Origin of the sequence: Stenotrophomonas sp. GD03877 (assembly GCF_029840555.1) — a bacterium.
Lineage (GTDB): Bacteria > Pseudomonadota > Gammaproteobacteria > Xanthomonadales > Xanthomonadaceae > Stenotrophomonas > Stenotrophomonas geniculata.
Genome location: NZ_JAOCCT010000018.1, coordinates 1 through 56,765 on the forward strand (window position 1 = coordinate 1; position 56,765 = coordinate 56,765).

At 67.1% G+C, this 56,765-nt stretch carries 49 protein-coding genes and 3 tRNA genes (1 of these 52 running past the window's edge); 19 read left to right on the forward strand and 33 right to left on the reverse strand.

Annotation, left to right across the window (positions count from 1 at the left end):
• From N5D20_RS14125 to N5D20_RS14225, 21 genes are all read right to left on the reverse strand, one after another.
• The coding region (locus N5D20_RS14125; RefSeq protein WP_279948127.1) for a ribonuclease HII at positions 1-625 on the reverse strand (625 nt) is incomplete at its 3' end.
• The gene (gene lpxB, locus N5D20_RS14130; RefSeq protein ID WP_049455669.1) at positions 622-1,881 is read right to left on the reverse strand and encodes a lipid-A-disaccharide synthase; all 1,260 of its coding nucleotides are present in this window, start codon (positions 1,879-1,881) and stop codon (positions 622-624) included. The genes lpxB and N5D20_RS14125, both read right to left, overlap by 4 nt.
• Positions 1,878-2,669, reverse strand: coding sequence for an acyl-ACP--UDP-N-acetylglucosamine O-acyltransferase (lpxA, locus tag N5D20_RS14135; RefSeq protein ID WP_010486342.1), 792 nt, complete (start codon positions 2,667-2,669; stop codon positions 1,878-1,880). Before lpxA ends, lpxB begins: the two co-directional genes overlap by 4 nt.
• Positions 2,670-2,685: 16 nt before the next feature.
• A complete protein-coding gene (gene fabZ / locus N5D20_RS14140; RefSeq protein WP_008265823.1) occupies positions 2,686-3,144 on the reverse strand; it encodes a 3-hydroxyacyl-ACP dehydratase FabZ in 459 nt (152 codons plus the stop codon).
• The gene (gene lpxD, locus N5D20_RS14145) at positions 3,141-4,163 is read right to left on the reverse strand and encodes a UDP-3-O-(3-hydroxymyristoyl)glucosamine N-acyltransferase (protein ID WP_005408738.1); all 1,023 of its coding nucleotides are present in this window, start codon (positions 4,161-4,163) and stop codon (positions 3,141-3,143) included. The genes fabZ and lpxD overlap by 4 nt, the downstream gene beginning before the upstream one ends.
• A gap of 434 nt (positions 4,164-4,597) precedes the next feature.
• Positions 4,598-6,961 carry an outer membrane protein assembly factor BamA gene (bamA, locus tag N5D20_RS14150; RefSeq protein ID WP_010486337.1) on the reverse strand — a complete coding sequence of 788 codons (2,364 nt, stop codon included), beginning with the start codon at positions 6,959-6,961 and terminating at the stop codon, positions 4,598-4,600.
• Between the two features lie 74 nt (positions 6,962-7,035).
• Positions 7,036-8,394 carry an RIP metalloprotease RseP gene (gene rseP / locus N5D20_RS14155; RefSeq protein WP_010486334.1) on the reverse strand — a complete coding sequence of 453 codons (1,359 nt, stop codon included), beginning with the start codon at positions 8,392-8,394 and terminating at the stop codon, positions 7,036-7,038.
• Between the two features lie 56 nt (positions 8,395-8,450).
• Entirely contained in the window at positions 8,451-9,641 is a 1,191-nt protein-coding gene (locus N5D20_RS14160; protein WP_010486332.1) for a 1-deoxy-D-xylulose-5-phosphate reductoisomerase, read from the reverse strand.
• A gap of 2 nt (positions 9,642-9,643) precedes the next feature.
• The gene (locus tag N5D20_RS14165) at positions 9,644-10,480 is read right to left on the reverse strand and encodes a phosphatidate cytidylyltransferase (RefSeq protein ID WP_010486331.1); all 837 of its coding nucleotides are present in this window, start codon (positions 10,478-10,480) and stop codon (positions 9,644-9,646) included.
• On the reverse strand, positions 10,477-11,244 hold the full coding sequence (gene uppS, locus N5D20_RS14170; RefSeq protein WP_191863014.1) for a polyprenyl diphosphate synthase: 768 nt from the start codon (positions 11,242-11,244) through the stop codon (positions 10,477-10,479). The genes N5D20_RS14165 and uppS overlap by 4 nt, the downstream gene beginning before the upstream one ends.
• 5 nt (positions 11,245-11,249) lie before the next feature.
• Positions 11,250-11,804 (reverse strand): ribosome recycling factor, encoded by a 555-nt coding sequence (gene frr, locus N5D20_RS14175; protein WP_010486327.1) that lies wholly within the window; start codon positions 11,802-11,804, stop codon positions 11,250-11,252.
• Positions 11,805-11,900: 96 nt separating this feature from the next.
• Positions 11,901-12,629, reverse strand: a complete 729-nt coding sequence (gene pyrH / locus N5D20_RS14180; RefSeq protein ID WP_010486325.1) for a UMP kinase — start codon at positions 12,627-12,629, stop codon at positions 11,901-11,903.
• Between the two features lie 121 nt (positions 12,630-12,750).
• Positions 12,751-14,289, reverse strand: coding sequence for a GGDEF domain-containing protein (locus N5D20_RS14185; protein WP_010486323.1), 1,539 nt, complete (start codon positions 14,287-14,289; stop codon positions 12,751-12,753).
• Positions 14,290-14,547: 258 nt separating this feature from the next.
• Positions 14,548-15,423, reverse strand: coding sequence for a translation elongation factor Ts (tsf, locus tag N5D20_RS14190; protein ID WP_010486320.1), 876 nt, complete (start codon positions 15,421-15,423; stop codon positions 14,548-14,550).
• A gap of 126 nt (positions 15,424-15,549) precedes the next feature.
• Complete coding sequence (gene rpsB, locus N5D20_RS14195) at positions 15,550-16,356, reverse strand: 30S ribosomal protein S2 (protein WP_005408748.1); 807 nt, start codon at positions 16,354-16,356, stop codon at positions 15,550-15,552.
• A gap of 220 nt (positions 16,357-16,576) precedes the next feature.
• On the reverse strand, positions 16,577-17,275 hold the full coding sequence (locus N5D20_RS14200) for a molecular chaperone (protein WP_279915173.1): 699 nt from the start codon (positions 17,273-17,275) through the stop codon (positions 16,577-16,579).
• On the reverse strand, positions 17,275-17,493 hold the full coding sequence (locus N5D20_RS14205; protein ID WP_010486315.1) for a hypothetical protein: 219 nt from the start codon (positions 17,491-17,493) through the stop codon (positions 17,275-17,277). Before N5D20_RS14205 ends, N5D20_RS14200 begins: the two co-directional genes overlap by 1 nt.
• Before the next feature lie 160 nt (positions 17,494-17,653).
• Positions 17,654-18,691: a spore coat U domain-containing protein gene (locus tag N5D20_RS14210; protein WP_279915174.1), complete on the reverse strand. Its 1,038-nt coding sequence runs from the start codon at positions 18,689-18,691 to the stop codon at positions 17,654-17,656.
• Positions 18,688-21,063, reverse strand: a complete 2,376-nt coding sequence (locus tag N5D20_RS14215; protein WP_279915175.1) for a fimbria/pilus outer membrane usher protein — start codon at positions 21,061-21,063, stop codon at positions 18,688-18,690. The genes N5D20_RS14210 and N5D20_RS14215 overlap by 4 nt, the downstream gene beginning before the upstream one ends.
• Positions 21,064-21,070: 7 nt before the next feature.
• Positions 21,071-21,820 carry a molecular chaperone gene (locus tag N5D20_RS14220; protein WP_197654553.1) on the reverse strand — a complete coding sequence of 250 codons (750 nt, stop codon included), beginning with the start codon at positions 21,818-21,820 and terminating at the stop codon, positions 21,071-21,073.
• On the reverse strand, positions 21,820-22,350 hold the full coding sequence (locus N5D20_RS14225; protein ID WP_010486309.1) for a spore coat U domain-containing protein: 531 nt from the start codon (positions 22,348-22,350) through the stop codon (positions 21,820-21,822). The genes N5D20_RS14220 and N5D20_RS14225 overlap by 1 nt, the downstream gene beginning before the upstream one ends.
• Before the next feature lie 173 nt (positions 22,351-22,523).
• On the opposite strand from N5D20_RS14225, the gene map reads away from it, so the two are divergent.
• From map to dapE, 6 genes are read left to right on the forward strand one after another with little or no spacing between them, the layout of a single operon-like run.
• Positions 22,524-23,366 (forward strand): type I methionyl aminopeptidase, encoded by an 843-nt coding sequence (gene map / locus N5D20_RS14230; protein ID WP_088479673.1) that lies wholly within the window; start codon positions 22,524-22,526, stop codon positions 23,364-23,366.
• Positions 23,367-23,368: 2 nt separating this feature from the next.
• Positions 23,369-25,996, forward strand: a complete 2,628-nt coding sequence (locus N5D20_RS14235; RefSeq protein WP_279915177.1) for a [protein-PII] uridylyltransferase — start codon at positions 23,369-23,371, stop codon at positions 25,994-25,996.
• Entirely contained in the window at positions 25,996-27,060 is a 1,065-nt protein-coding gene (gene dapD / locus N5D20_RS14240) for a 2,3,4,5-tetrahydropyridine-2,6-dicarboxylate N-succinyltransferase (RefSeq protein WP_049436487.1), read from the forward strand. Before N5D20_RS14235 ends, dapD begins: the two co-directional genes overlap by 1 nt.
• A gap of 2 nt (positions 27,061-27,062) precedes the next feature.
• On the forward strand, positions 27,063-27,929 hold the full coding sequence (locus tag N5D20_RS14245; RefSeq protein ID WP_197579188.1) for a hypothetical protein: 867 nt from the start codon (positions 27,063-27,065) through the stop codon (positions 27,927-27,929).
• Between the two features lie 31 nt (positions 27,930-27,960).
• A complete protein-coding gene (locus N5D20_RS14250) occupies positions 27,961-28,332 on the forward strand; it encodes an arsenate reductase (RefSeq protein ID WP_197579187.1) in 372 nt (123 codons plus the stop codon).
• Positions 28,329-29,456, forward strand: a complete 1,128-nt coding sequence (gene dapE / locus N5D20_RS14255; RefSeq protein ID WP_197579186.1) for a succinyl-diaminopimelate desuccinylase — start codon at positions 28,329-28,331, stop codon at positions 29,454-29,456. Before N5D20_RS14250 ends, dapE begins: the two co-directional genes overlap by 4 nt.
• A gap of 123 nt (positions 29,457-29,579) precedes the next feature.
• Here dapE and N5D20_RS14260 read toward each other — a convergent pair whose 3' ends face one another.
• Entirely contained in the window at positions 29,580-30,458 is an 879-nt protein-coding gene (locus N5D20_RS14260) for an SEL1-like repeat protein (RefSeq protein WP_197579185.1), read from the reverse strand.
• Positions 30,459-30,795: 337 nt separating this feature from the next.
• On the opposite strand from N5D20_RS14260, the gene asnB reads away from it, so the two are divergent.
• Positions 30,796-32,487, forward strand: a complete 1,692-nt coding sequence (asnB, locus tag N5D20_RS14265; protein WP_197579184.1) for an asparagine synthase B — start codon at positions 30,796-30,798, stop codon at positions 32,485-32,487.
• Between the two features lie 106 nt (positions 32,488-32,593).
• The gene (locus tag N5D20_RS14270; protein ID WP_197579183.1) at positions 32,594-33,976 is read left to right on the forward strand and encodes a cation:proton antiporter; all 1,383 of its coding nucleotides are present in this window, start codon (positions 32,594-32,596) and stop codon (positions 33,974-33,976) included.
• A 90-nt stretch (positions 33,977-34,066) separates the two neighbouring features.
• Here N5D20_RS14270 and N5D20_RS14275 read toward each other — a convergent pair whose 3' ends face one another.
• Positions 34,067-36,394, reverse strand: a complete 2,328-nt coding sequence (locus tag N5D20_RS14275; RefSeq protein ID WP_197579182.1) for a penicillin acylase family protein — start codon at positions 36,392-36,394, stop codon at positions 34,067-34,069.
• A gap of 124 nt (positions 36,395-36,518) precedes the next feature.
• On the opposite strand from N5D20_RS14275, the gene bfr reads away from it, so the two are divergent.
• Positions 36,519-37,007, forward strand: coding sequence for a bacterioferritin (bfr, locus tag N5D20_RS14280; RefSeq protein WP_010486279.1), 489 nt, complete (start codon positions 36,519-36,521; stop codon positions 37,005-37,007).
• Between the two features lie 245 nt (positions 37,008-37,252).
• On the opposite strand, the gene parC is transcribed toward bfr, so the two are convergent.
• Together parC and N5D20_RS14290 are read right to left on the reverse strand one after the other, a co-directional pair.
• Positions 37,253-39,496, reverse strand: a complete 2,244-nt coding sequence (gene parC / locus N5D20_RS14285) for a DNA topoisomerase IV subunit A (protein WP_197579181.1) — start codon at positions 39,494-39,496, stop codon at positions 37,253-37,255.
• Positions 39,497-39,556: 60 nt separating this feature from the next.
• On the reverse strand, positions 39,557-40,438 hold the full coding sequence (locus N5D20_RS14290) for a helix-turn-helix transcriptional regulator (protein WP_049399506.1): 882 nt from the start codon (positions 40,436-40,438) through the stop codon (positions 39,557-39,559).
• 172 nt (positions 40,439-40,610) lie between these two features.
• Between N5D20_RS14290 and emrR the strand changes: the two genes are divergently transcribed.
• From emrR to emrB, 4 genes are read left to right on the forward strand one after another with little or no spacing between them, the layout of a single operon-like run.
• Positions 40,611-41,054, forward strand: coding sequence for a multidrug efflux system transcriptional regulator EmrR (emrR, locus tag N5D20_RS14295; protein ID WP_005415875.1), 444 nt, complete (start codon positions 40,611-40,613; stop codon positions 41,052-41,054).
• Positions 41,051-42,544: a multidrug efflux transporter outer membrane subunit EmrC gene (gene emrC / locus N5D20_RS14300; protein ID WP_197579180.1), complete on the forward strand. Its 1,494-nt coding sequence runs from the start codon at positions 41,051-41,053 to the stop codon at positions 42,542-42,544. The genes emrR and emrC overlap by 4 nt, the downstream gene beginning before the upstream one ends.
• A gap of 11 nt (positions 42,545-42,555) precedes the next feature.
• Positions 42,556-43,737, forward strand: coding sequence for a multidrug efflux MFS transporter periplasmic adaptor subunit EmrA (emrA, locus tag N5D20_RS14305; protein WP_197579179.1), 1,182 nt, complete (start codon positions 42,556-42,558; stop codon positions 43,735-43,737).
• A gap of 7 nt (positions 43,738-43,744) precedes the next feature.
• Positions 43,745-45,331 carry a multidrug efflux MFS transporter permease subunit EmrB gene (gene emrB, locus N5D20_RS14310; RefSeq protein ID WP_019336959.1) on the forward strand — a complete coding sequence of 529 codons (1,587 nt, stop codon included), beginning with the start codon at positions 43,745-43,747 and terminating at the stop codon, positions 45,329-45,331.
• 111 nt (positions 45,332-45,442) lie between these two features.
• Here the strand turns inward: emrB and N5D20_RS14315 are convergent, their stop codons facing one another.
• From N5D20_RS14315 to N5D20_RS14325, 3 genes are all read right to left on the reverse strand, one after another.
• Positions 45,443-45,721 carry a hypothetical protein gene (locus N5D20_RS14315; protein WP_197579178.1) on the reverse strand — a complete coding sequence of 93 codons (279 nt, stop codon included), beginning with the start codon at positions 45,719-45,721 and terminating at the stop codon, positions 45,443-45,445.
• Between the two features lie 322 nt (positions 45,722-46,043).
• Positions 46,044-46,128: transfer RNA gene (locus N5D20_RS14320), tRNA-Leu, on the reverse strand.
• Positions 46,129-46,178: 50 nt separating this feature from the next.
• Positions 46,179-47,078 carry a LysR family transcriptional regulator gene (locus tag N5D20_RS14325; RefSeq protein WP_197579177.1) on the reverse strand — a complete coding sequence of 300 codons (900 nt, stop codon included), beginning with the start codon at positions 47,076-47,078 and terminating at the stop codon, positions 46,179-46,181.
• A gap of 99 nt (positions 47,079-47,177) precedes the next feature.
• Here N5D20_RS14325 and N5D20_RS14330 point away from each other — a divergent pair, with 99 nt between their 5' ends.
• Complete coding sequence (locus N5D20_RS14330) at positions 47,178-47,924, forward strand: sulfite exporter TauE/SafE family protein (protein ID WP_197579176.1); 747 nt, start codon at positions 47,178-47,180, stop codon at positions 47,922-47,924.
• 71 nt (positions 47,925-47,995) lie between these two features.
• Here the strand turns inward: N5D20_RS14330 and N5D20_RS14335 are convergent.
• Positions 47,996-48,080 (reverse strand) — tRNA-Leu (locus tag N5D20_RS14335).
• Positions 48,081-48,152: 72 nt separating this feature from the next.
• Positions 48,153-48,845, reverse strand: a complete 693-nt coding sequence (locus N5D20_RS14340; RefSeq protein ID WP_197579175.1) for a hypothetical protein — start codon at positions 48,843-48,845, stop codon at positions 48,153-48,155.
• On the opposite strand from N5D20_RS14340, the gene N5D20_RS14345 reads away from it, so the two are divergent.
• Complete coding sequence (locus N5D20_RS14345) at positions 48,819-49,430, forward strand: CFI-box-CTERM domain-containing protein (protein ID WP_197579174.1); 612 nt, start codon at positions 48,819-48,821, stop codon at positions 49,428-49,430. The genes N5D20_RS14340 and N5D20_RS14345 overlap by 27 nt on opposite strands.
• Positions 49,431-49,434: 4 nt before the next feature.
• The gene (locus N5D20_RS14350; protein ID WP_197579173.1) at positions 49,435-50,541 is read left to right on the forward strand and encodes an SPFH domain-containing protein; all 1,107 of its coding nucleotides are present in this window, start codon (positions 49,435-49,437) and stop codon (positions 50,539-50,541) included.
• Positions 50,542-50,674: 133 nt separating this feature from the next.
• Here N5D20_RS14350 and N5D20_RS14355 read toward each other — a convergent pair.
• Positions 50,675-50,759: transfer RNA gene (locus N5D20_RS14355), tRNA-Leu, on the reverse strand.
• Between the two features lie 128 nt (positions 50,760-50,887).
• Between N5D20_RS14355 and rnr the strand changes: the two genes are divergently transcribed.
• From rnr to rlmB, 3 genes are all read left to right on the forward strand, one after another.
• Entirely contained in the window at positions 50,888-53,347 is a 2,460-nt protein-coding gene (gene rnr, locus N5D20_RS14360; protein ID WP_197579172.1) for a ribonuclease R, read from the forward strand.
• Positions 53,348-53,466: 119 nt separating this feature from the next.
• Positions 53,467-53,949, forward strand: a complete 483-nt coding sequence (locus tag N5D20_RS14365; RefSeq protein WP_010486247.1) for a GFA family protein — start codon at positions 53,467-53,469, stop codon at positions 53,947-53,949.
• Between the two features lie 155 nt (positions 53,950-54,104).
• Positions 54,105-54,848 carry a 23S rRNA (guanosine(2251)-2'-O)-methyltransferase RlmB gene (rlmB, locus tag N5D20_RS14370; RefSeq protein WP_005408775.1) on the forward strand — a complete coding sequence of 248 codons (744 nt, stop codon included), beginning with the start codon at positions 54,105-54,107 and terminating at the stop codon, positions 54,846-54,848.
• A 73-nt stretch (positions 54,849-54,921) separates the two neighbouring features.
• On the opposite strand, the gene N5D20_RS14375 is transcribed toward rlmB, so the two are convergent.
• Positions 54,922-56,361 (reverse strand): TolC family protein, encoded by a 1,440-nt coding sequence (locus N5D20_RS14375; RefSeq protein ID WP_197654544.1) that lies wholly within the window; start codon positions 56,359-56,361, stop codon positions 54,922-54,924.
• Positions 56,358-56,765 carry the end of a MacB family efflux pump subunit gene (locus tag N5D20_RS14380; RefSeq protein WP_197579638.1) on the reverse strand. The gene runs 1,551 nt beyond the window's last position, so 408 of the gene's 1,959 nt are visible here — the last part of the coding sequence; its start codon lies off the right edge, out of view — the gene reads right to left on this strand; it ends in the stop codon at positions 56,358-56,360. Before N5D20_RS14380 ends, N5D20_RS14375 begins: the two co-directional genes overlap by 4 nt.

Below are 56,765 nucleotides of genomic sequence, written 5' to 3' on the forward strand. Positions count from 1 at the left end.
ACTCACGTACCGGGGCGAAGCTGCGCCGGTGCTCCATGCAGGGGCCGTGCTCGCGCAGGGCGGCCAGGTGGGCCGGGGTGCCATAGCCCTTGTGTTGCTCGAAGCCGTACTGCGGGTGGCGGGCGTGCACGTCCTGCATGTAGCGATCGCGCGAGACCTTGGCCAGGATCGATGCGGCCATGATCGCGCGGTCGATGCCATCGCCGCCGATCAGCGCCTGCGCCGGCAGTACCAGGCCCTTGGGCACCACGTTGCCGTCGATGCGCGCGAAGCCGGCCACGTGGGCGACCGCGGCGACGACATCGCGCATGCCCTGCAGGGTGGCCTGGTAGATGTTCAGGCGGTCGATGGTGTCCACGTCCACCAGCACCACGTGCCAGGCAAGGGCGCGCTCGATGATGCGGTCATGCAGCTGCTCGCGGCGCGCCGCGGTGAGCTGCTTGGAATCGTCCAGGCCGTTGATGCGTGGCCGTGCCGGGTCGAACACCACCGCCGCCACCGCCACCGGCCCGGCGAGCGGACCACGGCCGGCCTCATCGACGCCGGCAACCAGGCGTTCCGGCTCGATTACCGCGCTGCCATCGAACAGGGCCAGGCTGGCCGCTGCGGCGTGGCGGCGGCTCATGCCTGGGCCTGGTCGCGCATCAGCAGCTCGCCGACGGCGTCGGCGGCACGTGCCGAAGCATTGCGGCGCAGGCGCTCATGCAGGCGTGCATAGGTGTCCTGCAGGTCGGTTACCCGTTGTGGGTGGTCGAACCACTGCTGGATGGCCGCGGCCAGCTTGTCCGGCGTGCAGTCGTGCTGCATCAGTTCCGGTGCCAGGTCCTGCCCGGCCAGGATGTTGGGCAGGGCGAAGCGGTCGACCTTGATCAGGCCGAATGCCTTGACCAGACGGTAGGTCAGTTCGTTGACACGGTAGCCGACCACCATCGGCCGCTTCACCAGCATCGCCTCCAGGGTCGCGGTACCGGACGCCAGCACCACCACGTCGGCGGCGATCATGGCGTTGCGGGCCTGGCCGTCGAGCACATGCGAGTACGCGACCGGCAGCGCCGAGCGTGACAGCTGCTCTTCGATCAGGCGCTTGCAGGCGGGGTTGGCGGCAGGCACCACCACGTGCAGGCCTGGGATGCGTTCGGAGACCTGCCAGGCAGCCTCGAAGAAGGGTTCGCCGAGGCGCGAGATTTCGCCCAGGCGGCTGCCCGGCAGCACCGCCAGCACCTTGGCCGAAGTCGGCAGGCCAAGCGCGGCGCGCGCTTCCTCGCGGTTGCCCTGCAGCGGAATGTCGTCGGCCATCGGATGGCCGACGAAGCGCGCGTCGATGCCGTGCTTGGCATAGATGGGCGGCTCCATCGGGAACAGGCACAGCACCAGGTCGGCGCTGCTGCCGATCTTCTCGGCTCGCTTCTCACGCCAGGCCCAGACCGAGGGGCTGACGTAATGCACGGTGCGCACGCCTCGCTGCTTCAGCCAGCGCTCGATGCCCAGGTTGAAGTCGGGGGCGTCGATGCCGATGAAGACGTCCGGCTGCCAGTCCAGCGCACGCTGGCGGAACGCCGAGCGCAGCTTCAGCAGGCGCGGCAGATGGCGCAGTACTTCGGTCAGGCCCATCACCGCCAGTTCGCTGGCATCGTGCCAGGTCTGGCAGCCGGCGCTGCGCATGGCGTCGCCACCGATGCCGGCGAACTCGGCATTCGGGAAGCGCGCTTTCAGTTCGCGAACCAGGCCCGCACCGAGCAGATCGCCGGAGGCCTCACCGGCCACCAGGGCGATCCGCAACGGGCGCTCGCTGAGCACCCGTTGCGCGGGGACGCTGCCGGTCATCGAGGCCAGCGGAATCACAGCGGCGCCGGCCGGCGCCTGGCCGGTCGTGCTGCTCATCGCAGCAAGGGCCTCTCGGCGTGCTCGATGAAGTCCAGCATGGCCTTCACGTCATCGCTGTCACGCGCCTGTTCGGTCAGCTGCACCTTGGCTTCGGCCAGCGGCAGGCCCGCCACGTACAGCGTGCGGTAGGCACGCTTGATGGCGGAAATGCGCTCGGCGTCGAAGCCGCGGCGCTTCAGGCCTTCGCTGTTGATGCCGCGCGGGCGGCCCAGCGAATCGGTGCCGACCATGGTGAACGGCGGAACGTCGCCATTGGTCAGCGCCCCCATGCCGAGGAAGGCATGCGCGCCGATCCGGCAGAACTGGTGGGCACCGGCGAAGCCGCTGATGATCACGTAGTCGCCCACGGTCACATGGCCGGCCAGGGTGGTGTTGTTGGAGAACACGCAGAAGTTGCCGACATGGCAGTCATGCGCCACGTGCGTGTAGGCCAGCATCCAGTTGTCGTCGCCGATGCTGGTGATGCCGCCGCCGCCGCCGGTGCCACGGTTCAGCGTGACGAACTCGCGGAACACGTTGCGGTCGCCGATCACCAGCTCGGTGCGCTCCCCTGCATACTTCTTGTCCTGCGGTTCGCCACCGACCGCTGCGTGGCCGATGAAGCGGTTGTCGCGGCCGATCTTCGTCGGGCCGTGGATGCTGCAATGGGGGCCGATCACCGTGCCGGCACCGATTTCCACATCGGCACCGATCAGGGTGAACGCGCCCACCTGGACGTCATCGGCCAGGCGCGCGGCCGGGTCGATGACGGCGGTCGGGTGGATCCGCGGTGCGTTGTCAGTCATTCCTGCCTCCAGTGGATCAGCCCTTGGCGCCGGCACACATGACTTCGGCCGAGGCAACGACTTCACCGTTGACCTTGGCTTCGCCGTAGTACCAGCCCATGTTGCGGATCAGGCGCTTCATCTGCACATCCAGCATCAGCACGTCGCCGGGCACGACCTGCTTGTTGAAGCGGGCGTTTTCCACCTTGACCATGTAGAACAGCTTGGACTGCGAGTCACGGCCGAGCGTGAGCTGGGTCATCACGCCACCGGCCTGCGCCAGCGCTTCGATGATCAGCACGCCAGGCATGATCGGGCGGCCCGGGAAGTGACCCTGGAAGAACGGCTCGTTGATGCTGACGTTCTTCTGCGCAAGGATGCGCTTGGCCTCGATGTCGAGCTCAAGCACCCGGTCCACCAGCAGGAACGGATAGCGGTGCGGGAGCAGTTCCTGGATCTGGCAGACGTCGATCGGAAGCTGCAGCGTGTCGTTCATTCTTTCTCCTTGCCAGCAGCCAGGACGCGGCGAGCCAATGCGTCCAGCTGCTTGAAGCGCGCGGCGTTCTTGCGCCACGTGCGGTTGTCGGTCAACGGGGTGCCGGACGAGTACTCGCCCGGCTCATGGATGGAATTGCGGACCACCGACTTGCCGGTGATCACGACTTTGTCGCAGATCTCGAGGTGGCCGACCACGCCGACGTGGCCGCCGAGCAGGCAGTAGCGGCCGATCCTGGCACTGCCGGCGATGCCGGTGCAGCCGGCGATGGCCGAGTGCGCGCCGATCTGCACGTTGTGCGCGATCTGCACCAGGTTGTCCAGGCGCACGTCTTCGTCCAGCACGGTGTCTTCCAGCGCGCCACGGTCGACGCAGGTGTTGGCGCCGATTTCGCAATCGTCGCCGATGCGCACGCCGCCGAGCTGCGGCACCTTGATCCACTTGCCGGCGTCCATGGCCAGGCCGAAGCCATCGGCGCCGAGTACGGCGCCGGGATGCACGCGAACGCGCTTGCCGAGCTTGACCCGGGTGACCAGGGTGACCCGCGCGATCAGCTCGCAGCCGCTGTCCAGGCTGCAGTCTTCGCCGATCACGCTGCCAGTGCCGATGATGCAGTTCTCACCGACCACGCTGCGCGCGCCGATGGAGACGAAGGGACCGATATGGGCGCTGGCGGCGACCTGGGCGCTGGGATCGATGACGGCGCTGGGGTGGATGCCCGGCGGGCGCGTTGGCGCGATATCGAACAGCGCGGCGATCTTGGCGAAGGTGGTGTACGGGTCCTTGGCCACGAGCGCGGCGCCGGGGGCGGCCTCGGCGTCGTCGGCACGCAGGACCACCAGCGAGGCCTGGCTGTCGGCCAGCTGGGCGCGGTAGCGTGGATTGGCGAGGAAGGTCAGCTGACCAGGACCGGCATGGGCGAGGGTAGCCACGCCATGGATGGCGGTGGCGGGGTCGCCATGGACCTGCAGGCCGAACTGCTCGGCGAGTTGCTGGGCGGTGTAGGTGGGAGTATTCACGGCGGGAGTTTAACGTGTGACGCCATTGCGGTCATGCGGGGCGGTTCTGCGGCCAACGGCGGGGCCCCTCGTGGCTGGCAGAGTCAGGCCCGTGGGCTGGGTCGGACGGGTGGGGCCCGCGAGGGACGGCGCAAGTACGTCCATGTAGCCTTGGTCGCCGCATCCATGCGGCTCACACCCTCGCAGGCCCCACCCATCCGTCCTCCGACGGCGTGGCGCGAGTGCCAGCCACGGAAAAACAGGAAAGATCAAAAGCGGAGCGCTCGCTTCCGCCAGCCCTTCTAAACGAAAACGCCGGGCAATGCCCGGCGATTCGAGACCCGTCTGGTGGAGAGCCCCCCTTCTGTTAAGGGGGGCGCGCCAGCGGCGCGGGGGATAGGTGAAATGCGCGGGCAATTCACCGGAGGTGGATCAGTTCTGGGGAACAACGTTCCTCAGAACTGGCCACCGAACGTGAATTGCAGCCGTTCGATCTTGTCATCGTCTTTCTTCTTCAGCGGGAAGGCGTAGCTGATCGAGATCGGGCCGACCGGGGCGCGCCACAGCAGGGCCACACCGGTGGACACGCGCAGTTCGTTGGCCTTGAAGTTGTCCACGCCGTTGTAAACGTTGCCGAAGTCGACGAAGGCTGACACACGTGCCGACGGGCTGTCGAACAGGCGCGGGAAGTAGGCTTCGACCGAACCAACGGTCTTCAGCGAACCACCCAGCGGCTGGCCTTCCGGATAGCCGTTGGTGACTTCGCGCGGGCCGAGGGTGTTGTCTTCGAAGCCACGCACCGAGTTGGTACCGCCGGCGTAGAAGTTCTCGAAGAACGGCAGGCCGCTGGCGGTCACCGTACGGGTGGTGCCGTCCGGGTTGGTCAGCGTGCGGGTGTAGTCGTTGCCATAGGCATCGCCGTAGCCCACTTCGGCACGGGTGTTGATCACCAGCGACGGCATGATCGGCCAGTACTTGCTGATCTGGTAGTTCAGCTTGTAGTACTCGATGGTCGAACCCGGCAGCGTGGTTTCCAGGCCGATGCGCTGGTAGGTGCCGCGGGTCGGCATGAAGTAGTCGTTGCGCGAGTCACGCGCCCAGCCCAGCTCGGTGCGCCAGGCATGGAACGTGCGCTTACCGACGGCGTTGATGTAGTCGATGATCGACTGCGGGGTCGAGCCCTGGTAGGTGGTGATCTGGTTGCTGTCGATGCCGAACATCAGCGAGACGGTATCGGTCTCGGTGATCGGCACGCCGAACACCACCTGCGCCGAACCATTGGTGCTGTTGTACTGCGCGGTGTTGAAGTCGGAGTAGTCCAGCTCGCGCCAGGACAGGTTGTAGCCCAGCGACACGCCGTCATCGGTGAAGTACGGGTTGGTGTAGCTGAAGCCGTAGCGCTGCAGGTAGCTGCTGCGCGAGGCTTCGACCGACACGCGGTTGCCGCCGCCGAGGAAGTTGTTCTGCGACAGCTGCACCGACGTGGTCATGCCGTAGGACTGCGAGTAGCCCAGGCCGAACACGAAGCTGCCGGACGTGGTTTCCTTGACGTTGTAGACGACGTCAACCTGGTCGTTGCTGCCGCTGACGGCCGGGGTTTCCACGTCCACCGACTCGAAGTAGCCCAGGCGCTGCAGGCGGATCTTGGAGCGGTCGATCGCGGCCTGCGAGTACCAGCTGTTCTCGAACTGGCGCATTTCGCGACGCATCACTTCGTCGGACGTACGTGTGTTGCCACGGAACAGGATGCGACGCACCGACACGCGAGGGCCGGGCACGACCTGCATGTTGATCGCCACGGTCTGCTCGGGGCGGTTGGTGGTCGGGATCGGGTTCACCTTGGCGAACGCATAGCCGATGTTCGACAGCGAGTTGGTGATGGTGTCCGAGCTGAATTCCAGCAGCGCACGCGAGAACGTGTCGCCGGACTTCTGGATCACCATGCGCTCGACGTCCTCCTGCGGGAGGATCGTGTCGCCGCTGACCTTGATCTCGGAGATCTTGTACTGCGCACCTTCGGTCACGCCGGCGGTGAGGAACATGTCGCGCTTGTCGGGGCTGATCGACACCTGGGTCGAATCAATGCTGAAGTCGACATAGCCGCGGTCGAGGTACCAGGAATTGAGCTTTTCCAGGTCGCCGGACAGCTTTTCCTTGGAGTACTGGTCGTCACGGCGGTACCACGACGCCCAGTTGTGCTCCTTGGACTCCCAGGTCTCCAGGATGTCCTTGCTCTCGAACTTCTCGGTGCCGACCAGATTGACGTGACGGATCTTGGCCGCCTTGCCTTCCTTGATCGCGATCGCGATGTCCACGCGGTTGCGGTCCAGCGGGCTCACCGTCGGGGTGATCTCGACGTTGTACTTGCCGCGGTCGTTGTACTGGCGGCGCAGTTCCTGGGTCACGCGGTCCAGGCTCAGGCGATCGAAGGTGCCGCCCTCGGTCAGGCCGATGTCGGACAGGCCCTTGAGCAGCTGTTCGGACTTGATGTCCTTGTTGCCGGTCACGGTCAGCTTGTTGATCGCCGGGCGTTCCTTGACGGTCACCACCAGGATGCTGCCTTGGCGGTCCAGCTGCACGTCTTCGAAGAAGCCGGTCTTGTACAGGGCGCGGATGGTCTCGCCGACCTTGTTGTCGGTGACCGTCTCGCCACGCTCCACCGGCAGGTAGGTGAATACCGTGCCCGAGCTGATGCGCTGCAGGCCATCCACGCGGATGTCGCTGACAGTGAAGGGCTCGGCTGCCTGGGCCAGGGCGGGAGCGCCGGTGACGGCGGCGAGGGCGAGGGCCAGCAGGCGGCGATTGGGGAGTCGCGTCATGTCACGTCCGGTAGGAAGGTCGATTTCGTTGGTGCGGGATGCCGACGCTGTAGACGGCAACAACATGGAAAAGTTCATCGCGGGACCAGGCCGAGGATGTCGTTGTAGAACGCCAACCCCATCAACCCGGCCAGCAACGCCAGGCCGATGTACTGGCCGGCGGCGATGGCACGCTCGCTCAGCGGGCTGCCCTTGACCAACTCGATAAGGTAATACAGCAGGTGGCCGCCGTCCAAGATCGGGATCGGCAACAGGTTGATGATGCACAGGCTGAGTGACAGCAGGGCAAGGAACTGCAGGAACCAGTCCAGGCCGCGTTTGGCTGAAACATTGGCCACGCGGGCGATGGTCACTGGCCCGGAAACGTTCTGCAGCGAGGCTTTGCCGGTGACGATGCGGCCCATCATGCCCAGCGAATCGGCCGCCAGGCGGCCTGTTTCGCGCACGGCCACAGTGACCGCGTCGAGCGGGCCATAGCGCAGCAGGGTGTCATAGGGCGGGCTGAACGAGGTCGGGAACTGCACGCCGATCTGCCAGATCGGCTCGCCCTTGGAATCCTTGCCCTGGCGCGGGGTGACTTCCAGCGCCAGGCGTTCGCCGCCCCGCAGGACCTCGATCATGCCCGGGCCGCCAGCGCGGCCCAGCGTCTGGATCTCGCCGATGACCTGGTCGGCACCGTCGATGCGCTGGCCGTCGATCGCCACGATCAGATCGCCCGGCTGCAGCTGCCCGGCCACCACGGAGTCCGCGGTGAGCGAATCGACCCGTGCCGGTTGCAGCCACGACTGCCAGTAAAGGCCAGCCAGGATCGGCACGCGTCGTTCATCGAAACCGGGGGGCAGCTGCGACAGCGGCAGGGTGCGCACGCGCACCTGATCGGCCGGGTCCAGCACTTCCAGCGTCACGTCGCGGCGGTCCATCGCTGCGGCGGTCAGCGCCATGCTGGCCTCGCCGAGGGTGACCACCGGGCGCTCGTCCACGCGCAGCACGCGGTCGCCGCTGGTCAGGCCGGCGCTGGCGGCGATGCCGCTGACACGGCCGATGGTCGGCGAATAATCCTGCTTGCCGATCACGAACATCGCCCACAGCAGCAGGATGCACAGCAGCAGGTTGGCGATCGGTCCGGCGGCGACGATGGCGATGCGCTGCCAGACGGTCTTGTGGTTGAAGGCCTGGCCGCGCTCGTGCGGGTGGACTTCGACTTCGCGTTCGTCGAGGAATTTCACATAACCGCCCAGCGGGATGGCGGCGATGGCGAACTCGGTACCGTGCTTGTCCCGGCGCGACCACAGCGGCCGGCCGAAGCCGACCGAGAAGCGCAGGATCTTGACCCCGCACAGGCGCCCGACCCAGTAATGCCCGAACTCGTGGAACGTGACCAGCAGCCCGAGGCTGACGATCATCCACCAGACCGATCCGATGAAGTCAGTCATGCAGGCTCACAGTGGCGGGCAGGGGCGGCGTCGTCATGCGTGTGCGAGGCGGTCGTTCAGGCGGCGTCGATGGCGTTCAGGGTGAGCTGGCGTGCCCGCTGGTCGGCGGACAACAGGACCTCCAGTGTATCGGCTGGCTGGGTCGGCAGTGTTGAAAGAGCGTTAGCAACCAGTTCCGGGATGGTCAGGAAACCGATCCGGCCCTGAAGAAACGCTGAAACGGCCTCTTCATTGGCAGCGTTCAGCACCGCCGGCGCGGTGCCACCGGCCTGCATCGCCTGCCAGGCGAGGGCCAGGCAAGGGAAGGCGTCGGTGTCGGGGGCCTCGAAATCCAGCCGGCCCTGGGCCAGCAGGTCCAGCCCCGCCACGCCCGATTCGATGCGTTGTGGCCAGCCCAGGCCAACGGCCAGGGTGGTGCGCATGTCCGGCAGGCCCATCTGCGCCAGGGTCGAACCGTCCACGAACTCGACCAGCGAGTGGACCAGGCTCTGCGGATGCACCAGCACGTCGATGCGCTCACCGGGGATGCCGAACAGGTGGTGGGCTTCGATCACTTCCAGGCCCTTGTTCATCAACGTCGCCGAATCGACCGAGATCTTCGGGCCCATCGACCATTTCGGGTGGGCCACGGCCTGGGCCGGGGTGACCTGGGCCAGCGCGGCCCGGCTGCGGCCGCGGAACGGGCCACCGGAGGCGGTCAGCAGGATGCGGCGCACACCGGCACCGTCAATGCTGGCGTCGCGCGAGCGCAGGCACTGGAAGATCGCGCTGTGTTCGCTGTCGATCGGGATGATTTCGGCGCCGGCACGTTCGGCAGTGCGGGTCAGCAGCTCACCGGCCAGCACCAGCGATTCCTTGTTGGCCAGCAGGATGCGCTTGCCCGCGGCGGCCGCGGCCAGGGTGGAAGACAGCCCGGCCGCACCGACGATGGCGGCGACCACGGTGTCGCAGGCATCGCTGGCGGCCAGCTGGTCCAGCGCGGCATGGCCGGCATGCGCCTCGGTGGCCAGTCCGGCATCGCGCAGGCCGTCGCGCAGCTCGGCGAACAGTGATGCGTCGGCGATCACCGCGTGCGCGGGCTTGTGCTGGCGGCACAGCGCCAGCAGCGCCTGCACCTGGCGGCCGGCGGCCAGCACGGTGGCCTGATAGCGCTGCGGGTGGCGGGCGATCACGTCCAGCGTGGAGGCACCGATCGAGCCGGTGGCGCCGAACACGGCGACCCGGCGCAGGTCTGCGACAGCATTCATGGTCAGAACCCGAAGATTTCCTTGCCGAGTGCGAACACCGGCACCGCAGCCAGGACGCCGTCGACACGGTCGAGCACGCCGCCATGGCCCGGAATCAGGTGGCCCGAGTCCTTGGCGCCGGCGTGACGCTTGATCAGGCTTTCAAACAGATCACCCAGTACCGAGGCGAACACGGCCACCACCGAGGTGATCAGCAGGCCCGGCAGATGTGCGGTATCGATGCCGGCCAGCCAGCCCAGACCGACGGCCACGGCGACACCGGCCAGCAGGCCGCCGAACAGGCCTTCCCATGTCTTGTTGGGGCTGATGCGCGGGGCCAGCTTGTGCTTGCCGAAGTGACGGCCGGCGAAATAGGCGCCCGAATCGGCCGCCCAGACCAGTGCCAGGGCAGCCAGCAGCCACAGGTGGCCCTGCTTGCCCGGCGGATCGCCGCCAGCATGGATCAGCACCAGCGCGGCCCAGGCCGGAACGATGGCCAGCGTACCGGCCAGCATCTTCACGATGCGCGAGGGTGCCGACGGTTGCGCGCCGAAATTGAAGAAGCGAAGCCAGACCAGCGCCGCCAACCACCAGGCGACGCCGGCCAGGGTGGTTATCTGGAACAGCACCAGCGTGCTGCCATCGGCCCAGACCAGCAGCACCATCAGCAGCAGGTTCAGCACCAGCAGCACGGTGCGTGCCAGGGTGTCTTCGATGCCGGCCAGCTTCAGCCACTCCCACAGGCCGATCAGCAGCACCGCAGCCGCCGCCGCTGCCAACCATTGGGTCGGCAGCAGCAGGATCGCGGCAATGGCGACCGGCGCCATGATCAGCGCGGCAAGGACTCGGGTCTTGGTCATGGGCTGGAAGTCTCGGTGGCCAGTGCGGCGATCTGGGCGCTGGTCAGGCCGAAACGACGCTCACGGCTGCCATAGGCGTCCAGCGCCTGCTGCAGCAGAGCTGGATCGAAGTCCGGCCACAGCGCCTCGGTGAACCACAGCTCGGTGTACGCCAGCTGCCACAGCAGGAAGTTGCTGATGCGGGTGTCGCCACCGGTGCGGATGAACAGGTCCGGTGGCGGCAGGTCGGCCAGGGCGACCTGGCTGCCCAGCAGCGATTCGTCGATCTGTTCGGGCAGCAGGCGGCCGGCGGCGACCTCGGCGGCCAGTGTGCGCGCGGCGCGGGTGATGTCCTGGCGGCCACCGTAGCTGGCGGCGATCGACAGGGTCAGGGTGGTGTTGTCCGCGGTGCGCTGCTCGGCCAGCTGCATGCGGCTGACCAGCCCGGCGCCGAAGCGTTCGCGCTCGCCGATGAAGCGCACGCGCACGCCACGCCGATGCAACTCGTCCACTTCGCGGTCGAGCGCGCCGAGGAACAGCTTCATCAACGCATCGACTTCTTCCTGCGGCCGGCCCCAGTTTTCGCTGGAGAACGCGAACAGGGTCAGCGCCGGAATACCCAGCTCAAGGCAGCGCTCGATGGTGCGGTTGACCGCACGCGCGCCGGCCCGGTGGCCGATCACGCGCGGACGACGGCGCTGCTGTGCCCAGCGCCCATTGCCATCCATGATGATGGCAATGTGGCGGGGCAGGGCGGCCGGCAACGGAGGCGGGACTGAAGGCATCGACTTCAGACCGACAGCAGTTCTTTTTCCTTGTCGGCAACGACCTTGTCGACGTCCTTGATGTGGGTGTCGGTCAACTTCTGGATGTCGTCTTCACCGCGCTTCTTCTCGTCTTCGCTGATCGCCTTGTCCTTGACCAGCTTGGCGATTTCCTTGTTCGCGTCCTGACGGATGTTGCGGATCGCGATCTTGGCGCCTTCCCCTTCCTTCTGCACCTGCTTGACCAGCTCCTTGCGGCGCTCTTCGGTCGGCGGCGGCATGTTGATGCGGATCGCGGTGCCCAGCGTGTTCGGGGTGAACTCGGCGTTGTAGAGACCCTTTTCGATCTCCTTGATCATGCTCTTGTCGAACGGCGTGACGAGCAGCGAGTGGGCGTCGGCGTTGGAGATCGATGCGACCTGGTTCAGCGGGGTGCTGGCGTTGCCATAGGCGCTGACCGTGACGCGGTCCAGCAGGGCCGGGGTGGCGCGGCCGGTGCGGATCGAGGTGAGGGTGTGCTTCAGAGCGTCGATGCTCTTGGCCATGCGCGTCTGCGCGTTGTTCTTGATGTCGTTGAGCATCGCCCGGTCCTGGGTGTAACTGGAATCGGGCGATTATAGGCGAATACGGGACGCTGCCGGGCCTGAATCGGCCCGGAGCTCGCCTGGCACTCAGGCTCAGGCCGGGTCGCGGCCCTGGACCAGGGTGCCGATGTTCTCGCCGCTGAGGATCTTCAGGAGCTCGCCCGGCTGGCCCATGTCGAACACGCGCATCGGCAGGTCGCTGTCGCGGGCCAGTGCGAAGGCGGCGGTATCCATCACTTCCAGGCCACGGCGGATCACTTCGTCGTAGCTCAGGCTGTCGAAGCGGACCGCGTCGCTGTGCTTGTTCGGGTCCTTGTCGTACACGCCGTCAACCTTGGTCGCCTTCAGCAGCAGGTCGGCGCCGATCTCGATCGCGCGCAGGGCGGCACCGGAGTCGGTGGTGAAGAACGGGCTGCCGACGCCGGCGGCGAAGATCACCAGGCGGCCCTTTTCCAGGTGGCGGATGGCGCGGCGCCGGATGTAGTCCTCGCACACGTCGTTGATCTTGATCGCGCTCATCACCCGGGCCTTGGCGCCCAGCTTTTCCAAGGCGTCCTGCATGGCCAGAGCGTTGATGACCGTGGCCAGCATGCCCATCTGGTCGCCGGTGACCCGGTCCATGCCGCCAGCGGCCAGGCCGGCGCCGCGGAAGATGTTGCCGCCGCCGATAACCAGCGCAACTTCGGCGCCTGCCTGCTGGGCTTCGATGACCTCACGGGCCAGGCGGTTGATGATCTTCGGGTCGATGCCGTAGTCCTCATCTCCCATCAGCGCCTCCCCGGATAGTTTCAGAAGGATGCGGCGATAGGCGAGCTTGGACATAGGGACCTCGGGTGCGTGGAAATCGCGGGCGATTCTACGCGCATGCGGCGTCGGGCCAAAGTGTTTTGTGCACTGCGGCGCAAAATCCTGCCATCCGCCCCGGTCAAGCGGGGCGTCCCGTTCAGCCCAGCTCGGCGCCGGCGGTGGCTGAAAGCTTGTCGTGGCCGAGGGCGCCTGGGGAGCGGGCGATCACCCGGTTGCGGCCCAGGTTCTTCGATCGGTACAGCACATCGTCGGCGGCACGCAGCAGGTCCTGCACGTCGGCAAAGCGCTCGTAGCCGCCCTGGGTGGCCACGCCGGCGGAGAAGGTGACGAACAACGGACCTCCCTCCAGCTCGGCCATCGGCGTGGCGACGATGTTGGCCAGTACCCGGCGGATCACGTCCAGGGCCACGCTTTCGCTGGTATTGGGCAGCAGCGCGACGAATTCCTCGCCGCCGAAGCGGGCCACGGTGTCGCTGTTGCGCAGCTGGCCCTGCAGCTTGCCGGCAAAGGCGCGCAGCACCTCGTCGCCGGTCAGGTGGCCGTGGGCATCGTTGATCTTCTTGAAGTCGTCCAGGTCGATGAAGGCCACCGACAGCGGCCAGCCCTGGCGCCCGGCGCGCAGGAACTCCTGCTCCAGCACCGCCTCCAGCTGGCGGCGGTTGAGCACGCCGGTCAGGGCGTCGCGGTGGGCCTGGTCGGCCAGGCGCTTGGCCCGCGCCTCGAATTCGTCGGCGCGGCGGCGCGCCTGGTCGGCATCCTGCAGCTCGCGCAGGTTGCGCAGGGTGGCCAGTTCCTGCGCGTGGTCGATCAGCTCACGGACCCGCGAGGGCGAGTTCAGCCCAGCCTCGAACAGGCTGGCGATGTCCGGCAGGGCCTCGCTGATGCGGGTCAGCACCTGGTCGAAACGGGCGCTGTCGAGTTCCAGCCGGTCATGTACCTGGTGCAGGGCGCGCTCGCGGGCGGCATCGGCATCTTCGTCCAGCCAGATGTCGGCGACAGCGCCGGACAGCTGCACGCAGGCCTGGAACGGCGAATCGGCAGCGTCGTCGTCCTCGCTGTGGCTGATGCTCTCCACCAGATAGCGCGGCAGGCCCCATTGCTCGGCCACCCAGGCGCCGACATCGGCGTGGCTGCAGCCGAGCGCGTCGCGCTCGCGGGCAACCAGGTCCGTGTTGTCACGGGCTTCGCGCAGCAGCGGCAGGTAGCGCTCCGATTCGGCCTGGGCCAGGCACAGCACGCCCAGGTCCTGCAGCAGCCCGGCCAGCATCAGTTCCTCCAGGCGGCGCAGGCCACGGGCCTGGCCCAGCTGGCTGGCGGCCAGTGCGCTGAGAATGCTGCGCTTCCACGCGCGCTGGCGCAGGTCGTGGTCGGCACCGGCGCCGCCGGTCAGGCCCTGGGTGACGGTGAAGCCCAGGGCAAGGCTGATCGTGGCATTCAGGCCGAGCATGGTCAGTGCCTGGCCGAGGTTCTCGATGCGGCGACGACTGGCGTACAGCGGCGAATTGGCGATGCGCAGCATGCGAGCGCTCAGCGCCATGTCGATGGCGATGATGTCGGCGGCGGTGGCGATGTCCGCTTCCGGGTCCTGTGCCAGTTCGATGATGCGCAGGGCAATACCGGGTGGCGAAGGCAGGTTGCGGCAGAGCGCCAGGGCAGCTGTCAGCTCGGGAGGCATGTCGGGTCGTTCAATTCCATTGGGACAAGAATACCTAGGAATGCATCACAGTCCGCGATTTTCGTTCCTGCTATGTGACTGTGGATTCCCTGCGCCGAGTATCGGCTTGATTCGCGCGCAACGCAAAGGTGCCGGTGTGCGCGGCGTCGGTGTGCGCAACAACAGTTGGAGCATGAGCCTCCCATTGTCCCGGGCATAAAAAAAGAGCCGCGGATTCCCGCGGCTCCTTCTGGTCGCTTCGCAGCCGGAAGGCTGGAATCAGACCTGCATCGCCTTGGCAACTTCAGCGGCGTAGTCTTCCACCACCTTCTCGATGCCTTCGCCGACGATCAGCAGCTTGAAGCCAGCCACGTCGGCGCCAGCGGCCTTGACCACCTGCTCGACGGTGGTGTCGCCCAGCACGTAGGTCTGGCCGTACAGGGTCACGTCGCTGACGATCTTGTTGATCTTGCCGCTGATGATCTTTTCCAGGATCTCGGCCGGCTTGGCCTTGTCCTTTTCGGACATCTTGGCCAGCTCGATTTCCTTTTCCTTTTCGACGAAGTCGGCCGGAACGTCCGACGCCTTGTTGTGCGGCGGCTTCAGGGCAGCCACGTGCATCGCCAGGCCACGGGCCAGCTCGACGTCGCCGCCGATCAGGTCGACCAGTACGCCAACCTTGCCGTTGGTGTGGACGTAGGCACCGATGTTGCCGGTGGTGTCGACCTTGACCATGCGGCGGATCTGGATGTTCTCACCCAGGGTCTGCACGGCGGTGGCGCGGGCTTCTTCAACGGTGCGGCCATCGGCCAGCTTGGCAGCCTTCACGGCTTCCACGTCGGTGGCCCCCGATGCCAGGGCAGCGGCAGCGACGGCGTTGACGAAGGACTTGAAGTTGTCGTCGTTGGCGACGAAGTCGGTTTCCGAGTTGACTTCGACCAGCACGGCCTTGCCGCCATCCTGGGCCAGGCCCAGACGGCCTTCGGCGGCCACGCGGTCAGCCTTCTTGTCGGCCTTGGCGGCGCCGGACTTGCGCATGGCTTCAGCAGCAGCGTCGATGTCGCCGTTGGCTTCGGTGAGCGCCTTCTTGCATTCCATCATGCCGGCGCCGGTGCGCTCGCGCAGTTCCTTGACCAGGGAAGCAGTGATTTCCACGGGATTACCTCACGAAAGAAAGGGGTTGGGCCGGCATGGTGGCCGGCCCGTGTGACACGGTCCTGTCACGCGCCAAAGGCTGCGTGCAGGGAGGGTGGACGCCGGGCGTCCACCCCGGGGCCTGGATCAGGCCTGGGCGTCGTCGCCCTTCTTGGCAGCCTTCTTGGCCGGAGCGCGGCGGGCCGGCTTCTCTTCGCCTTCAGCAGCGGCTTCAGCGAACTCTTCCTCACGCACCGAAGCAGCGTGCGGAGCAGCAGCCTTGCCTTCCAGCACGGCGTCGGCAGCGGCGCGGGCGTACAGCTGCACAGCGCGGATGGCGTCGTCGTTGCCCGGGATGGCGTAGTCCACCAGTTCCGGGTTGTAGTTGGTGTCGACCACGGCGATGACCGGGATGCCCAGCTTCTTGGCTTCCTTGATCGCGATGTCTTCGTGGCCGATGTCGATCACGAAGATGGCGTCCGGCAGACGGTTCATGTCCTTGATGCCGCCCAGCGAGGCTTCCAGCTTGTCGCGCTCGCGACGCAGGCCCAGCACTTCGTGCTTGACCAGCTTCTCGAAGGTGCCGTCGGTTTCACCGGCTTCCAGTTCCTTCAGGCGGGCAACAGACTGCTTGACGGTACGGAAGTTGGTCAGGGTGCCGCCCAGCCAGCGCTGGTTCATGAACGGCATGCCGCAACGCTCGGCTTCTTCCTTGATGGTTTCGCGGGCGCTGCGCTTGGTGCCCAGGAACAGGACGGTGCCGCGCTTCTGGGCAACCGACGAGATGAAGTTCATCGCGTCGTTGAACAGCGGGACGGTCTTTTCCAGGTTGATGATGTGGATCTTGCCGCGGGCGCCGAAGATGTACGGAGCCATCTTCGGGTTCCAGTAGCGGGTCTGGTGGCCGAAGTGGACGCCGGCTTCCAGCATCTGACGCATGGTGACCTGGGGCATTGCAATACTCCTGATATGGAACCAGCGATTCCGCCCGCGGGGATAGGTATGCGGGACGCGTGGAAGCGCGATCGGTTCCGGGGTTGGGCTTCCCTGTTGCCTCCGTGGCCGAACTCCTTGCGGAGCACCCCGGCACGGATGGGGGCAGCAGGTGTGGATTCACCGGTGACGTCCGGTGTGGACGGTCTCCCGCGCACGCAGGCGGCAGGAATCCGGTCGATTATAGCCCGCTCGGTGCGCTCGCTGCAATTGCCGGGTCCGGCACGGTCAGATCGACCACGCGGCCGTCCTGCAGCCGGGCCTGGAAATGGCCACGGGCATAGCCGTCGGCATGGGCGGGGAGGGCCCAGCGACGCTCCCGGCCCGCCAGCAGGTAGCCGGCCAGTCCCGGCAGCAGCAGGGTGCGGCGGCCATCGTCGGCGACGAACGCAAGATCGTGCAGGCGGGCGTGTACGGTACCTGCGTTGCTCAATCGCAGAAAGGGATGTGACGTACCGGGTTCGATCCCGGCATGCAGCTCCGGCCACGCCAAGGGCATGGCGTGGCCCCTGAACAAGGGCAGCGAGTACCGTGGCAGGTCCGGTTCAGTGGGAGCCAGAAGCACCCGGTAGGCCTGCTCGACGGCAATGGGCGACCTGTCCCGGGGCAGCAGCCAGATGCGTTGGCGGGTGCCGGGCGGGAGGCCGAGCCGGGCAGGGCTGGCCAGGATCTGGTCGCTGGGCCGCAGCTTTTCCGCGTCGGCCTGCTGTTCCCAGGCCAGGATCCGAACCTCGCCCTGCCAGCGGCCGGGACCGGGGTTGTACAGCCACAGCTCGCTGTGTCCCCCTTCGGCTGGCAGCTGCAGGGTGGTCGGCACCAGGTCCAGCGCCGACGCGGGCAGCGCCAGCAGCAGTACCAGCAGGCTCAGCAGGGTACGCATCAGTAGATGACGGTCACGGCGGGCGCCGCGTCGTCGCTGTCGGCCGGCGGCGCGAGATCGCGGATCTGTTGCGGAAGCTCGGGCGCGTCGCTGCGCTTGTGCGGTGCCGCGCATCGGGTGTTGCCGGCATCACCGCTGCAGCCCTCGACCACGGTCAGCCGGATCTGCAGGGGTGTGCTGCCGGGATCGGCCCACGCGGGCGTACTGGCGACCAGCATCGCCCCGATCAGAAGTGCGCGAACCACCTGCCATCCACCGTGCTGTAGGACCCGTTGCGCGGTATCGGCAGGTTGCGCCGGAACTGTAGAGCCGAGCCCATGCTCGGCTTGCCGGATGCCAGAAAATGAAGCCGAGCATGGGCTCGGCTCCACAGGGGACTCAATAGGTGATCGTCACCTGCACCAGATCGTTGTAGGTACCGGCCGCGGGCTGGCCGGTGACCGGCGGCACCCGGCCATAGATGGTCAGCTGCTGCGCGCTGCCACTTCCGGTGCCGCCAACGGTATCGACGTTGAGGGTACTACCCCAGCGCAGGCTGCGCGCGGCATCGCGGTACAGCTCATAGGGGAGGTAGTAGGTGCCGCTGCCAATGGTGGTGGCCATGCGCCGGGTGGTGGAGGCGCCGGGGTTGTTCTGGCCATTGTTGAGGCTGATCTGGTAGGCAGTGTTCTTCAGGCAGGTCAGCGTGAGCGTGGCGGTCCGGTCGATGTTGGCGGGAATGCTACCGGTGACGTTGCCGAAGTCCATGCTGGTGGTGACGTAGCTGCCGCATTGCGGCAGCACGTTGGCAGTGGCGGTGAAGCTGAATGCCCCACTGGCGCTGTTGGTGCCGGTCGCGCCGCCGTTGCAGGTGGCCGGCACGGTGGCGGTGCCGAGCAGGACTTCGTTCCAGGCCCAGGTAAGCACCACGTTGGCGCCGCTGAAGGTGCTGCTGTAGGCACCCGAAGTGAGGATCTGGTTGGCAGGGATCTGCGCGAACAATTGCACGGACTGCGCACCGCTGCCGCCGGTCAGCAGCGGCACGCTGTAGCTCATGGTCAGTTCCTGCGCGGGTGGCGTGCCGCGCGGCACCAGGCCGGTGGCCTGGCTGTAGCTGGCGGTGTTGTACAACTGGAAGTTCATGGTGTCGCTGGTGGAGGTGGACATCGTGCGGAAGGTGGAGCTGCTGCCGCCGCCACTGCCGGCGCCGATACCCACGCAGACGCGGACGCCGGTGGTGGCCAGCAGGCTCAGTGCGGCGGTGGTGCAGGTCACCGTGATGTTCAGCGTTGCCGCTGTAGGGCCGGGAGCGTTGCTGTTGATGTTGCCGAATGGCAGGGTCGGGTTCGCGATTGCCGTGCAGACCGCTGTCGCCCGGGCCGGCAGTGCCGCGAGCAGGCCGGCGACCAGCAGCACGCCGAGCAGCAGCACCCTCACGGCGCGACCTCCGGAATGCACTGCAGCGGTGCCGGCTTCGGCCGGGCGCCAGACGCCACCACCTTGGGCTGGTCGGGTACCTTCACCCGGCACTGGCCGCGGCTGGTGGTGATGTACAGCACGCTGCCGGCAGCGATGTCTTCCAGGTACAGCAGGCCGTCATAGCCCACCGTGGCCTGGCGTCCATCGGGCAGCTGCACTTCGCTGCCCACTTCCAGTGGCTGCCCGTCCATGCTCTGAAGCGTCAGGCTCAGAGAGGGACGTGAGCGCAACTGGAATGTCACGTGGGTACCGGCGCGCTGGCGCGGCGTCACCCAGTCCTCGATGCGGTCGGCACGCATCGCCTCGGGCAGGTCCAGGGTGTCGATCGAGACCCGGTTGCGCTGCCAGGACAGCAGCGGGCTGACCAGCAACAGGCCACGATCATCGGTGACGCCGATCAGGCGGTTCTCCAGACGCACCGGCACGCCGCCGACGCCGTTGGTGCTGATCACCGCGAACGCGTCCGAGACCTCGCGGGTGGCGAACGCGTGCCCGCTCATCCAGACCAGGCTGCCACTGGCGCTGCCGTAGGCATAGTTGAGCCCGCCCTGGCGCGAGGCGCCGAACGAATAGCGGCCGATGTCATTGAGGATGCCGACTTCGGCCAGGCCGCCGTTGCCGTCCTCGCCGTGGCGCACCTGCGCGCGCCAGCCGATGCCGCCTGCACTCCCATCACCGGGCACCGGCTGGGTGACGTCGGCCACCCAGGTCTGGCTGTCGCCGTTGCGCTGGCTGGACAGGCTGGCCTGGCGGTTGTTGCCCAGGCTGGCGGTCACCGACAGATAGATGCTGCGGTCATCACTCTGGTCCAGGTTCTGGTTCACCGACAGGTAGGCCGACCAGCGCTGGCTCCAGGTGCGCGACCAGAACAGGCTGGCATAGCGGTTGTCTTCGCCATCGGGATAGCGCAGGCGCAGGTAGCTGGCGCTGAGCGTGCCCAGCCGCAGCAGATCCAGCCCGACCGTGGCCTGTTCGCTGATGCTCGGCGGCAGGTTGCCCTGCAGCGCGCCGAGGTCACGGTAGTCGCCGTGGCTGCGCACGCTGCGCAGGTTGACGTTGAGACGGCGGTTGTTCCAGCTGTAACCCAGTGCCCACTGCCCGCCCTGCAGGCCGTGATGGTTGCTGTGCGCGTAGGCCGCATTGAACACGCCGGCGCCGCCCAGCAGCCACCAGCCGCCGATGCCGGCCTGGGCCAGGCCACCTCCGCCCTCGGCATGCGCTTCACCGGTGAAGGTATCGCTGATGCCGCCGCGCCAGCTGGCACTGGCCACAGTGCGATCGTCGTAGGCGAAGGAGCGCTGGCCGAAGTCCTGGCGCAGGTGGCCGACGCCGACCGACCAGTCGGACAGTCCCTTGGCCAGCAGTTGCTGGGTGCCATAGAAACTGAAATCCAGTGTCTGCATGCGGCCGAATGCGTCGGTGACCACGACCTGTGCGTTGCCGGTGCCGCTGATGCCTGGCTGCGCGGCCAGCTGGAACGGACCGACCGGGACCTGGCCGCTGTACTGGCGCAGGCCGTCGACATACAGCTCGACGGTGGAGGGCACCACGGCCTGGCCGAGGAAGCTGGGCGTGGGAGTGAGCACGCGATACGGCTGCAGGCCGTAGTTGCGGCCGATCTGCAGGCCGCCCAGGCGCACCGGGCGGGTCCAGTCGACGAAGCCGCTGTAGAAATCGCCGACCTCCAGCGTCATCGCCTTGTCGGGGAAATCCAGGCTCCAGCGCGTATCCAGGCGCACGCTCTCACCGCGCCAGCGACGATCGCCGGGCTGCTGGTAGCGTCGGCTGACCGCGGTGTTTTCGAAGGTGCCGTTGCCGACGCCGAACAGGCGCAGTTCCGAGCTCAGGCTGAGGTTGCCGAGCGTATCCACCCGGCTGCCATACACGTCATAGTTGAGCAGCAGTCCGGGTGAGGCACTGCCTGCAGGGGCGCGCGTCTGCGGGCGGCTGAGCACGGTAGTCGGCAGGGTCAGCTGGTCCAGCGGCACGTCCAGCGCCAGGGTCTGCAGGCGTGCGTCATAGCGCACCACCGCGCCGCTGATCTGGTCCAGGTACACCGGTGCATCGCCGTTGGCGTTGAAGCCGAGCTGGCGCAGCACGTCGGGGCTGGCCTGCAGGCGGCCACGGTTCTCGATGAAAGGCATCAGGCCGCGTGGGGTGCTGTTGAGCGCCACGTCCAGGTACAGCGTCTGGTTGGCGGTCAATGGTGTGGGCGGTGGCAGGATCGCATCGGCGGAGATGCCTGATACATCGGCGGCGGTGGCCGCTGCACCGGACACATCGGCGGCTTGGATCGCCGCAGGAGCCAGGGCAGCAAGCAGCGCACCCATCAACGCCTCAGCGAGCCGATGGAGGCGACAGCGGCGTCTGTTCCGACTCGCCATTGAGCTTGGCCGTGATCTGGTCGTTGTCGCGGTCGATCGCCGTGCGCTCGATCGGCCAGCGCATCACCTGCCCGGGCAGCACGTATCCCAGCAGTCCGGGATGCACGATGCGCGGGCGCGTGGCACTACCCAGCGCGAGATCGGCGATCTGCGCATAGCTGTTGCCCGCGTTGGCCACCTCGACGCCGTTGCGGCCATCGGGCAACTGCACCAGGCGGGCCTGCAGCTGCGGCGCAAGCTTGCCGGCGGTGGGCTGCACGAACACCGGTATCGAATAGCGCAGCACGAACTGCATCCCTTCGGCACGGGTGGCCAGATCGGGCACCTCGTCGACGATCAATCGGTAATGCTGCTGTGCAGGCGGTGGCGTCCTGTCCGGACGCATCACCCGGACCAGCTGCTGCTGTCCGGCAGCCAGTTCCTGCATCGGCGGGGTGACCACCAGCCCATCGGTGGGCAACAGTTGTTCCTGCCCGTCCTGCTGCACCCAGCGGAACACCCGCACCTGCAGCTTCACCGGCGAGGTGCCGCTGTTGGTCAGCCAAAGCTCGCCGGCGCGCTGGCGCGCTTCCAGCTGCAGGCTGGTCGGGGCGACCTGCAGGCTGGTGGCTTCGACCGGGGCGGCGAGTACCTGGCTCAGGACGAGCAGCGCCACGCCGGTGGCGCGCCACGGGCGGGGTCGGGCCATGCGGGCGTGCTCCATCAATAGGTGATCGTGGCGGTAACCGTATCCAGGTAGTTGCCGGTCGCCGGGTTGTTCGTACTGAGGTTCAGGATCTGGCCGTAGACGATGTAGGGCACGGCGAGCCCGGTGCCGATGCCAGCCTGGGTGTTGGTGCCGGAGGTGGCACCCCAGACCAGGGTGTGTGCGGCGTCCTGGTAGAGCTGGTAGCCGACGTAGTTGTTGGCGGTCACCGCGGCGTTGGTGTTCTTCATCCGGCGGGTGGTGACGTCATTGGCGGTGCTGGCGTTGGCACCTGCATTCAGTGAAATCGTGTACGGGGTCAGTGCCGAGCACTGGGCGGTGACCGTGCCCTGGCCCAGGGTGGGGGTCGCCGTGGTCGAGGCGGCGGTGCCGAAGTCGACGTTGGTGGCCGCCGCGGCGGTGATGGTGCAGGCCTTGGTGACCACCAGGGTGACATTGAAGGTGGTGGTGTCTGCGGCCAGGGCCGGGCTGGACAGCAGAACCCCGGTCAAAGCCCAGGCAAGCGGGGAACGAAGCGCGGATCGCATGGACAACCTCCCTGACCCGAAGGTCCGTTGAACAAGGCGAAGGCGGCACGTTCGGCACCGCTTCGGCGACGGTGACCCCAGCTTAGGTGGCGTAAGTGTCTGTATTCCGTGATAAATGAGGAGGCGAAAGGGTGGCGGGGGTCACGCTTTCACTTTCCTTGCCGGAACCGTGCATGGCCCGGATCGCCAGTTGGGTGGCGTTCGTTCAGATTGTGGCCGGATCGGCGATAATGGCGGCCATGAGCGTGAATCTGAAAACCCCGCAGGAAATCGAGATGATGCGAATCGCCGGCCGCCTGGCCAGCGAAGTGCTCGACATCGTCACCCCCCACGTCAAGCCCGGTGTCACCACCGAGGAACTGGACCGCATCTGCCACGACCACATCGTGAACGTGCAGGGCGCCATTCCGGCCAACGTCGGCTACCGCGGCTTCCCCAAGACCGTGTGCACCTCGGTCAACAACGTCATCTGCCATGGCATCCCCAGCGAAGGGAAGGTGCTCAAGGATGGCGACATCATCAACATCGACGTCACCGTCATCAAGGATGGCTGGCACGGCGACACCAGCCGCATGTTCTTCGTCGGCACCCCGTCGGTGATGGCCCGCCGCCTGGTGGAAACCACCTACGAAGCGATGTGGCGCGGCATCCGCGCGGTGCGCCCGGGCGCCACCCTGGGCGACATCGGCCATGCCATCCAGAGCTATGCCGAAGGCGAGCGTTTCAGCGTGGTGCGCGAGTACTGCGGCCACGGCATCGGCAAGGTCTACCACGATGAGCCGCAGGTGGTGCATTACGGCCGCCCGGGCCAGGGCCTGGTGCTGCAGCCGGGCATGACCTTCACCATCGAGCCGATGATCAACGAGGGCACCCGCTACAACAAGGTGCTGCCGGATGGCTGGACCGTGGTGACCAAGGACCGCAAGCTGTCGGCACAGTGGGAGCACATGATCGCGGTCACCGAGACCGGCGTGGACGTGCTGACCCTGTCGCCGGGCGAGTCGCAGGTCTCCTGAGGATGCTGCCGGCGAGTTCGCTGCTGGACACGCCGGCCGCGTCGCTCAACGACCCGGACTGGGCTGCTGCCGCGCGCCAGGCGCTGCAGCAGGCTGACGCACGCCTGTACCGCCGCTTCGACCAGGGCGACAACATCGAGCGCCTGCTGGCGCTGCGCGCGCGTGCCGCCGACCATCTGATCCGCCTGGCGTGGCAGCGTTGCCTGCCAGCCGATAGCGGGCTGTCGTTGTTCGCGGTGGGGGGCTACGGCCGCGGTGAACTGTTCCCGCGATCGGACATCGACCTGCTGGTGTTCGGTGATCCGCCGGCACAGTTGGCGCATGAATCCGCACTGGCACGCCTGTTCGCACTGCTGTGGGACTGCGGGCTGGCGGTCAGCCATGCGGTGCGTTCGGCGCCGCAGTGCCGTGAGGCGGCGGCGGACCAGACCGTACTGACCGCGCTGATCGAGGCGCGCCCGATCCTGGCCGATGATGCGGCACGCCGCGCGCTGCGCGAGGCCATCGACGATCGGGAATTGTGGCCGGCACGCACCTTTTTCCTGGCCAAGCTGGAAGAGCTGCGCAACCGCCACCAGCGTTTCGGCGACACCGCCGACAACCTGGAGCCGGACCTGAAGGATGGCCCCGGTGGCCTGCGCGATCTCAACACGCTGGGCTGGATGGCACTGCGTGCCTTCGGCGTGCGTGACCTGGAGGCGCTGGTCGGGCTCGGCCATCTGGGCGCCGACGAAGCGGCAGCACTGAAGCGCGAACGTGCGGTGCTGGCGCGGCTGCGTTTCGGCCTGCACCTGGTGGCGCGACGCCCCGAAGAGCGGTTGCGCTTCGATTACCAGAAGACCCTGGCTGCACGCCTGGGCTTTGAAGACGATGCCGAGAATCTCGGTGTCGAGAAGATGATGCAGGGCTTCTACCGCGCCGCGCTGGTGGTGCGCCGGATCAGCGACCGCCTGCTGCAGCGCTTCGAGGAGCAGTTCGACGGCGAGGCGCAGCCGGAGCCGTTGACCGTGGGCTTTTCCCTGCGCCGTGGCTACTTGGCGGCCAACGAAGCCGACTGGCCGCGCGGCGATATCGGCCAGGTGTTCGCACTGTTTGCCAGCTGGGCCAACAATCCGCAGGTGCGCGGCCTGCATTCGCTGACCGCGCGGGCGCTGGCTGAAGCGCTGCCGCTGTTGCCGGCCTACGACCAGGCCGACGCCGATGCGCGCGAGCAGTTCCTGGCGTTGCTGCGCGGCCAGCGCCCGGTCGATACGCTCTCGCGCATGGCACGGCTGGGCGTGCTTGGCCAGTGGATTCCCGCCTTCGCCCAGGTCAGCGGGCGCATGCAGTTCGACCTGTTCCATGTCTACACCGTCGACCAGCACACGCTGATGGTCCTGCGCAACATCGGCCTGTTCGCCAGCAGCCGTGCCGACGAGCGCTTCTCGATCGCGCATGAAGTGTGGCCACGCCTGCGCAAGCCCGAGCTGCTGCTGCTCGCCGGCCTGTTCCATGACATCGCCAAGGGCCGTGGCGGCGACCATTCGGAGCTGGGCGCGGTGGACGCGCGCGCGTTCTGCCAGGCGCATGCGCTGAGCACGTCCGACACCGAACTGGTGGCGTGGCTGGTCGAACAGCACCTGCGCATGTCGGTGACCGCGCAGAAGCAGGACATCGCCGACCCGGAGGTGATCCATCGCTTCGCCACCCTGGTCGGCAGCCGCGATCGCCTGGACTATCTGTACCTGCTGACCTGCGCCGACATCGCCGGCACCAGCCCCAAGCTGTGGAATGCATGGAAGGACCGCCTGCTGGCCGACCTGTACTTCGCCACCCGGCGCGCGTTGCGCGAGGGGCTGGAGCACCCGGTGCCGGCGGCCGAGCGCGTGGCCGAGGCGCGCGACAGCGTGCGCGCGCTGGTGCGCGAGCGGGGTTACGACGATGCCACCATCGACCGCCAGTTCGCGGTGATGCCGGATGAGGGCTTCATCCGCCTGCGCCCTGAGCAGCTGGCCTGGCAGGCCGCCGCGCTGGTGCCGGTGAAGCAGGGCCAGGCGCTGGTGAAGGTACGCCGGATCAGTGTCGACGACCCCGCGCTGGAAGTATTCGTGCATTCGCCGGACCGCGACGGCCTGTTCGCCGCGATCGTGATGACGCTGGACCGCAAGGGCTACGGCATCCACCGCGCACGCGTGCTGGACGGCCCGGCCGATACCATCTTCGATACCTTCGAAGTGAACCCGGCCGATACCTTCGCCGATGGCAGCAGTGCCAACCTGGAAGCGGCGCTGCGCGAGGCACTCAGCGGTGACCTGTCGCGCCTGCGGCCGTCACGCCGGGTGGTACCACGGCAGCTGCGGCACTTCCGCTTCGCGCCGCGCATCGAATTCCGCGATGAGCCGGGCGCAACCCGTTTTGCCCTGGTCGCCCCCGACCGCCCCGGCCTGCTGGCCGATGTGGCGTTCGTGCTGCGCAACCAGGGCCTGCGCGTGCATGATGCGCGCATTGCCACGTTCGGCGAACGCGCCGAAGACACTTTCGTGATCAGTGACGAACACGACCTCCCCCTGACTGAACCTGCCCGGCAGCAGTTGCATGACGCGATGCTGGCCTGCCTGGACCCTGATCGAAACGCCGGAGACCCCGCCTGATGGCCACCAAGCCCGCCAAGAAGACCGCCGCGACCCCCAAGAGCGCAGCGGCCCGGAAACCTGCTGCCGCCGCACCGGCCGCGAAGAAGGCCACTGCGCCGAAGAAGGCCGCTGCGGTGAAGGCCCCGGCGAAGAAAACGGCAGCAGCGAAGAAGGCACCGGCCAGGAGCGCCGAAGCCGTCCGCGCCGAAACCATCGCCCGCAAGTCGCTGCGCAAGCCGTCGGCACCGGGTGTGGAAGAGCTGAAGTTTGGTATCGAGAGCGCCTTCGAGCGCCGTGCCACCTTGACCCTGCACGAGCTGGAAGGCTCGACCAAGCCGCTGGTCAACCGCGTGATCGACGGCCTGGAGAGCGGTGAGTTCCGCGTCGCCGAGCCGGACGGCCAGGGTGGCTGGAAGGTCAACGAGTGGCTGAAGAAGGCCGTGCTGCTGTATTTCCGCGTCAACGACATGGCGGTGGTCGATGCGCGCCCGGCGCCGTTCTGGGACAAGGTCGAATCGCGCTTCGCCGGCTATGACGAAGCGAAGTTCCGCCGCGGCGGCGTGCGCGTGGTGCCGGGCGCGATCGCCCGCCGCGGCACGTACTTCGGCAAGGACGTGGTGCTGATGCCGAGCTTCACCAACATCGGCGCCTACGTCGGCGAAGGCACCATGGTCGACACCTGGGCCACCGTGGGTTCGTGCGCGCAGATCGGCCAGCACTGCCACCTGTCCGGCGGCGCCGGCATCGGCGGCGTGCTGGAGCCGCTGCAGGCCAGCCCGACCATCATCGAGGACCACTGCTTCATCGGTGCCCGTTCGGAGGTGGTGGAAGGCGTGGTCGTCGGTCACCACAGCGTGATCGGCATGGGCGTGTTCCTCAGCCAGAGCACCCGCATCTACAACCGTGCCACCGGCGAAATCACCTACGGCTACATCCCGCCGTACAGCGTGGTGGTGTCCGGCTCGCTGCCGAGCAAGGACGGTACCCATTCGCTGTACTGCGCGGTGATCGTCAAGCAGGTTGATGCCAAGACCCGCAGCAAGACCAGCGTCAACGACCTGCTGCGCGGCCTGGCCGACTGAAGGTGGCTGCGCCGGAAGATCTGGCGCAGTCCGCGATCTACCGGCATCCGTCCGACACCCTGTTCGGGCGGATGCTGCCGCGCCTGCTGCACGCCCCGCGCTGGGCCCGGCTGCGCCGCGCACTATCGAGGCGCTGGCCGATGCCGGCGCTGGTCAGCGATGTGCGCGATGTGGTCTACGTGAGCTGGTGGGTCGACGTGCGCCACGCGCCGATGCCACCGCCAGGCCATCATTACGTGGTCCATGCCGGACGTACGCCTTACACCATCCTCAGTTACCGTCACGGCCACTTCGGGCCGGCGTTGGCCGGGCCGCTGCGTTCCCTGATGCCGTCTCCAAGGCAGAGCAACTGGCGCTGGTACCTGCGTCGTGACGATGCTCCGGACGGGACACCGGTGGTGCTGTTCGACCGCAACGTGATGGACCAGCTGCCCTTCGTCGCCGGCGCGCGTGCCTTCAGCGATGCCATGCAGCCGCATCTGTCCACCCGCTTCGAACATGCGGTGCGCGCCGATGGCGGTGGGCATACCCGGATCGAAGGCGGGCAGGGCAGTGCGCCGGAGCTGTACCTGCAGTGGCAGGCTGCTGCGGGCTGGGAGGACGCGGCATGGACGGCGGCTTTCGGTGGCCATCAGGCCCTCCTGCGTTTCCTCACCTGCCAGGACGAGGCCATCGCCCGTACCTGCGACTGTCGCTGGGCCAGCACCCGCATCGCGTTGCCGGTGGAGATCGACCGCCTGCAGCCGCTGCAGCTGGAAGGCGAGCTGCAGTGCCCGCGCCTGCAGGCGATGGGCGTGGCGTTGCACGAGGGGCTGGCCTTCCTGCTGCCACGGGTGCCGTTCCGGGTCGTGTCCGAGCGCCTGTTGTGAGATTCTGGCCCTCTGTTTTCCAGCATCACAGATGGCCATGAGCACCACTGTCTACGGTTTGAAGAACTGCGATACCTGCAAGAAGGCGACCAAGTGGCTGGACCGCTTCGGCGTGCCGTACACCTTCGTCGACTACCGCGAGCACAAGCCGAACCCGGAAACACTGCTGGCATGGGCAGCGCAGCTGGGTGGCCTGGCGGCGATGGTCAACAAGTCCTCCACCACCTGGCGGCAGCTGCCGGACAACCGCAAGGCTGCCGATTCCGAGGCCGAATGGAAGCTGCTGCTGCGCGAGTACCCGCAGCTGATCAAGCGCCCGCTGGTGGTCACCGCCGATGGCGCGGTCAGCCAGGGTTTTAGTGACAACGGCTTCAAGGCCCGCTTCGGCGTGGGTGACGCATGAGCGCGGTCCTCGACCTGACCTGCGAACTGATCGCACGACCCTCGGTGACGCCGGATGATGCTGGCTGCCAGGCACTGCTGGCGGCACGCCTGAAGCAGGCCGGGTTCCAGTGCGATCACCTGCGCCTGGGCGAGGTCGACAACCTGTGGGCGACCCACGGCCAGGGCGCGCCGGTACTGGTACTGCTGGGCCATACCGACGTGGTGCCGACGGGTCCGCGCGAGGCCTGGACCAGCGACCCGTTCACGCCGCAGATCCGCGATGGCGTGCTGTATGGCCGTGGCGCTGCAGACATGAAGGGCAGCGTGGCCGCGTTCGTGGTCGCCGCCGAGCAGTTCGTCGCCGCGCATCCCGATCACCCCGGTACGCTGGCGGTGCTGCTGACCAGCGACGAGGAGGGCGACGCCATCGATGGCGTGCGCCACGTCGCACGGTTGTTCGCCGAACGCGGCCAGCGCATCGACTGGTGCGTCACCGGTGAGCCGTCATCGACCGCGATCCTGGGCGACCTGCTGCGCGTGGGGCGTCGTGGCAGCCTGTCGGCCAAGCTGCGCGTGCAGGGCGTGCAGGGCCACGTGGCGTATCCGGAAAAGGCACGCAACCCGATTCACCAGGCGGCTCCGGCGCTGGCCGAACTGAGTGCGCGGCGCTGGGACGAAGGCTACGAGAGCTTTCCGCCGACCAGCCTGCAGATCTCCAACATCCACGCCGGCACCGGTGCCAACAACGTGATTCCCGGCGAGCTCGAAGTGGATTTCAACATCCGCTACAACCCGCACTGGGATGCGCCGAAGCTGGAGGCGGAGATCACCGCACTGCTGGACCGGCATGGCCTGCAGTACACGCTGAAGTGGCACCGCAGCGGTGAGCCGTTCTACACCCCGGAAGGCATGCTGCGCGCCACCGCACGTGCAGTGCTGGCCGAGCACATCGGCCGTGCCCCGGAAGAAAGCACCGGCGGCGGCACGTCCGATGCTCGTTTCATCGCGCCGCTGGGTGCGCAGTGCATCGAAGTGGGGCCGGTGAACGCCAGCATCCACCAGGTGGACGAGAACGTGCGCGTGGACGATCTGGAAGCGTTGCCGGGGCTGTACCAGCGCCTGGTGGAACGGCTGCTGGCGTGAGCCTGCGACGGTGGGTGCCGACCGTTGGTCGGCACGCCCCCCGCCGGAGCTACATCTCTGTAGAGCCGAGCCATGCTCGGCTGATGTCTACCGGCAGAAGCAGCCGAGCATGGCTCGGCTCCACTATTCCGAAAAGAGGAAGAACGGCGGCTCGACCGCCTTCTTCCAGTAACTCGGCGCCGCCATGTAGAAGCGCTGCGCCTCGGCCTTGGCAAACCAGCGCGCCGCCGCCTCGGTGTCCTTCTCCACCCCCGGCGCGCTGCGGCCCAGCAGCAGCCCGGCGAAGTACTGGCCGAACACATTGCCCTTCTCACCGGCGCGCTGGTACAGCTGCAGCGCACGCGCCGGATCGCGCGGCAGTCCCATGCCCCCCTCCAGCAGCGCGCCCAGGTCTACCTGCGCTTCGGCATCGCCACGCTCGGCACGGCGCTGGATCTGCGCAACCCGCGGATGCACGGTGTCATCCTGCGCGGCCACCGCATCCGGCAGTCGCGACGACGAACTCGGGTATCGCTTGTAGATCATTTCGCGCAGGTCCCAGCGCAGCGCCTGTTGCGCGTCGCCACGCTGACGATAGGCCTTGGCGAGTTCGTAGAACGCATAGGGATTGCCGTGGTAGGCCGCCGCCAGATAGGCGCGTTCGCCACGTCGCCAGGATGCGCGCAGCACCGGTGCCGGGTTGATGTGGGGGCTGTCGGCATGGCGCAGCGTGCCGGAGATCCAGATCCGGCCCAGTGCTTCTTCCGCCTTGGTGTTGTGGAAGGTCCAGGGGGCGACCGCTGCGGCACGCTCGTAGTAGGCGATGGCGCGCGGATCGTTGAAGCGCTCGAAGGTTTGCGCGGTATCGAAGGCACCCTCGAAGCTGCCGTCGGTGCCGCGTTGTTCCAATGCCTGCTGCTGGGACTGCGGCAGCGTAGAAGGCGGGGGCAGGGTCTGGCAGGCCGCCAGGCCCAGGCAGAGCAGGGCGGTCAGTGCGCCGGTGCGTCCATTGCGGTGTTGCATTCCTGTTACACGGTTCAGGGCGCGCCATTATGCGCCTCAGGCGTGGTTGCCGACGCAACTGTTGCGCCGCGCCGGAAACCGGGGTAGGGTCGATGCCATGTCGATCCGCCTGGCCACCGCCGTCAATAACAACAACCGCAATAATCTGCGCGCGAATAATCGTGCGCGGCCGATGCGGGACTGCGCCCTGGGTAGATAGACAGCAACACACGCCCGGACACCAGAAAACCCGCATCAGCCGATGCGGGTTTTTTTGTGCCCGGGCGCCGCCCACCCGGGCCTGGATGGCCGGTCGAACACCTTCCCATCCGTGAAATCCCCCAACAGGAGCTCCCCCATGTGTTCGATCTTCGGAATCTTCGGCCTGCAGGCCGGTGACGATCTTCCTTCCCTGCGCCGCCATGCGCTGGAACTGTCGCAGCGCCAGCGCCACCGTGGCCCGGACTGGAGCGGCGTGTACCTCGACGAAGGCGCGCTGCTGGTCCACGAGCGGTTGGCCATCGTCGACCCGGCCGGTGGTTCGCAGCCGCTGCTGTCGGCCGATGGCCAGCTGGCGCTGGCGGTCAACGGCGAAATCTACAACCACCAGCAACTGAAGGCCGCGCTGACTACCGCCTACGACTTCCAGACCGGTTCGGACTGTGAAGTGATCAACGCGCTGTACCGCCAGGGCCGATCGCCGGCGCAGTGGCTGGAGCAGCTCAACGGCATCTTTGCCTTCGCCCTGTGGGACCGTGACAGCGGCCGCGTGCTGGTGGCGCGCGACCCGGTCGGCGTGGTGCCGCTGTACTGGGGCCACGATGCCCAGGGGCGGCTGCGCGTGGCGTCGGAAATGAAGGCGCTGGTCGACACCTGCGCCGACGTCGCGCAGTTCCCGCCGGGCCACTACTTCGACAGTGCCCGTGGTGAGCTGGTGCGCTACTACCAGCAGCCGTGGCGCGACTATGCCGACGTACAGGGCCGCCAGGCCGATCTGGCCGAGCTGCGCCAGGCGTTCGAGCATGCGGTGGAGCGCCAGCTGATGAGCGATGTGCCGTACGGCGTGCTGCTGTCCGGTGGCCTGGACTCATCGCTGGTGGCGGCAGTTGCCGCACGCTACGCGCGTCGCCGCATCGAGGATGGTGGGCAGACCGAAGCCTGGTGGCCGCGGCTGCATTCATTCGCGATCGGTTTGAAGGGCTCGCCCGATCTGGCCGCCGCCGCGATCGCCGCCGAGGCACTCGGCACCGTGCACCACGGCTTCGAATACACCTTCGAAGAAGGCCTGGATGCACTGCCGGAAGTGATCCGCCACATCGAAACCTACGACGTCACCACCATCCGTGCATCGACGCCGATGTTCCTGCTGGCACGACGGATCAAGGCGATGGGCGTGAAGATGGTGCTGTCCGGCGAGGGCAGTGACGAGATCTTCGGTGGCTACCTGTACTTCCACAAGGCGCCGGATGCGCGCGAATTCCACGACGAGCTGGTGCGCAAGCTCGATGCCCTGCACAACTACGATTGCCTGCGTGCCAACAAATCGATGATGGCCTGGGGCGTGGAGCCGCGCGTGCCGTTCCTGGATCGTGAATTCCTCGACGTGGCGATGCGCTTCGATGCCGCGCACAAGATGGTCGGTGCCGGGTTCGGTGGCCGTCGCATCGAGAAGGCGGTGCTGCGCGAGGCATTCGATGGCTACCTGCCGGACAGCATCCTGTGGCGCCAGAAGGAGCAGTTCAGCGATGGCGTCGGCTACGGCTGGATCGACGGGCTGAAGGCGCATGCCGAAGCGCAGGTGAGCGACCGTGTGCTGGCGGCCGCCGACAAGCGCTTCCCGCACAACCCGCCGCAGACCAAGGAGGCGTACTACTACCGCCACCTGTTCGAGCAGTTCTTCCCGAGCCGCGCGGCCGCCGAGACCGTGCCGGGCGGCAAGTCGATCGCCTGTTCGTCGCCGGCGGCCATTGCCTGGGACGCCAGCTTCGCTGCGGCGGCCGACCCTTCCGGCCGCGCGATCGCCGGCGTGCACGAGCAGGCGCTGGCCTAAGCCCAAGAAAAGGGGACGGAGGGGATTAAGTCGTTAGTGGCACAAACGACTTAATCCCCTCCGTCCCCTTTTTGTATGATCGCCCCCTGCGCATTGGGGAATGTTCATGGACGTACAGGCGGGCGGCGGCATGCGGCCCACGAAATGGGGATGGCGTTATCTGGCCTGGGCCGGTGTCCCGCTGCTGGCCGGCGTGCTGCTGGCGCGGTATGCCGGGCCGGCGGCGCCCGAGGCGGTCGCGCGTGCCACGGTTGCTGCCGAAGGCAGCTGGGCGCAGCACCTGGCGTCACCGCTGGGCCTGTTCCTGCTGCAGCTGCTGGTGCTGCTGCTGGTGGCCAAGGGCGCAGGTGCGCTGCTCAAGCGCTTTGGCCAGCCGGCGGTGATCGGCGAGATGGCCGCCGGCCTGATGATGGGGCCGCTGGTCCTTGGCAACCTGTTACCGCAGCTGCATGGTGCCCTGTTCCCGGCCAGTTCGCTGGGCCCGCTGGGCATGCTCAGCCAGCTGGGTGTGCTGATGTTCCTGCTGGTGGCCGGTGCCGAGCTGGACCTGGCGGCGCTGCGCGGGCGCCGGCGTTTCGCCTTCACGGTCAGTCATGCCGGCATCGCGGTGCCGTTCGTGCTCGGCGTCGCCCTCGCAATCTGGCTGTATCCGCAGCACGGCCCGCAGGGCGTAGGCTTCACGGCATTCGCACTTTTCGTTGGTATTTCGATGAGCATCACGGCCTTTCCCGTGCTGCTGCGCATCCTTGCCGACCGCGGTATCACGCAGACGCCGCTGGGGCAGACCGCCATCGCCTGCGCGGCATTGGGCGATGCCACCGCATGGTGCCTGCTGGCGCTGATCGTGGCGGCTGCACAGGCCAGCGGATGGCTTCCGGCCAGCCTCAACCTGCTGTGCGTGGTCGCCTTCGTGGCGCTGATGCTGGGGCTGGTGAAGCCGTGGTTCGCCCGCCAGCAGATCGTGCCGGGCCGTGAAGGGCGCTGGCTGCTCGGCATCCTGCTGCTGTCGCTGGGCAGTGCCCTGATCACCGAGATGCTCGGCATCCATGCGCTGTTCGGTGCATTCGCGGCGGGCGTCGCCGTATCGTCCAACGCGCGGTTGCGCGATCTGTTGATGGCCCGCGTCGAACCATTTGCGGTGACCCTGCTGCTGCCGTTGTTCTTCGCCATGACCGGCCTGCGCATGCGTGCCGATGCGCTGCAGGCCAGCGACATCGTGCTGTGCGCGGTGGTGATCGCAGTAGCCACGGCCGGCAAGTTGCTGGGCACCTTCAGTGCCGCACGCAGCGCGGGCATGCCCACGCGCGAGGCGTGGCGGTTGGGCGCGCTGATGAACACCCGTGGCCTGATGGAGCTGATCGTGCTCAACCTGGGCTACGAGCTGGGCCTGCTCGGCGACCGCCTGTTTGCGGTGCTGGTGATCATGGCGCTGGTGACCACTGCAATGACCGGGCCGCTGCTGAACCTGATCGAGCGGCGTAGAAGCTGACCCGGTAGCGCCGCGCGGGCATTCTGTAGAGCCGAGCCCATGCTCGGCTCTACAGCGTGCAGCGCACCCTTGGGCATGTGGGTGCCGCCGTCAGCGCGCTGGCACCAGCGTCATCGTGTGCTGCGCCTTGCCGGGCAGGAACGGCGTCGGCCGCCCATGCACCCAGTCTTCGTGGCCGGCGCCCCAGTACGGAGACAGTGGATGCCCGCTCTGGCCGCCGGGCATGTGCACGATGCCGTCGGCCTCGTGGCCGGGCGAGACCACCATGCGTTCGGAGGCGCCGAAGTTCGGCGTCTGCACCCGCGGCATATCACGGTCGCCGGGCAGCTGGTCGGCGGGCATGCACAGCCAGCGCTTGGCAACCTCGGGCAACGCTCGTGCGATCGGGTGGCAGAGCGCCGTAGTGTTGCGTTCGCCCCAGGTGCGCTTGGTCAGCGGGCCCTGCTTGGCCAGCTCGCTCTCGGTGCGGCGTGCGGCATCAAGCAGCAGCGTGTCCCAGCTGTCGTAGGCCGGTGGCAACAGGTTGGCGGGGCGCTGCTGCAGCATCGGCCAGGCCACACCTTCCAGCTGCGCCAGGCGCGGATCCAGATAGTCATCGCCCAGCTGCGCGTTGGCCGGGGCCAGCAGTGCATCGGACAGGGTATCCATCACCTGCGTGCGGAACGCGCGCACCACCCGGTAGCTGACCGAGCTGGCCGAGGCCCGGCCGCCCCACTGGTGGCTGACGGACTTCAACCGCTTCAGCGCAGGATCGTCACTGCGTTCGATGACGTCATGCAGCAGTGCCCACCAGCGCTGCAGGAACACCGCGCGGTCGTCGAGCTGGATCGCCAGCAGGTCGCGCTCGTCGAAGCGTTCCTGGATCGCCAGCAGGTCGCGGATCTGCCGCGCGCGGGCACCAAGGTCATAGCCACCGTTGCCGACGCTGGCCAGTGCCTCGCCGTCGAGGACGCGACCGTTGGCGGTCCACAGGCGATGGTTGGGGGGATCGATCAATGCCGGTGAGGCATCGCTGCGGATCGGCCAGGGGGCGCAGTCCTGGTTGCTGGCGGCGGTGAAGCCGGCCGGTGCACAGCCCGGACCGCGATCCGGGCGGGCGCCGATCAGCCGCCAGGCGATGCGTCCGCTGCGGTCGCCGACCACCAGGTTCTGCGCGGGGATGCCGGCGTGGTCGGCGAACTGCAGGGCACCGTCCAGATCACCGGCACGGGCCAGGTCACCGAAGTCCAGGCGCACCGCGCCGGGCAGGTGGGCGACCCAGCGCAGCGCATCGCCGCTGCCATCGGCGTGGGTATGCAGGATCGGGCCCCAGGCGGTTTCGCGCACCGGGAACAGCACGTCGGCCTGGCCGGCCACGGCGATGCGTTCTTCATGCACGGTCACGGCGGCGTTGGCCGGTTCAGTGCGGTAATCGGCGGTATCGATGTAACTGTTGGTGAAGCCCCAGGCCACGTGCCCGTTGCTGCCGACGATCACCGCCGGCAGGCCGGGCAGCGAGAAGCCGGTGACGTCGACCTGGCCGCCCGCGGCCTGCGGGTCGGGATAGCGCAGGCGCACACGGAACCACAGGCCGGGCGCGCGCAGGCCCAGGTGCATGTCGTCGGCGACGATCGCGCGACCGTCGGCGGTGAGTGCACCGGCCACCGCGAAGTTGTTGCTGCCGATGACATCGGCCTCTTCCTGCCCGGTGCCTGGCTTCCCCTTCAACGTGCGCAGATCCAGCTGGCTGGCATCGGGGAGCGTGGCGTTGCCGGTCGGTTCGCCGAACAGCGGTGCATCCCATTCGGTGCCGTCGTGAGCGATCAGCGCGTACAGCGCGGGCGGCACCACTGCGCGGATGCGGCTGAGCGCAAGCTCGGTCTGGTTGTCCGGGGCCTGCAGGTCGGCGTACATGGCCAGCCCGGCCAGCACGCTGTCGCTGGCTTTCCACGGTTGCGGTGACTGCCGCAGCAGCAGGTACGCCCACGGCCGCACGGAAAGGCCGGCCAGCCCTTCGTTGACACCGTCGACGTAGGCACGCACGGCCGCGCCGTTGTCGCCCAGCGCGGCCTGCAGGTTCGCCTCGGTGCGCGCGCGCAGGCGATGCACGCGCATGTGTTTGTCGGCGTCGATGGCCTTCGGTCCGAACAGCGCCGACAGCTCACCGGCGGCGCTGCGGCGCATCAGGTCCATCTCGAAGTAACGTTCCTGCGCATGCACGCGGCCCAATGCACGCATCGCGTCGGCCTGGCTGCCCGCAGTGATGGTGACCACGCCCAGCGCATCGCGCTCGATGGTGACCGGCTTGGCCAGCCCCGGCAGCGCATGCTCGCCGTCGAGGTCGGCCAGGCTGCCGCGCAGCAGCAGCCACAGGACCAGTGCGGTGACCAGCACGATGGCGATCAACACGCCCAGCACCCAACGCCATGTACGTCGCATCGCACGTCCTTTCCGAACTCGTGGGCCGATTGTAGCCGCAGGCGCAACTGCGACTGATTCCGATTAGATCACCGTATTTTGAAATGCGGCACCCTATGTCACATCGATTCACAGGAGCCCCCCCATGAAAGGCAACCCGGACGTCATCGCCTGCCTGAAGGAACTGCTGCGCGGCGAGCTTGCAGCCCGCGACCAGTACTTCATCCATTCCCGCCGCTACGAGGATCAGGGCCTGTTCGCGCTGTACGAACGCCTGAACCACGAGATGGAAGAGGAAACCCAGCACGCCGATGCGCTGCTGCGCCGGATCCTGTTCCTCGGCGGCGACCCGGACATGCGTCCGCATGCCACCGAGCCGGGCAAGACCGTGGAAGAGATGCTGCAGAAGGATCTCGACACTGAATACGCGGTTCGGAACAATCTCGCCGCCGGCATGAAGCTGTGCGAAGAGAACGGCGACTACGTGAGCCGCGACATCCTGCTGGCGCAGCTGAAGGACACCGAGGAAGACCACGCCTGGTGGCTGGAGCAGCAGTTGGGCCTGATCAAGCGCATCGGCCTGGAGCTGTACCAGCTGAGCAAGATCGACGGCAACGGCGCCCCGGCGCACTGAGACGGCACCGCTCTCTGTAGAGCCGGGCCATGCTCGGCTGCTGTTGGATCCGAGTCGAGCATGGCTCGACTCTACAAAAGTTCTGTCGCCCGCCAGCACCGGAGCACCGCCAGCCAGCTTTCGCCAGCCAGCTGCTCCACCGCCCGCCAGCCGACAACGAAAAAGCCGGGGAATGCCCCGGCTTTTTCGTGTCTGACGTCAGGCAAGGCGTGTCAACCGAGGTCGACACCTACCAGGCGGGCGCCTTACTCCACCGACAACCCTTCCACCTTCTGCCAGCCGCGCGGCAGCAGGTGGCCGCGGGTGGCGCGGGCGCCGAGGTAGGCATCAAGCTCGTTGAACTTCAGCCCCATCGTGCGCTGCCCGCTGCGTACCTGCAGGGTCTGTCCCGGGCTGATCGCCACGATGGCGACCACGCGTTCGGTGGCGAGCTTGGCCTTCGGGATCTCGATGATCTTGTTGCCCTTGCCCTTGTCCAGTTCCGGCAGGTCGTTGGCAGCGATCGCCAGCAGGTTGCCCGAACTGGTCACTGCCACGATGCGATCGGTGGCGACATTGGCCACTACCGACGGGGTCAGCACCGATGAACCCGCCGACAGGTTCAGCATCGCCTTGCCGGCCTTGTTGCGACCGATCAGGTTCTCGAAGCGGGTGACGAAACCGTAGCCGTGGGTGGAGGCCAGCACGAAGCGGGTGTCCGGTTCGGCGCTGGCCAGGGTCACGAAGCTGGTGCCCGCGGCCGGCGAGAAGCGGCCGGTCAGCGGTTCACCGTTGCCACGCGCGGAGGGCAGGGTGTGCACCGGCGTCGAGTAGGCGCGGCCCTCGCTGTCGAGGAACGCGACCTGCTGGGTGCTGCGCGCACGCACCGCGCCCTGCAGGGCATCACCGTCGCGGTAGGAGAGGGCGGACGCATCGACGTCGTGGCCCTTGGCGGCACGGATCCAGCCCTTCTCCGACAGCACCACGGTCATCGGCTCGCTCGGCACCAGCTCGGTCTCGTCGATGGCCTGTGCGGCCTGGCGCTGCACCAGCGGCGAACGGCGTGCGTCGCCGAACTTCCTGGCGTCGGCGGTCAGTTCGTCGCGGATCAGCTTCTTCAGCTTGGCCTTGCTGTCGAGGATGCCGAGGATCTTCTCCCGCTCCTTGGCCAGCTCGTCCTGCTCGCCACGGATCTTCATCTCCTCCAGGCGGGCCAGCTGCTTCAGCTTGGTTTCCAGGATGTACTCGGCCTGTTCCTCGGACAGGCCGAAGCGCGCGATCAGCGCTGCCTTCGGTTCGTCCTCGGTACGGATGATATGGATCACCTCGTCCAGGTTGAGGAAGGCGACCAGCAGGCCTTCCAACAGGTGCAGGCGGCGCTCGACCTTCTGCAGGCGGTGCTGCAGGCGGCGGGTGACGGTGTTGCTGCGGAAGGTCAGCCATTCGCTGAGCAGCATCTTCAGGTTCTTCACCTGCGGACGGCCGTCCAGCCCGATCACGTTGAGGTTGACGCGGTAGCTGCGTTCCATGTCCGTGGTGGCGAACAGGTGGCCCATCAGCTGCTCGGCGTCGACACGGTTGGAACGCGGCACCAGCACCACGCGCACCGGGTTGGCATGGTCGGACTCATCGCGGATGTCTTCCAGCCACGGCAGCTTCTTGGCGCGCATCTGTGCGGCGATCTGCTCGATCACCTTCGACGGCGACACCTGGAACGGCAGCGCGGTGACCACGATGTTGTGCGCTTCCTTGGTGAAGGTCGCACGTGCGCGCACGCTGCCGTTGCCGGTCTCGTAGATGTTGCGCAGGTCATTGGCCGCGGTGATGATCTCGGCGCTGGACGGATAGTCCGGGCCCTGCACGTGCTCGCACAGGTCGCGCACGCTGGCATCGGGGTTGTCCAGCAGGTGCAGCAGCGCGCTGACGATCTCGTTGAGATTGTGCGGCGGCACGTCGGTGGCCATGCCCACGGCGATGCCGGTGGTGCCGTTCAGCAGCAGGTGCGGCAGCCGCGCCGGCATCCAGGTCGGTTCCTGCAGGGTGCCGTCGAAGTTCGGTGCCCAGTCGGTGGTGCCCTGGCCCAGTTCGCCCAGCAGCACTTCGGCGATCGGCGTCAGCTTGGATTCGGTGTAGCGCATCGCCGCGAACGACTTCGGGTCGTCGCTGGAGCCGAAGTTGCCCTGGCCCTCGATCAGCGGGTAGCGGTACGAGAACGGCTGGGCCATCAGCACCAGTGCCTCGTAGCACGCGCTGTCGCCGTGCGGGTGGTACTTACCGATGACGTCACCGACGGTGCGCGCGGACTTCTTCGGCTTGGACGCGGCGTTCAGGCCCAGCTCGCTCATCGAATAGATGATGCGGCGCTGCACCGGCTTCAGGCCGTCGCCGATGAACGGCAGGGCGCGGTCCAGGACCACGTACATCGAGTAGTCGAGGTAGGCGCGTTCGGCGTACTCGCGCAGCGGCAGTTGTTCGAATCCGTGGAACACGGGGCGGGCAAGTTCGGTCATGCGGCGTTGTTACCTGTTGTCAGGAGGCGGCGACGGCGGTCGCCGCTCGCAATCCTGTGATTATCCGGATGCGGCGGGGGATGCCAAGCCGCGTGCAGGGTCCAGCCCGGTTTCCAGGCCGTGGCCGGCCCGTGCCAGGTAGCGCCCCGGCGGCAGCCCGAAGTGGCGGCGGAACACGGTGACGAAGGCGCTGGCGCTGCTGAAGCCCAGTGCGTGGGCGATGTCGGCCACGCTGCGGCCGTCGGTCAGCTGGCGCAGGGCCTCGGACAGGCGGGCCTGCTGCCGCCACTGGGCGAAGCTGAGCGTGGTCTCATCGCGGAAGTGGCGGGTCAGGCTGCGCGGCGACAGGCCGGCCCAATGCGCCCATTCGGCCAGGCTGCGCTCGTCGGAGGGGTCGGCCAGCAGCTGCGAGGCGATCTTCAGCAGGCGCCGGTCGTGCGGCATCGGTAGATGCATGCGCTGGCGTGGCGCGGTGCGGATCTCGTCCAGCAGCACCTCGATGATGTGCTGGCGCTCGGGTGTGGTGTCATAGCCCAGCGGCCATTCGCAGATGCGGTCGGCCAGCGCCTGCGCCAGCTTGGACAGGCCCAGCACGCAGGGATCGGCAGGCAGGGTGGCGCAGGCCGGCGCGGCCAGTGCCATGCCCCAGCCGCGCAGCGGGCCGTCGAGGGTGACCGTATGCGGCTCCAGCGGCGGCATCCAGCCAGCCGAGCCCGGCGCCAGTGACCACGTCCCGTGCGAGGTGCGGGTGGTCAGCAGGCCACGTTCGACGCAGATCAGCTGCGCGCGCTGGTGGTGGTGCCAGTCCACTTCACGGACCAGGCCCAAGGGGCTGTCGAAGCGGAAAGCGACAACCGGTGGCCCGTCATTGCGCTCGAACCAATCCAGGGCGTCGTCGCGCAACAACCGCTTGGGAGGGGGGATTTCTGCCTTGTTCATCATATCCGCTGGCTGAAATGTGTCATCCATTGGCTGAATTGTACTACCGGGCCACCTGACCAGATCATTAAGGTAGGCGCCTTCATTGATCCAGCCCACTGCTGCAACACAGCATTCGATGCCAGATCGAATATTTCCATTGAGAAATATTTTTTTTGGAAGAGAATGCTCCCCCATGATCTGTCCTGCAACCACTCCCCCCAGCTTCGGCCTGCTGCTGCGCCAGGTGCGCGACGGCCTGGTCCGTCAACTCGACGCATCCATGGCTGAAGAAGACCTGGGTATCGGTTTCACCCACTACATCGGGTTGAAGGTGCTTTCCAACATGGCCCCGTGCACGGCCAACGAGCTGGCCCAGGCCATCGACCAGGTGCCCAGTGCGGTCACCCGCCTATTGGACAAGCTGGAGGCGCTGGGCTGCGTCCGCCGCGAGCCGCATGCGCAGGATCGGCGGGCGCTGCAGATCGTACTGACCGATGAAGGCCGCGCGCTGTGGGCGCGGCTGAAGCTGCGTGGCGACGCGGTGATGGATTACGCCCTGCGTGATCTTTCCGCCGACGAGCGCACGCTGCTGCTGTCCCTCCTTACCCGAATCCGCGATTCCCTGACGACCCCATGAACCCGATCCCGCATTCCACTCTCCGCCGGTCCGGGCGCGCGCTGCTGGTGTCAGCGCTGGCCCTGGCCCTGGCCGCCTGCGCCAGCAGTCGTGGCCTCAACCCGCAGGGCCACGTGCTTGACGTGGACAGCCTGCACAGCGAACGCACCTTGGCCGACACCGACCTGAGCGCCACCGGCTTCCCGGCGCGGGACTGGTGGAAGGCGCTGGGCGATGCGCAGCTGGACGCGCTGGTTGCCGAGGGCCTGGCCGGCCACCCGAGCCTGGACGCCGCCGACGCGCGTCTGCGCCAGGCCCAGTCGCAGGTGGGTACCGCGCGCGCCGACCGACTGCCGAGCCTGTCGGTGTCCGGTGGCTACACCGGCCTGCGCCTGCCCGAGTCGATGGCAGGCAGCGAGATGGGTGGCCATTACGCCGGCAGCAGCCAGGTCGCCTTTGACTTCAGCTATGGCGTGGACCTGTGGGGTGGCAAGCGCGCTGCCTGGGAAGCGGCCGTGGACGGCGCCCATGCCGCCACCGTCGAAGCCCAGGCTGCACGCCTGAACCTGTCCACCGGCATCACCCAGGCCTATGCCGATCTGGCCTATGCATGGCAGCTCAATGACGTGGCCGAAGAAGAGCTGGCCCGCTCGCAGAAATCGCTGGAGCTGACCCGCCAGCGCCGCAGCGCCGGCATCGACAGCGACCTGCAGGTGCGCCAGGCCGAGGCCCGGGTACCGGCCGCGCAGCAGCAGGTGCAGGCCGCACAGCAGCGCATCGACGCGGCCCGCACCGCACTGGCCGCGCTGGTTGGCAAGGGCCCGGACCGTGGCCTGTCGATCCAGCGCCCGCAGCCGCTGAACCCGGTGGCGCTGCAGCTGCCGGGCGTGCTGCCCAGCGAACTGCTGGGCCGTCGCCCCGACATCGTCGCCGCGCGCTGGCGCGTGGAAGCGGCCGACAAGCAGATCAAGGTGGCAAAGACCAAGTTCTACCCGAGCTTCAACCTGACCGCGCTGGCCGGCGTGGTTGCCCCGAACGTGGGTGACCTGCTGAAGAGCAGTTCCACCTTCGCCTACATCGGCCCGGCGCTGAGCCTGCCGATCTTCGAAGGCGGCAAGCTGCGCGCCAACCTGGCCAACACCGATGCGCAGTACGACCTGGCGGTGGCCAACTACAACCAGACCGTGCTCGATGCGCTGCGCGACGTGGCCGACCAGGTCAACGCGGTGCGCTCGCTGGCGCAGCAGGCGCATTCGCAGCAGCAGGCCGTGGACACCGCACGCTCGGCCTTCGACCTGGCCCAGCAGCGCTACCGCGCCGGCATCGGCAGCTACCTGGACGTGCTGACCGCGCAGTCCACGCTGTTGCAGTCGCAGCAGCAGCTGGCCGGCCTGCAGTCGCAGCAGGTGCAGACCTCGGTGCGCCTGAGCAAGGCGCTGGGCGGTGGTTTCCAGCCCGCTGACGCCGACCGCGCACCGATCGCCTCCCATTCCGATTCCTCGCATTCCTGAAGACTTCCGCCATGAGCCAGACCCAAGACACCGCGGCCCCGGCCGCCTCCAACCGCCGCGGCAACCTGCTGCGCGGCCTGTTCGTGATCGTCGTGCTGCTGCTTGCCGCACTGGCGCTGTGGTACTTCATGTTCGGCCGTTGGTTCGAAGAGACCGACGACGCCTACGTGCAGGGCAACCAGGTACAGATCACCCCGCTGGTGGCCGGTACCGTGGTCGCCATCAACGCCGATGACGGCATGCGCGTGGAGCGCGGCCAGCTGCTGGTGCAGCTGGACCCGTCCGATACATCGGTGGCGCTGCAGCAGGCCGAAGCCAACCTGGCCAAGACCGTGCGCCAGACCCGTGGCCTGTACCGCAGCGTGGAAGGTGCGCAGGCGGACTTGAACGCCCGCCAGGTGACCCTGAAGCGCGTGCGCGACGACTTCGCCCGCCGCAAGGACCTGGCCGCCACCGGCGCCATTTCCAATGAAGAACTGGCCCACGCCCGTGACGAGCTGGCCGCTGCCGAAGCCGCGGTGGCCGGTTCGCGCGAGACCGTCGAGCGCAACCGCGCGCTGGTCGACGACACCGTGATCGCCACCCAGCCGGACGTGCAGGCGGCCGCCGCGCAGCTGCGCCAGGCCTTCCTCAACAACGCCCGCGCCGGCATCGTCGCGCCGGTCACCGGCTACGTTGCCCGTCGTTCGGTGCAGGTCGGCCAGCGCGTGCAGCCGGGCAACGCGCTGATGGCGGTAGTGCCGACCGAGCAGATGTGGGTCGAGGCCAACTTCAAGGAAACCCAGCTGCGCCACATGCGCCTGGGCCAGGAAGTGGAGCTGAAGTCGGACCTGTACGCCGGTGACGTGAAGTACAAGGGTCGCATCCAGAGCCTGGGCCTGGGCACCGGCTCGGCGTTCTCGCTGCTGCCGGCGCAGAACGCCAGCGGCAACTGGATCAAGATCGTGCAGCGCGTGCCGGTCCGCATCGCCATCGATGCCAAGCAGCTGGCCGAACACCCGCTGCGCATCGGCCTGTCGATGAAGGCTGAAGTGAGCCTGCGCGACCAGAAGGGCGAAGTGCTGCCGAGCACTGCGGCCAAGGGCACGGTGTTCGACACCGACGTGTATGCCAAGCAGCTGCATGATGCCGACGAGGTGATCCATACGATCATCCAGGGCAACCTGCCGCAGCAGCAGGCGAAGGTGGGCTGAGGTCGCCATGTCCGCACAAGCTCCAGCCGCGCCCGGCGCTCCGGGTGCACCGGCGGCGCCGGGTGCGGCCTCCGGGTTCCTGCCGCCCAGCGTCGCCCTGTGTACCGTCGGCCTGGCGATGGCCTCGTTCATGCAGGTGCTCGATACCACCATCGCCAACGTCTCGCTGCCGACCATCGCCGGCAATCTCGGTGCCAGTTCGCAGCAGGCGACCTGGGTCATCACCTCGTTCGCGGTCAGCACGGCCATCGCGCTGCCGCTGACCGGCTGGCTCAGCCGCCGTTTCGGCGAACGCAAGCTGTTCGTCTGGGCCACGCTGGCCTTTGTCATCACCTCGCTGCTGTGCGGCCTGGCGCAGAGCATGGGCATGCTGGTGGTGTCGCGTGCGCTGCAGGGCTTCGTGGCCGGCCCGATGTACCCGATCACGCAGTCGCTGCTGGTCTCGATCTACCCGCGTGAGAAACGTGGGCAGGCATTGGCGCTGCTGGCGATGATCACGGTGGTAGCGCCGATCTGCGGCCCCATCCTCGGTGGCTGGATCACCGACAACTACAGCTGGGAATGGATCTTCCTGATCAATGTGCCGCTGGGCATCTTTGCCGCGCTGGTGGTGGGCAACCAGTTGAAGGGGCGCCCGGAGCACATCGAGAAGCCGAAGATGGACTATGTCGGCCTGGTCACCTTGGTGATCGGTGTCGGTGCGCTGCAGCTGGTGCTCGACCTGGGCAATGACGAGGACTGGTTCTCGTCGATGAAGATCGTGGTGCTGGCGTGTGTGGCTGTGGTCACGCTGACGGTGTTCCTGATCTGGGAACTGACCGACAAGGATCCGATCGTCGACCTGAAGCTGTTCCGGCATCGCAACTTCCGCGCCGGTACGCTGGCGATGGTGGTGGCGTACGCGGCGTTCTTCAGCGTGGCCCTGCTGATTCCGCAGTGGCTGCAGCGTGACATGGGTTACACCGCGATCTGGGCGGGCCTGGCGACGGCGCCGATCGGCATCCTGCCGGTGATCATGACCCCGTTCGTGGGCAAGTACGCATCGCGCTTCGACATGCGCATGCTGGCCACGGTCGCGTTCATCGTGTTGTCGATGACCAGTTTCCTGCGTTCGAACTTCAACCTGCAGGTGGACTACACCCACGTGGCCGGCGTGCAGTTGATCATGGGCATCGGCGTCGCGCTGTTCTTCATGCCGGTGCTGCAGATCCTGCTGTCGGACCTGGATGGGCGCGAGATCGCGGCGGGCTCCGGCCTGGCCACCTTCCTGCGTACGCTGGGCGGCAGTTTCGCGGCGTCGCTGACGACGTGGCTGTGGGCGCGGCGCACCCAGGTGCACCATGCTGACCTGACCGAGCACATCTCGGTCTATCAGCCGGGCATGCAGGACCAGGTGACGGCGATGGGGCAGGGCGACCTGCAACATGGTGCCGCGGTACTGAACAACATGATCAACCACCAGGCATCGCAGATGGGCTTCAACGACATCTTCTTCCTGCTGGGCTGGATCTTCCTGGCGATCATCGCGTTCCTGTGGCTGGCCAAACCGCCGTTCGGCGCAGGCGCAGGTGCGGCCGCCGGCGGCGGGCACTGAAAACTCCCTGGAAACACGTGCTGTATTTTGACCCCGCCGCAAGGCGGGGTTTTTGTTTGTGCAACGCGGGTCGCACGGGCCCTGCCGTTGGGGGAGTGCAGCGGCGCAGGTTCAGCGCGTGCGATAGATGCGCTTGAACACCACCCGATCACGGAACAATCGGGAAATGGCCCACATTCCCGCCACAAGTACGGCGCCGCACGTGATCCAGCCGGCAGTGGCCTGCAATCGGCTGCCGACCAGTGCGCCGCAGATGATGGCGGCGACAAAGACGAACATTACGGCCTCCTTCGATGCGCTGTAGTGGACCTCGGCCTGGCATCCCACGCATACGCGTACGCCGTGGTTCGAGCCGGTGTGGCAGTGAGGGCAGATGATGCTGCGCTGCATTGGGGCGTCCTTTGGGGAAGGGGGGCGCTGGTCAGGTCGTGGCGATAGACCTGCAACCGGCTCCCGTAAATCTGCCTTCCACCGAAAAGGAATCGGGTAGATCTCCGACTAGGAAAAGTACGAATTGAACGCGTAACGTGAATTGCGACCCAAAAGGAGGCCGTTCAGGGTTTGGTGACGACGCGCCGGGAGGAGGTATGCACCCGCGGGTGACGCCTGGGTGGTGCGAGATACGACAGTTCGAGCGGTAGATGCGATGCCACGCTCGCCAAACCCCGGAAACGAAAAAACCCGCTTTCGCGGGTTTGATCATCTTGAGTCGTGGTGCCCAGGAGAGGACTCGAACCTCCACGGTTTTACCCGCTAGTACCTGAAACTAGTGCGTCTACCAATTCCGCCACCTGGGCGACTCAGGAGACGAATTGTGCGGTACGGCAGAGGATGTGTCAACAACATTTCACAGCTCTTTCTGCGGCTGCACGCCCAGGTGAAGCAGCAGGCTGCGCATTGCCGATGACAACTGCGCCCACTCGGCAAAACAGGCGCACAGGCGGCGCTGTGCCCACGCATCGGCGAGCGGTACGGCGACGGTATGCGTGCTTCGCCGATGCTGGCGGGCGATGGTCCGCGGCACGATGCCGATACCAATGTCGTGGCCGACCATGATGCACACCCCTTCGAAGGTCTTCATGCGGATGCGCACGTCCAGGCGCCGCCCGATGTCGCGTGCCTGGTCCTCGATGTAGGTCTGCAGTGCATTGCCATCGGCCAGGGCGACGAAAGTCTCGCCGGCAACATCGGCGAAGGCCAGGCTGCGCCGCGATGCGAGGCGATGGTCTGCGGGCAGCAGCATCACCAGTGGATCTTCGGCCACCACATGCTGCTGCAGGCCGGCAGCGTCGACCGCATCACTGATGATGCCGGCCTTGGCCTGGCCAGCGCTGATCGCACGCACGACTTCGGGGCTGGTGCGCTCCAGCAGTTCCACGTGCAGGCGTGGGCGTTCGGCCAGCCACGGTGCCAGCCGCGAGGGCAGGTAGTTGGTCAGCGCAGCGGTATTGGCATACAGATGCAGGGTACCGCGCGCGCCATGCGCGAATGCCTGCAGTTCGCCGCGCAGCTGCGCCTGCTGCTGCAGGATCAGGCGTGCATGGTGGGCGAGGGCGGCGCCGGCTTCAGTCAGGCTGACGCCACGCGGATGGCGGTTCAGCAGCACGGTGCCGGCATCGGCTTCGATCGTGCGCAGGCGTTCGCTGGCCGAAGCCAGGGCCAGGTTCGCCTGCGCCGCGCCGGCCGTGATGCTGCCCGCCTCGGCAATCGCCAGGAACAGGCGCAGGTCGGCGATATCCATCCGCATGTCATGCCCTCATCGCAACGCCCGAGCCTTCGGATCAGCCGAAGGGTGGGCCGGGAAGACCGCATTGTGCGCCGGGCGACGGCCCGATCCAATCAAGGCATGAATGAATCGATGTACTTCTACGTGCTGCTGGTGGTGGTGTTCGTGCTGGCTGGCGTGGTCAAGGGCGTGACCGGCATGGGGTTGCCGACCGTGGCGATGGGGCTGCTCGGTGGCGCGCTGTCGCCGGTGGCGGCGGCATCGATGCTGTTCATCCCCACCTTTGTCACCAATGCGTGGCAGCTGTTGTCCGGGCCGTCGCTGGGCCCCATCGTGCGGCGCCTGTGGCCGATGATGCTGGCGGTGGTGGCGGTGACACTGGGTTCGGCGGCGCTGCTGGTGCGGGTCGATCGCACCTGGTCGCGCGTTGCGCTGGGAGTGGCGCTGGTGGTCTATGCCGTCTATGCCCTGCTTGCACCGGTGTTTCGCGTGCCGCAGCGGCGCGAGCGTTGGCTGGGGCCGCTGGTGGGGGCATTGTCGGGCGTGGTGACCGGCGCCACCGGCGTGTTCGTGATGCCGGCGGTACCGTATCTGCAGTCGCTGGGATTGCAGCGCGAGGAGCTGGTGCAGGCGTTGGGGCTGGCCTTCACTGTGTCGACGATTTCGCTGACCACCGGCCTGGTGCTGCATGGCGCATTCGGCATCCAGCAGCTGGGGCTGAGTGCGTTGGCGGTGCTGCCGGCATTGCTGGGCATGTGGCTGGGGCAGGTGATCCGGCAGCGCATCAGCGCACGGGTGTTCCGCGCCTGTTTCCTCGGGTTCCTGCTGCTGCTTGGGCTGGAGCTGGTGTTGCGGCCGCTGTTCTGATGCCGGTGGCCGCAATGCCGGATTCCGGGCATGAAAAAACCCGCTTTCGCGGGTTTTTCTCATTCTCGACGTGGTGCCCAGGAGAGGACTCGAACCTCCACGGTTTTACCCGCTAGTACCTGAAACTAGTGCGTCTACCAATTCCGCCACCTGGGCGTCGAGGAGCGAGATTATGGGGTGTTGTGACGGGGGTGTCAACACCTGTGCCCGGTATGCCTGCGAGGGGGCTCACAAGGGCAGCCAGGCCCCCATGCATCCCACCCGTTTGCCGTCTGGATTGCCGCACGTTTTGGCCCGATGATGCAGCGCTGACCGATGCGGCGCAGGGAGCATGCCTGCCGTGGTCGGGTTGGAAACGAGATCCTGGCATGCAGCAGCAAGGAGTGAATGGTGGAGTGTCGGTCGTGCGGTGCGCCCCTGCGGGCAGCAATGCGGGTGTGTGCCTACTGTGGAAGCCTGGCGGAAGAGGCAGCGGCGGTCGGGCCCGCGATGGATGCCGGGAGTGCCGGCGAAGCGGAGCCGCGTGCCCTGGAGGCCTCCTTGCGTCGCGAGCTCGCGTTTCTTGTCGAGCAGCAGGTTGAAACCGGTCATCCGAGCATTGCCCGGAAGATTGAAAACGTCGAGCGGAGGCTCGGCGCACTTTTGCAGCAAACAGGGGGAGTGTAAGTGTCGGATGCAGCAGATTCCTTCGTCGAGAAAACCTTCGACGAGTTCACCGAAAAGACCGAAATCACGCATGTCCAGCAGTTCATGTGGGGAGAGGGCAACCTCTACATCCGCGATTACCTGGACGAGGTCGCCATCAGCTCGGAAAATCTGAGCGCGTTCAATGCCCGGTTTACACTGCGGCGTGTCAAGACGGCTGAGCTCGATGTCCTTGTGCTCGATTGCGTGGTGATCCGTGCCGATGATTGGTTCCATGCGCGCGATGGTGTGATCATCTTCAATTGCGACCAGGTCAATCAACGGGTCGAGTTCACCGAGCAGGACACCCAGGTCGAGCACATCGGTGGCCAGCTGTTCTGCTTCGAGAATGGGCGTTACATCATCTCCGAAGCGCTTCTGAAGATGATCTGCGCTGCTCAGGTCCTGAAAGTGCGCATCCAGGGCGCGACCGTCCATTCGGATCCGCCGCTGGACTGGTGCCAGGGATTCCAGAAGTACTGCAGGCAGTTCTACAACAACGTCTACGATGCCAGCGCCTGGCCCGAAGCGGTGGCCGGTGGCCTGCCGCCGCCGGCGAAGACGGGGTGTTTCATTGCCACGGCGGCCATGGGCTCATATGAGGATGGCAGCGTGCGGGTGCTGCGGCGGTATCGGGACCGCGTGCTGCGCAGGACAGCGGCAGGCCGCCGCTTTGTCAGGCTCTACTATCGCTGCTCGCCGCCGGTGGCTCGCCTGATCGAGGGCAGTGCGCTGGCCCGTGGCGCTACGCGGGTGCTGCTTGTTGCACCGCTGGCTGCGTGGGCGCGCCGTCGCCTGTCTGCCAACATGATCGAGGCCTGACTGCATGGCGCTCATTGATGTCGTTGCGTTCGAGAACACTGCGCAGGACTTCGTCTGGAAGTTTCCCTCCACCCGCCTGAGGTGGGGTTCGCAGCTGGTGGTGAAGCCCGGCCAGGTCGCGTTCTTCGTCTACCGCGGCACCATCCGCGAGGAGGTGCGCGAAGGGACGATTACGCTCGATACGCACAATCTGCCTTTCCTGACCACGCTCACCAGCGTGCCGTTCGGAATGGACAGTCCGTTCCAGGCCGAAGTCTGGTTCGTCAATCTCGTCTCGAAGCTGGACAACCTGTGGGGGACCCGTCGCCCGATCCAGCTGGAGGATCCCCGATACGGCGTGGTCGTGCCGGTGCGCGCCTATGGCCAGTACGGTTTCCGGATCACCGACGCGCGGCGGTTCCTGGAGTCGCTGGTGGGGGCGGGGACCGGCTTTTCGGCCGGGCAGGTGGTCGAGTACTTCACCGGGGTGGTGCTGCAGGCCGTCAACGTGCACCTGGCGCGCGCGCTGACGACGCTGCGCATCTCCGTCGTCGAAGCGTCGCTGCACCTTGAGGAGATTGCTGCGCAATGCAGTGCGGCCATCGATGAAGAGATGGGTCAATTCGGTGTCAGCGTCGTCAATTTCTACTTCCACTCGGTCAACGTACCGGAAGACGATCCGAGCTTCCGGCGGCTGAAGGAACTGAAGGAAAAGACGGCTGAGCTGAACATGCTGGGGCGCGATATCTACCAGTACGACAGGTCGATCGACGTGTTGAAAACCGCAGCGGCCAACGAAGGCAACCCGGCGGTGCAGGCCGGGCTGGGGCTCGGTGCTGGCCTGGGGTTGGGGCGGGGCATGGCAAGTCAGCTGGATGCGCTGACGCCGCGCCTGCCGGCACAGCCTCCCTCGCTTCCTGTCGCCACGCAGTACTTCCTGGCCGTGGACGGCAATGCGTCGGGGCCTCACGGCCTTGAGCAGGTGTTGCGCCTCCTGCGTGAGCGTCGCATCACTGTGGAGACACTGGTCTGGCATGAGGGATTGTCTGCCTGGAAGGCGGTGCGGGAGATCCCGCCGCTTGCAGAAGGGGGCATGCCACCGATCCCGGGTGACCCGCCGCCGCTGCCCTAGCGCCTCTACCGGTTATCCGCCGGGACGCCGATGGCGGCGTCCCGTTTCCATGCCGCCATTGCTGGCGTGGGGGACGGGCATAACGCAAAAACCCCGCCATGGCGGGGTTCTGTGCGGCCGAAGCCTTGAAACGTGGTGCCCAGGAGAGGACTCGAACCTCCACGGTTTTACCCGCTAGTACCTGAAACTAGTGCGTCTACCAATTCCGCCACCTGGGCGTTCCAGAGGCGCAATTGTGAAGATGAATCCGCAGGCTGTCAACGACTTCCTGAATATTTTTCACGCAAGGCCTTCAAGACGGCCACTGACCCGTTCTGCACGCCGTCAACGGCTACCATGTAGGGCGATGACTACCAAAAAACCAAGCAAGGGCGGGAGCACCTCCCGCAGCCAGGGCCCGAAGAAGGGCGCCAAGGCGGGCGCAGCCCGCACCACCAAGCCGGGCAAGCCGTTGCCGGGCTGGTTCCCCGAATTGAATGAAGGCGGCGCACCACCGCGTGGCCGCAAGGTCCGCAATTCCGACGCGCCAGGCCCGACCCCGGGCCGCAAGCTGCCGCCGACCGGCAAGGTGATCGACGATCCCTATGCCGCGCGTGAAGCGGAGAAATACGAACAGCCCATCGCCAGCCGCGAGGCCATCCTGGCCCTGCTGGAGCGCTGCGAAGGGCCGCAGACCGCCGAGGAACTGGGCGCACGCCTGGGCCTGACCGCACCCGATCGTGCCGAAGCGCTGTCGCGCCGGCTCGGTGCCATGGTCCGTGATGGCCAGCTGGTGCAGAACCGCCGTGGCGGCTTCGCCCCGATCCAGACCCTGAACCTGGTCACCGGCGTGGTGATCGCCAACCCGGAAGGGTTCGGCTTCCTGCGCCCGGTCGAGGGGGGCGACGACCTGTTCCTGCCCCCGTATGAAATGCGCAAGGTCATGCACGGTGACAAGGTGCTGGCCCGCGTGACCGGCATCGACCACCGTGGCCGTCGCGAAGGCAGCATTGCGCGCGTGCTCGAACGCGGCATGACCCGCCTGATCGGTCGCTTCAGCATTGAAATGGGCATCAATTACGTGGTGCCCGATGACAAGCGCATCCAGCGCAACGTGCAGGTACCGCCGGACCAGACCGGTGGCGCGCGCGATGGCCAGCTGGTGGTCTGCGAACTTACCCAGGCGCCGGACAGCCGCCGCCCGCCGATCGGCCGCATCATCGCCGTGCTCGGCGACAAGCTGACCGCATCGCTGGTGGTGGAGACCGCCATCCACGGCCACGAGCTGCCGTTCGAGTTCCCGCAGGAGGTGCTGGACGAAGCCGCCTCGGTGCCGATGGTGGTTGAACCGGCGATGATCGGCGACCGTGTCGATCTGCGCAGCACGCTGCTGGTCACCATCGACGGTGAAGATGCCAAGGACTTCGACGACGCGGTGTACTGCGAGCCGAATGCCGACGGTTTCCGCCTGGTGGTGGCGATTGCCGATGTTTCGAACTACGTCCGTCCCGGCACGCCGCTGGACGAGGAAGCGCAGAAGCGTGCGACTTCGGTCTACTTCCCCGGCTTCGTGGTGCCGATGCTGCCGGAGACGCTCTCCAACGGCATCTGTTCGTTGATGCCGAAGGTCGACCGCATGTGCTTCGTCTGCGACATGCAGATCGACCGCGACGGCCTGGTGACGCATTCGCGCTTCTACGAGGCGGTGATGAACTCGCACGCGCGCCTGACCTATACCCAGGTGTGGAAGGCGGTGGGCGAGGACGATGCCGATACCAAGGCCTGGATGGGTGACCTGCTGCCGCAGGTGCAGCGCCTGCACCAGCTGTACAAGGTGCTGTCCAAGGCACGCGCCAAGCGCGGTGCCATCGAGTTCGAAAGCAGTGAAGTACGCTTCGTGCTGGACAACCGCGGTGAAGTGACCCAGGCCGGCATGCTGGTGCGCAACGACGCGCACAAGCTGATCGAGGAATGCATGATCGCGGCCAACGTCGAGGCAGCGAAGTACCTGCTGTCGCGCCACGTGCCGGCCCCGTACCGCATCCACGAGAAGCCGCCGGAGACCAAGTACGCCGACCTGCTGGAATTCCTCAAGGAGTTCAAGCTGAGCCTGCCGCCGTGGTCCAAGGTGCGCCCGGGTGACTACACCAAGCTGCTGAAGAAGATCCGCGACCGCCCCGATGCCACGCTGCTGGAATCGGTGCTGCTGCGCAGCCAGAGCCTGGCGATCTACAGCCCGGAGAACCACGGCCACTTCGGCCTGGCGCTGGAGGCGTACGCGCACTTCACCTCGCCGATCCGTCGCTATCCCGACCTGCTGGTGCACCGCGCGATCAAGCATGCGCTGTCCGGCAAGCCGTTGGACAAGTTCACCTACAACGCGCGCGAAATGGCTGCGCTGGCGCTGCAGTGCTCCGAGCGTGAGCGCCGTGCCGATGAAGCCGAGCGCGAGGTCGACGAGCGCTACCGCGCGGCGTGGATGGAAAAGCACGTGGGTGGCCAGTTCGATGGCGTGATCAGCGGCGTGACCAGCTTCGGCCTGTTCGTCGAGCTGGATGAGTCGAAAGTGCAGGGCCTGGTGCACGTGACCCAGCTGCCGCAGGACTATTACAAGTTCGACGCGACCCGCAAGACGCTGACCGGCGAGCGCCGCGGCAGCAGCTACCGTCTGGGCGATCGCGTGCGGATCCTGGTGCTGAAGGCCAGCATGGAAGAACGCAAGATCGACTTCCGCCTGGTCGAGCACAAGGGCGAGGACGAAGGCGAGGGCCTGCCGCCACTGCCGGAGCGCGGCAAGCCGGCCAAGCGGACGAAGAAGCAGTATTGAAAGGTGTGCCGACCAACGGTCGGCACCTACTTCAGCTGGTGGGTGCCAACCGTTGGTTGGCACATCCCTCACCCGGTAGGTGCCAACCTTGGTTGGCACGACGTTACGGAGGACCGCAGATGCAGGGTCAACCCGAATACAGTGGCGGCTGCCAGTGCGGCGCGATCCGCTTCCAGGCGCGTGGCGCGCTCACCGACAGCTCGATCTGCCATTGCCGGATGTGCCAGAAGGCCTTCGGTGCCTACTACGCGCCGCTGGTCTCGGTGCGCGGCGTGCAGTTCAGCTGGACCCGCGGCCAGCCGCGCTATTTCCAGTCGTCCAACGTGGTGCGGCGGGGCTTCTGCGCCGACTGCGGTACGCCGCTGACCTACGAGGCGCCGGACGGCGTGGCGGTGGCGGCCGGTGCCTTTGACGAACCCGAGCGCCTGCCGCCGACGATCCAGTACGGGGTCGAGCGCAAGCTGCCGTTCGTCGATACGTTGGCCAGCCTGCCGGCCCGTCGTACCGAGGAAGACATCGCCGCGCTGGATTTCCTGGCCACGATCGTGTCCCACCAGCATCCCGACCACGACACCCCACACTGGCCGCCGCGCAGCCGGTAACGCACCTGTAGAGCCGAGCCCACGCTCGGCTGGCGGGTCGCCGCAGCCTGAACCCAAGGCCGCCGGGTGCAGGCTCGGCTCTACAGGCGGGCCCGCCGCAGCGCCCGGCCCGCCGATGCTCTACCATAGCCACCCCCTTTCCGGTCCCCGCCCGCATGAGCAAGAACAGCCAGTGGATTGTCGGCGTCAACGCCGTCGCCTCCTCCATCGAGAACGACGCCGAGAACGTCCGCGAAGTGCTGGTCGAGGCCGGTGCGAAGAACCCGCGCCTGACCGAGATCGAGGAAAACGCCCGCCGCAAGGGCATCGACGTGCGCAAGGTGAACAGCCAGGCGCTGGATGGCGTGGGTGGTTCGGTGCGCCACCAGGGCGTGGCCGCGCGCTATGCCGCCGCCCGTACCTACAGCGAGAACGAGCTGGAAGGCCTCGTCACTGCCGCCGAGGGCAAGGCCCTGCTGCTGGTGCTGGACGAGGTGCAGGACCCGCACAACCTCGGCGCCTGCCTGCGTTCGGCCGCTGCCGCCGGTGCGACCGCAGTGATCATCCCCAAGGACAAGTCGGCCACGGTCAATGCCACCGTGCGCAAGACCTCGGCCGGTGCCGCCGATCTGATCCCGGTGGTGGCGGTGACCAACCTGTCGCGCTGCCTGAAGGACCTGCAGAAGCAGGGCGTGTGGATCTATGGTCTGGCCGGCGAAGCCACCGCTTCGCTGTACCAGCTGGACCTGAAGGGCAACATCGCCCTGGTGCTGGGTGGCGAAGCCGACGGCCTGCGCCGACTGACCCGCGAGAACTGCGATGGCCTGGTCAAGATCCCGATGCCGGGCGAGATCGAGAGCCTGAACGTCTCCGTCGCCGCCGGCGTCAGCCTGTTCGAGGCCGTGCGCCAGCGCGGTTGATCTGTAGAGCCGAGCCCACGCTCGGCTGCTCTTCGTTGCAGCCGAGCGTGGGCTCGGCTCTACAGGACGGGCCTCAGCCCGCGCTGCCGCCCAGCGCCTTGAACAGGGTCACGTCGTTGTTCAGCTGGCCCTGGCGCACGCGCGCCAGTGACAGCTCGGCGTCGCGCCGGGTCTGCTGTGCCTCCAGCCAGGTGCGCAGATCGGTGGCACCCACGCGGTAGCGCACTTCCTGCGCGCGCTCTACTTCCACCGCTTCGTCATACGAAGCCTGCGAGGCCGCCACCTGGCGCGCCAGCTGCTCACGTGCCGACAGCGCGTTGTCCACTTCCGAGAGCGCGGTGTACAGCGTCTTGCGGAAGTTGGTTGCAGCAATCTGGTACGCCGTACCGGCGATGTCGGTATCCAGCTGCGCGCGCTGCAGGTTGAGGAACGGCAATGACAGGCCGGCGCCCAGCGTGGCCACCGGGTTGCGCAGCACATCGCTCAGCGAGGTTGCACTGGAGCCGAGGCTGCCGGTCAGGCTCAATGCCGGGTAGTACTGGGTCGCGGTGACCTTGATGGTCTTCAGGCTGTTGCGCAGGCGCAGTTCGGCTGCGCGCAGGTCGGGACGGCGGCCGAGCAGGTCGGTCGGCAGGCCTTCGTTGATCCCGGGGCTGCGTGCGGCCAGCAGGTCCTGCGGTTCGTCCTGCTGTGGCCACGGCGTGCCGTCCAGCAGCACGGTCAGCGCATTGCGCACTTCCACCCGCTGCTGTTCCAGCGCGCTCTGTGCGGAACGTTGCGACTGCAGGTTCTGCAGTGCCTGGCGTACTTCCAGGCGCGATACCGCACCGGCGTCGAAGCGGGCCTGGACCAGTTCGCGGGTACGTTCCAGCCGCTCCAGGTTGGCCTGGCCGGTGGCGATCGACTGGTTGAGATAGGCCAGGTTCCAGTACTGGGTGATGGTGTCGCCGATCACCAGCAGCGCGGTGTTCTGCCGGTCTTCCTCGCTGGCCTCGGCTTCCCAGCGGGCGATGTCGCGCTGGGTGCGCAGGCGGCCCCACAGATCGACCTCCCAGCCCAGCGAAACGCCGGTGGAATAGCTGCGACGCCAGTCATCAGCCTGGTCGGTGGCGCGGCTGGCGCTGCCACTGACCCCGGAAGACGAAGGCTGCGGCCACAGCGCGTTGCTGGCCAGGCCAGCCTGCAGGCGCGAACGCTGCACGGCCAGACCGGCGGCGGCCAGATCGCTGTTGGCGGCCAGCGCCTGCGCCACCAGACGGTCCAGTCGTTCGTCGCCGAAGCCGGTCCACCAGGTGTCCTGGCGGATGTCGCGGCCGGATGTATCCAGGCTGCTGCGCGGGTCGTCGGCGGGTGCATTGAGGGTGGCGTCGCCACGCCCGTAGCTGGCCGCCACGTCGGGGGCCTGCACCGGGTAGCGGCCCACCGATGTACAGCCTGAGAGGGCGAGCAGAACAGCGCCCGCCAGCAGCAGGCGCGAGGGAGCAGGGAAGGGCAGTCGGGTCATCATCTTCATTCGCGGGCCAGAGCCTCCACCGGGTCGAGCTGCGCGGCATTGCGCGCGGGCAGGAAGCCGAACGCCACGCCGATCAGGGTCGAGCAGGCGAAGGCGGCAACAATCGAGGCGGTGGAGAACAGCACCTGGAAGTCGCTGGCGAAGCGGCCGATCATCGAGCCCAGCAGCAGCGCCAGGCCGATGCCGAGCAGACCGCCGAGCAGGCACACCAGCACCGCTTCGATCAGGAACTGCTGGCGGATATCACTCTGCCGCGCACCGACGGCCATGCGCACCCCGATCTCGCGGGTACGCTCGGTCACCGACACCAGCATGATGTTCATCACGCCGATGCCACCGACCAGCAGCGCGATGGCGGCGATGGCGCCGATCAGCAGCGTCATTGTGCGCGTGGTCTGTTCGAT

What these genes read in the sequence shown, in the direction of transcription:
- lpxB (WP_049455669.1), bottom strand. Translation starts at nt 1,881, where the DNA reads ATGAGCAGCACGACCGGCCAGGCGCCGGCCGGCGCCGCTGTGATTCCG.
- lpxA (WP_010486342.1), bottom strand. Translation starts at nt 2,669, where the DNA reads ATGACTGACAACGCACCGCGGATCCACCCGACCGCCGTCATCGACCCG.
- fabZ (WP_008265823.1), bottom strand. Translation starts at nt 3,144, where the DNA reads ATGAACGACACGCTGCAGCTTCCGATCGACGTCTGCCAGATCCAGGAA.
- bamA (WP_010486337.1), bottom strand. Translation starts at nt 6,961, where the DNA reads ATGACGCGACTCCCCAATCGCCGCCTGCTGGCCCTCGCCCTCGCCGCC.
- rseP (WP_010486334.1), bottom strand. Translation starts at nt 8,394, where the DNA reads ATGACTGACTTCATCGGATCGGTCTGGTGGATGATCGTCAGCCTCGGG.
- N5D20_RS14160 (WP_010486332.1), bottom strand. Translation starts at nt 9,641, where the DNA reads ATGAATGCTGTCGCAGACCTGCGCCGGGTCGCCGTGTTCGGCGCCACC.
- N5D20_RS14165 (WP_010486331.1), bottom strand. Translation starts at nt 10,480, where the DNA reads ATGACCAAGACCCGAGTCCTTGCCGCGCTGATCATGGCGCCGGTCGCC.
- uppS (WP_191863014.1), bottom strand. Translation starts at nt 11,244, where the DNA reads ATGCCTTCAGTCCCGCCTCCGTTGCCGGCCGCCCTGCCCCGCCACATT.
- frr (WP_010486327.1), bottom strand. Translation starts at nt 11,804, where the DNA reads ATGCTCAACGACATCAAGAACAACGCGCAGACGCGCATGGCCAAGAGC.
- pyrH (WP_010486325.1), bottom strand. Translation starts at nt 12,629, where the DNA reads ATGTCCAAGCTCGCCTATCGCCGCATCCTTCTGAAACTATCCGGGGAG.
- N5D20_RS14185 (WP_010486323.1), bottom strand. Translation starts at nt 14,289, where the DNA reads ATGCCTCCCGAGCTGACAGCTGCCCTGGCGCTCTGCCGCAACCTGCCT.
- rpsB (WP_005408748.1), bottom strand. Translation starts at nt 16,356, where the DNA reads ATGCCCCAGGTCACCATGCGTCAGATGCTGGAAGCCGGCGTCCACTTC.
- N5D20_RS14200 (WP_279915173.1), bottom strand. Translation starts at nt 17,275, where the DNA reads ATGCGTACCCTGCTGAGCCTGCTGGTACTGCTGCTGGCGCTGCCCGCG.
- N5D20_RS14205 (WP_010486315.1), bottom strand. Translation starts at nt 17,493, where the DNA reads ATGCTGGTCGCCAGTACGCCCGCGTGGGCCGATCCCGGCAGCACACCC.
- N5D20_RS14215 (WP_279915175.1), bottom strand. Translation starts at nt 21,063, where the DNA reads ATGGGTGCGCTGCTTGCTGCCCTGGCTCCTGCGGCGATCCAAGCCGCC.
- N5D20_RS14220 (WP_197654553.1), bottom strand. Translation starts at nt 21,820, where the DNA reads ATGGAGCACGCCCGCATGGCCCGACCCCGCCCGTGGCGCGCCACCGGC.
- N5D20_RS14225 (WP_010486309.1), bottom strand. Translation starts at nt 22,350, where the DNA reads ATGCGATCCGCGCTTCGTTCCCCGCTTGCCTGGGCTTTGACCGGGGTT.
- map (WP_088479673.1), top strand. Translation starts at nt 22,524, where the DNA reads ATGGCCCGGATCGCCAGTTGGGTGGCGTTCGTTCAGATTGTGGCCGGA.
- N5D20_RS14235 (WP_279915177.1), top strand. Translation starts at nt 23,369, where the DNA reads ATGCTGCCGGCGAGTTCGCTGCTGGACACGCCGGCCGCGTCGCTCAAC.
- dapD (WP_049436487.1), top strand. Translation starts at nt 25,996, where the DNA reads ATGGCCACCAAGCCCGCCAAGAAGACCGCCGCGACCCCCAAGAGCGCA.
- N5D20_RS14250 (WP_197579187.1), top strand. Translation starts at nt 27,961, where the DNA reads ATGGCCATGAGCACCACTGTCTACGGTTTGAAGAACTGCGATACCTGC.
- dapE (WP_197579186.1), top strand. Translation starts at nt 28,329, where the DNA reads ATGAGCGCGGTCCTCGACCTGACCTGCGAACTGATCGCACGACCCTCG.
- N5D20_RS14260 (WP_197579185.1), bottom strand. Translation starts at nt 30,458, where the DNA reads ATGCAACACCGCAATGGACGCACCGGCGCACTGACCGCCCTGCTCTGC.
- asnB (WP_197579184.1), top strand. Translation starts at nt 30,796, where the DNA reads ATGTGTTCGATCTTCGGAATCTTCGGCCTGCAGGCCGGTGACGATCTT.
- N5D20_RS14270 (WP_197579183.1), top strand. Translation starts at nt 32,594, where the DNA reads ATGGACGTACAGGCGGGCGGCGGCATGCGGCCCACGAAATGGGGATGG.
- N5D20_RS14275 (WP_197579182.1), bottom strand. Translation starts at nt 36,394, where the DNA reads ATGCGACGTACATGGCGTTGGGTGCTGGGCGTGTTGATCGCCATCGTG.
- bfr (WP_010486279.1), top strand. Translation starts at nt 36,519, where the DNA reads ATGAAAGGCAACCCGGACGTCATCGCCTGCCTGAAGGAACTGCTGCGC.
- parC (WP_197579181.1), bottom strand. Translation starts at nt 39,496, where the DNA reads ATGACCGAACTTGCCCGCCCCGTGTTCCACGGATTCGAACAACTGCCG.
- N5D20_RS14290 (WP_049399506.1), bottom strand. Translation starts at nt 40,438, where the DNA reads ATGATGAACAAGGCAGAAATCCCCCCTCCCAAGCGGTTGTTGCGCGAC.
- emrR (WP_005415875.1), top strand. Translation starts at nt 40,611, where the DNA reads ATGATCTGTCCTGCAACCACTCCCCCCAGCTTCGGCCTGCTGCTGCGC.
- emrC (WP_197579180.1), top strand. Translation starts at nt 41,051, where the DNA reads ATGAACCCGATCCCGCATTCCACTCTCCGCCGGTCCGGGCGCGCGCTG.
- emrA (WP_197579179.1), top strand. Translation starts at nt 42,556, where the DNA reads ATGAGCCAGACCCAAGACACCGCGGCCCCGGCCGCCTCCAACCGCCGC.
- emrB (WP_019336959.1), top strand. Translation starts at nt 43,745, where the DNA reads ATGTCCGCACAAGCTCCAGCCGCGCCCGGCGCTCCGGGTGCACCGGCG.
- N5D20_RS14315 (WP_197579178.1), bottom strand. Translation starts at nt 45,721, where the DNA reads ATGCAGCGCAGCATCATCTGCCCTCACTGCCACACCGGCTCGAACCAC.
- N5D20_RS14325 (WP_197579177.1), bottom strand. Translation starts at nt 47,078, where the DNA reads ATGCGGATGGATATCGCCGACCTGCGCCTGTTCCTGGCGATTGCCGAG.
- N5D20_RS14330 (WP_197579176.1), top strand. Translation starts at nt 47,178, where the DNA reads ATGAATGAATCGATGTACTTCTACGTGCTGCTGGTGGTGGTGTTCGTG.
- N5D20_RS14340 (WP_197579175.1), bottom strand. Translation starts at nt 48,845, where the DNA reads ATGGAACCAATCATCGGCACGGATCACCACGCAATCGAGCACAAGGAC.
- N5D20_RS14350 (WP_197579173.1), top strand. Translation starts at nt 49,435, where the DNA reads ATGGCGCTCATTGATGTCGTTGCGTTCGAGAACACTGCGCAGGACTTC.
- rnr (WP_197579172.1), top strand. Translation starts at nt 50,888, where the DNA reads ATGACTACCAAAAAACCAAGCAAGGGCGGGAGCACCTCCCGCAGCCAG.
- N5D20_RS14365 (WP_010486247.1), top strand. Translation starts at nt 53,467, where the DNA reads ATGCAGGGTCAACCCGAATACAGTGGCGGCTGCCAGTGCGGCGCGATC.
- rlmB (WP_005408775.1), top strand. Translation starts at nt 54,105, where the DNA reads ATGAGCAAGAACAGCCAGTGGATTGTCGGCGTCAACGCCGTCGCCTCC.
- N5D20_RS14375 (WP_197654544.1), bottom strand. Translation starts at nt 56,361, where the DNA reads ATGAAGATGATGACCCGACTGCCCTTCCCTGCTCCCTCGCGCCTGCTG.